50 protein-coding genes, 3 tRNA genes, 1 other RNA gene, 1 riboswitch and 1 other annotated feature (2 of these 56 cut by a window edge) are annotated in these 57,671 nt (G+C 30.0%); of the genes, 33 read left to right on the forward strand and 21 right to left on the reverse strand.

Annotated features, from left to right (window positions below; translation table 11 throughout):
* Positions 1 to 2,542 carry the 3' portion of a DNA-directed RNA polymerase subunit beta gene (locus XO10_RS08535; RefSeq protein ID WP_014297176.1) on the forward strand. 1,067 nt of this gene lie to the left of the window's left edge, so 2,542 of the gene's 3,609 nt are visible here — the last part of the coding sequence; the start codon falls outside the window, past its left edge; it ends in the stop codon at positions 2,540 to 2,542.
* A 32-nt stretch (positions 2,543 to 2,574) separates the two neighbouring features.
* Complete coding sequence (locus XO10_RS08540) at positions 2,575 to 7,302, forward strand: DNA-directed RNA polymerase subunit beta' (protein ID WP_050899190.1); 4,728 nt, start codon at positions 2,575 to 2,577, stop codon at positions 7,300 to 7,302.
* Between the two features lie 44 nt (positions 7,303 to 7,346).
* Here XO10_RS08540 and XO10_RS08545 read toward each other — a convergent pair whose 3' ends face one another.
* Positions 7,347 to 8,318, reverse strand: coding sequence for a thiamine ABC transporter substrate binding subunit (locus XO10_RS08545; RefSeq protein WP_075780818.1), 972 nt, complete (start codon positions 8,316 to 8,318; stop codon positions 7,347 to 7,349).
* Positions 8,319 to 8,391: 73 nt separating this feature from the next.
* Positions 8,392 to 8,502: riboswitch (TPP riboswitch) on the reverse strand.
* A gap of 271 nt (positions 8,503 to 8,773) precedes the next feature.
* On the opposite strand from XO10_RS08545, the gene XO10_RS08550 reads away from it, so the two are divergent.
* The gene (locus tag XO10_RS08550) at positions 8,774 to 9,349 is read left to right on the forward strand and encodes a TetR/AcrR family transcriptional regulator (protein WP_014297179.1); all 576 of its coding nucleotides are present in this window, start codon (positions 8,774 to 8,776) and stop codon (positions 9,347 to 9,349) included.
* Positions 9,350 to 9,361: 12 nt separating this feature from the next.
* A complete protein-coding gene (locus XO10_RS08555; RefSeq protein WP_014297180.1) occupies positions 9,362 to 10,807 on the forward strand; it encodes a radical SAM protein in 1,446 nt (481 codons plus the stop codon).
* A 23-nt stretch (positions 10,808 to 10,830) separates the two neighbouring features.
* Here XO10_RS08555 and XO10_RS08560 read toward each other — a convergent pair whose 3' ends face one another.
* The 3 genes from XO10_RS08560 to XO10_RS08570 form a co-directional block, all read right to left on the reverse strand.
* Positions 10,831 to 12,060: a HAMP domain-containing sensor histidine kinase gene (locus tag XO10_RS08560; RefSeq protein ID WP_075780706.1), complete on the reverse strand. Its 1,230-nt coding sequence runs from the start codon at positions 12,058 to 12,060 to the stop codon at positions 10,831 to 10,833.
* 63 nt (positions 12,061 to 12,123) lie between these two features.
* Complete coding sequence (locus XO10_RS08565) at positions 12,124 to 12,747, reverse strand: CoA pyrophosphatase (RefSeq protein WP_175421395.1); 624 nt, start codon at positions 12,745 to 12,747, stop codon at positions 12,124 to 12,126.
* Entirely contained in the window at positions 12,744 to 13,550 is an 807-nt protein-coding gene (locus XO10_RS08570) for a type I phosphomannose isomerase catalytic subunit (protein ID WP_175421396.1), read from the reverse strand. Before XO10_RS08570 ends, XO10_RS08565 begins: the two co-directional genes overlap by 4 nt.
* 163 nt (positions 13,551 to 13,713) lie before the next feature.
* Here XO10_RS08570 and XO10_RS08575 point away from each other — a divergent pair, with 163 nt between their 5' ends.
* From XO10_RS08575 to XO10_RS08585, 3 genes are read left to right on the forward strand one after another with little or no spacing between them, the layout of a single operon-like run.
* Complete coding sequence (locus tag XO10_RS08575) at positions 13,714 to 14,574, forward strand: DMT family transporter (RefSeq protein WP_075780708.1); 861 nt, start codon at positions 13,714 to 13,716, stop codon at positions 14,572 to 14,574.
* Positions 14,571 to 15,884: a hypothetical protein gene (locus XO10_RS08580; protein ID WP_175421397.1), complete on the forward strand. Its 1,314-nt coding sequence runs from the start codon at positions 14,571 to 14,573 to the stop codon at positions 15,882 to 15,884. Before XO10_RS08575 ends, XO10_RS08580 begins: the two co-directional genes overlap by 4 nt.
* Positions 15,885 to 15,898: 14 nt before the next feature.
* Entirely contained in the window at positions 15,899 to 16,564 is a 666-nt protein-coding gene (locus XO10_RS08585; RefSeq protein ID WP_175421398.1) for a HesA/MoeB/ThiF family protein, read from the forward strand.
* A 28-nt stretch (positions 16,565 to 16,592) separates the two neighbouring features.
* On the opposite strand, the gene XO10_RS08590 is transcribed toward XO10_RS08585, so the two are convergent.
* The 5 genes from XO10_RS08590 to secG form a co-directional block, all read right to left on the reverse strand.
* Complete coding sequence (locus XO10_RS08590; protein ID WP_175421399.1) at positions 16,593 to 18,263, reverse strand: hypothetical protein; 1,671 nt, start codon at positions 18,261 to 18,263, stop codon at positions 16,593 to 16,595.
* A 72-nt stretch (positions 18,264 to 18,335) separates the two neighbouring features.
* A complete protein-coding gene (locus XO10_RS08595) occupies positions 18,336 to 19,967 on the reverse strand; it encodes a hypothetical protein (RefSeq protein ID WP_175421400.1) in 1,632 nt (543 codons plus the stop codon).
* Positions 19,968 to 20,086: 119 nt separating this feature from the next.
* Positions 20,087 to 20,953: an S-layer homology domain-containing protein gene (locus tag XO10_RS08600; RefSeq protein ID WP_175421401.1), complete on the reverse strand. Its 867-nt coding sequence runs from the start codon at positions 20,951 to 20,953 to the stop codon at positions 20,087 to 20,089.
* 87 nt (positions 20,954 to 21,040) lie between these two features.
* The gene (gene tyrS, locus XO10_RS08605; RefSeq protein WP_014297189.1) at positions 21,041 to 22,231 is read right to left on the reverse strand and encodes a tyrosine--tRNA ligase; all 1,191 of its coding nucleotides are present in this window, start codon (positions 22,229 to 22,231) and stop codon (positions 21,041 to 21,043) included.
* Positions 22,232 to 22,238: 7 nt separating this feature from the next.
* Positions 22,239 to 22,478, reverse strand: a complete 240-nt coding sequence (gene secG, locus XO10_RS10735) for a preprotein translocase subunit SecG (protein WP_014297190.1) — start codon at positions 22,476 to 22,478, stop codon at positions 22,239 to 22,241.
* A gap of 219 nt (positions 22,479 to 22,697) precedes the next feature.
* Between secG and XO10_RS08615 the strand changes: the two genes are divergently transcribed.
* Positions 22,698 to 22,925 (forward strand): FmdB family zinc ribbon protein, encoded by a 228-nt coding sequence (locus tag XO10_RS08615; protein WP_014297191.1) that lies wholly within the window; start codon positions 22,698 to 22,700, stop codon positions 22,923 to 22,925.
* 60 nt (positions 22,926 to 22,985) lie between these two features.
* On the opposite strand, the gene XO10_RS08620 is transcribed toward XO10_RS08615, so the two are convergent.
* The 3 genes from XO10_RS08620 to XO10_RS08630 all read right to left on the reverse strand — a co-directional run bounded on the left by XO10_RS08620 (position 22,986) and on the right by XO10_RS08630 (position 24,499).
* On the reverse strand, positions 22,986 to 23,351 hold the full coding sequence (locus XO10_RS08620) for a S1 RNA-binding domain-containing protein (protein ID WP_014297192.1): 366 nt from the start codon (positions 23,349 to 23,351) through the stop codon (positions 22,986 to 22,988).
* A 61-nt stretch (positions 23,352 to 23,412) separates the two neighbouring features.
* Positions 23,413 to 23,628 (reverse strand): 50S ribosomal protein L31, encoded by a 216-nt coding sequence (gene rpmE, locus XO10_RS08625; RefSeq protein WP_014297193.1) that lies wholly within the window; start codon positions 23,626 to 23,628, stop codon positions 23,413 to 23,415.
* Positions 23,629 to 23,734: 106 nt separating this feature from the next.
* Complete coding sequence (locus tag XO10_RS08630; RefSeq protein WP_014297194.1) at positions 23,735 to 24,499, reverse strand: metallophosphoesterase; 765 nt, start codon at positions 24,497 to 24,499, stop codon at positions 23,735 to 23,737.
* Positions 24,500 to 24,665: 166 nt separating this feature from the next.
* Here XO10_RS08630 and XO10_RS08635 point away from each other — a divergent pair, with 166 nt between their 5' ends.
* Together XO10_RS08635 and XO10_RS08640 are read left to right on the forward strand one after the other, a co-directional pair.
* Positions 24,666 to 25,739, forward strand: a complete 1,074-nt coding sequence (locus XO10_RS08635; RefSeq protein ID WP_075780712.1) for a lipopolysaccharide assembly protein LapB — start codon at positions 24,666 to 24,668, stop codon at positions 25,737 to 25,739.
* Positions 25,714 to 26,214, forward strand: a complete 501-nt coding sequence (locus tag XO10_RS08640; protein ID WP_156865427.1) for a prepilin peptidase — start codon at positions 25,714 to 25,716, stop codon at positions 26,212 to 26,214. Before XO10_RS08635 ends, XO10_RS08640 begins: the two co-directional genes overlap by 26 nt.
* On the opposite strand, the gene XO10_RS08645 is transcribed toward XO10_RS08640, so the two are convergent.
* From XO10_RS08645 to XO10_RS08670, 6 genes are read right to left on the reverse strand one after another with little or no spacing between them, the layout of a single operon-like run.
* Positions 26,170 to 26,847: a pseudouridine synthase gene (locus tag XO10_RS08645; protein WP_014297197.1), complete on the reverse strand. Its 678-nt coding sequence runs from the start codon at positions 26,845 to 26,847 to the stop codon at positions 26,170 to 26,172. The genes XO10_RS08640 and XO10_RS08645 overlap by 45 nt on opposite strands.
* Positions 26,847 to 27,776, reverse strand: coding sequence for an ABC transporter ATP-binding protein (locus XO10_RS08650; protein ID WP_175421402.1), 930 nt, complete (start codon positions 27,774 to 27,776; stop codon positions 26,847 to 26,849). The genes XO10_RS08645 and XO10_RS08650 overlap by 1 nt, the downstream gene beginning before the upstream one ends.
* Positions 27,777 to 27,787: 11 nt before the next feature.
* Positions 27,788 to 28,237 (reverse strand): SsrA-binding protein SmpB, encoded by a 450-nt coding sequence (smpB, locus tag XO10_RS08655; RefSeq protein ID WP_014297199.1) that lies wholly within the window; start codon positions 28,235 to 28,237, stop codon positions 27,788 to 27,790.
* On the reverse strand, positions 28,234 to 29,331 hold the full coding sequence (disA, locus tag XO10_RS08660; RefSeq protein WP_014297200.1) for a DNA integrity scanning diadenylate cyclase DisA: 1,098 nt from the start codon (positions 29,329 to 29,331) through the stop codon (positions 28,234 to 28,236). Before disA ends, smpB begins: the two co-directional genes overlap by 4 nt.
* Positions 29,332 to 29,344: 13 nt before the next feature.
* Complete coding sequence (radA, locus tag XO10_RS08665) at positions 29,345 to 30,700, reverse strand: DNA repair protein RadA (protein WP_014297201.1); 1,356 nt, start codon at positions 30,698 to 30,700, stop codon at positions 29,345 to 29,347.
* Complete coding sequence (locus tag XO10_RS08670) at positions 30,700 to 33,198, reverse strand: ATP-dependent Clp protease ATP-binding subunit (protein WP_175418493.1); 2,499 nt, start codon at positions 33,196 to 33,198, stop codon at positions 30,700 to 30,702. The genes radA and XO10_RS08670 overlap by 1 nt, the downstream gene beginning before the upstream one ends.
* Positions 33,199 to 33,435: 237 nt before the next feature.
* On the opposite strand from XO10_RS08670, the gene XO10_RS08675 reads away from it, so the two are divergent.
* The 6 genes from XO10_RS08675 to XO10_RS08700 all read left to right on the forward strand — a co-directional run bounded on the left by XO10_RS08675 (position 33,436) and on the right by XO10_RS08700 (position 42,120).
* Positions 33,436 to 34,707: an SLC13 family permease gene (locus XO10_RS08675; protein ID WP_014297203.1), complete on the forward strand. Its 1,272-nt coding sequence runs from the start codon at positions 33,436 to 33,438 to the stop codon at positions 34,705 to 34,707.
* A gap of 199 nt (positions 34,708 to 34,906) precedes the next feature.
* Entirely contained in the window at positions 34,907 to 35,452 is a 546-nt protein-coding gene (locus tag XO10_RS08680) for a macro domain-containing protein (protein WP_175421403.1), read from the forward strand.
* A gap of 24 nt (positions 35,453 to 35,476) precedes the next feature.
* A complete protein-coding gene (locus XO10_RS08685) occupies positions 35,477 to 36,073 on the forward strand; it encodes a hypothetical protein (RefSeq protein ID WP_014297205.1) in 597 nt (198 codons plus the stop codon).
* A gap of 41 nt (positions 36,074 to 36,114) precedes the next feature.
* Complete coding sequence (locus XO10_RS08690; RefSeq protein WP_014297206.1) at positions 36,115 to 37,464, forward strand: FAD-dependent oxidoreductase; 1,350 nt, start codon at positions 36,115 to 36,117, stop codon at positions 37,462 to 37,464.
* Between the two features lie 37 nt (positions 37,465 to 37,501).
* Entirely contained in the window at positions 37,502 to 41,737 is a 4,236-nt protein-coding gene (locus XO10_RS08695; protein WP_175421404.1) for a PolC-type DNA polymerase III, read from the forward strand.
* Positions 41,738 to 41,751: 14 nt separating this feature from the next.
* On the forward strand, positions 41,752 to 42,120 hold the full coding sequence (locus tag XO10_RS08700; protein ID WP_014297208.1) for a response regulator: 369 nt from the start codon (positions 41,752 to 41,754) through the stop codon (positions 42,118 to 42,120).
* A 21-nt stretch (positions 42,121 to 42,141) separates the two neighbouring features.
* On the opposite strand, the gene XO10_RS08705 is transcribed toward XO10_RS08700, so the two are convergent.
* Positions 42,142 to 43,044 (reverse strand): deacetylase, encoded by a 903-nt coding sequence (locus XO10_RS08705; protein ID WP_014297209.1) that lies wholly within the window; start codon positions 43,042 to 43,044, stop codon positions 42,142 to 42,144.
* Positions 43,045 to 43,248: 204 nt separating this feature from the next.
* On the opposite strand from XO10_RS08705, the gene XO10_RS08710 reads away from it, so the two are divergent.
* From XO10_RS08710 to rd, 3 genes are all read left to right on the forward strand, one after another.
* Entirely contained in the window at positions 43,249 to 44,604 is a 1,356-nt protein-coding gene (locus XO10_RS08710; protein WP_014297210.1) for a transglutaminase-like domain-containing protein, read from the forward strand.
* Positions 44,597 to 45,628, forward strand: a complete 1,032-nt coding sequence (locus tag XO10_RS08715; RefSeq protein ID WP_014297211.1) for an L-Ala-D/L-Glu epimerase — start codon at positions 44,597 to 44,599, stop codon at positions 45,626 to 45,628. The genes XO10_RS08710 and XO10_RS08715 overlap by 8 nt, the downstream gene beginning before the upstream one ends.
* A gap of 112 nt (positions 45,629 to 45,740) precedes the next feature.
* On the forward strand, positions 45,741 to 45,902 hold the full coding sequence (gene rd, locus XO10_RS08720) for a rubredoxin (protein WP_014297212.1): 162 nt from the start codon (positions 45,741 to 45,743) through the stop codon (positions 45,900 to 45,902).
* A gap of 44 nt (positions 45,903 to 45,946) precedes the next feature.
* Here the strand turns inward: rd and XO10_RS08725 are convergent, their stop codons facing one another.
* Positions 45,947 to 47,635, reverse strand: a complete 1,689-nt coding sequence (locus tag XO10_RS08725; RefSeq protein ID WP_175421405.1) for a hypothetical protein — start codon at positions 47,633 to 47,635, stop codon at positions 45,947 to 45,949.
* A 245-nt stretch (positions 47,636 to 47,880) separates the two neighbouring features.
* Between XO10_RS08725 and XO10_RS08730 the strand changes: the two genes are divergently transcribed.
* The 13 genes from XO10_RS08730 (at position 47,881) to rplT (ending at position 56,368) form a co-directional block, all read left to right on the forward strand.
* A complete protein-coding gene (locus tag XO10_RS08730) occupies positions 47,881 to 50,199 on the forward strand; it encodes a methyl-accepting chemotaxis protein (RefSeq protein ID WP_014297214.1) in 2,319 nt (772 codons plus the stop codon).
* Between the two features lie 92 nt (positions 50,200 to 50,291).
* Positions 50,292 to 51,617 carry a type I glutamate--ammonia ligase gene (gene glnA / locus XO10_RS08735; protein WP_014297215.1) on the forward strand — a complete coding sequence of 442 codons (1,326 nt, stop codon included), beginning with the start codon at positions 50,292 to 50,294 and terminating at the stop codon, positions 51,615 to 51,617.
* 44 nt (positions 51,618 to 51,661) lie between these two features.
* Positions 51,662 to 51,761, forward strand: an RNA gene (gene ffs / locus XO10_RS08740) — signal recognition particle sRNA small type.
* Positions 51,762 to 51,783: 22 nt separating this feature from the next.
* A complete protein-coding gene (locus XO10_RS08745; RefSeq protein WP_014297216.1) occupies positions 51,784 to 52,464 on the forward strand; it encodes a hypothetical protein in 681 nt (226 codons plus the stop codon).
* A 4-nt stretch (positions 52,465 to 52,468) separates the two neighbouring features.
* Entirely contained in the window at positions 52,469 to 53,191 is a 723-nt protein-coding gene (locus XO10_RS08750) for a class I SAM-dependent methyltransferase (RefSeq protein WP_014297217.1), read from the forward strand.
* Positions 53,188 to 53,967 carry an energy-coupling factor ABC transporter ATP-binding protein gene (locus XO10_RS08755; RefSeq protein ID WP_075780716.1) on the forward strand — a complete coding sequence of 260 codons (780 nt, stop codon included), beginning with the start codon at positions 53,188 to 53,190 and terminating at the stop codon, positions 53,965 to 53,967. Before XO10_RS08750 ends, XO10_RS08755 begins: the two co-directional genes overlap by 4 nt.
* A complete protein-coding gene (locus XO10_RS08760; protein ID WP_175421406.1) occupies positions 53,958 to 54,758 on the forward strand; it encodes an ATP-binding cassette domain-containing protein in 801 nt (266 codons plus the stop codon). The genes XO10_RS08755 and XO10_RS08760 overlap by 10 nt, the downstream gene beginning before the upstream one ends.
* A gap of 52 nt (positions 54,759 to 54,810) precedes the next feature.
* A tRNA-Gln gene (locus XO10_RS08765) sits at positions 54,811 to 54,884 on the forward strand.
* Between the two features lie 19 nt (positions 54,885 to 54,903).
* Positions 54,904 to 54,979: transfer RNA gene (locus XO10_RS08770), tRNA-Trp, on the forward strand.
* Positions 54,980 to 54,987: 8 nt separating this feature from the next.
* A tRNA-Lys gene (locus XO10_RS08775) sits at positions 54,988 to 55,063 on the forward strand.
* Positions 55,064 to 55,082: 19 nt separating this feature from the next.
* Positions 55,083 to 55,215 (forward strand) — a sequence feature (ribosomal protein L20 leader region).
* A 53-nt stretch (positions 55,216 to 55,268) separates the two neighbouring features.
* The gene (infC, locus tag XO10_RS08780) at positions 55,269 to 55,769 is read left to right on the forward strand and encodes a translation initiation factor IF-3 (RefSeq protein ID WP_041638596.1); all 501 of its coding nucleotides are present in this window, start codon (positions 55,269 to 55,271) and stop codon (positions 55,767 to 55,769) included.
* A 22-nt stretch (positions 55,770 to 55,791) separates the two neighbouring features.
* Positions 55,792 to 55,986, forward strand: a complete 195-nt coding sequence (locus XO10_RS08785; protein ID WP_014297221.1) for a 50S ribosomal protein L35 — start codon at positions 55,792 to 55,794, stop codon at positions 55,984 to 55,986.
* Positions 55,987 to 56,011: 25 nt separating this feature from the next.
* Positions 56,012 to 56,368, forward strand: a complete 357-nt coding sequence (gene rplT, locus XO10_RS08790; protein WP_014297222.1) for a 50S ribosomal protein L20 — start codon at positions 56,012 to 56,014, stop codon at positions 56,366 to 56,368.
* 40 nt (positions 56,369 to 56,408) lie between these two features.
* Here rplT and XO10_RS08795 read toward each other — a convergent pair whose 3' ends face one another.
* On the reverse strand, positions 56,409 to 56,771 hold the full coding sequence (locus XO10_RS08795) for a hypothetical protein (protein ID WP_175421407.1): 363 nt from the start codon (positions 56,769 to 56,771) through the stop codon (positions 56,409 to 56,411).
* Between the two features lie 193 nt (positions 56,772 to 56,964).
* On the opposite strand from XO10_RS08795, the gene XO10_RS08800 reads away from it, so the two are divergent.
* On the forward strand, positions 56,965 to 57,671 hold the start of the coding sequence (locus XO10_RS08800) for a valine--tRNA ligase (RefSeq protein WP_014297223.1). Its footprint extends 1,912 nt past the window's final position; only the first 707 of its 2,619 coding nucleotides appear in the window; it begins with the start codon at positions 56,965 to 56,967; the stop codon falls past the right edge of the window.

Raw genomic sequence — 57,671 nt, forward strand, 5'->3', positions numbered from 1 at the left:
AATCGTCAACAGAATGGGCGATGTATACAGGAAATATTTAATAGAAGTAGAGGGAAAAGATATAGATAAAAGTGAAGATGTAGAATATCCTCATAAAGATGAAAAAACATTAACAAAACTCGACTTAATTCTTGCATCAAGACATTTACTTGAAATGAAAAATAACCCGGAACTCCTTGATACAAGAGATCATCTTGGTAATAAACGTGTAAGATCAGTTGGGGAATTAATGCAAATTGAATTTGAAAGATCATTCTCAAAAATGCTTCCTGTGTTGAATGAAAAATTAAGTATAGTTCAAAATATACAAAAATTAAATCCAAATACTCTCGTTAATTCAAGAGCTATTATGACAACAATAAATCAATTCTTTGCAACAAGTCAGTTATCGCAGTTTATGGACCAGGTAAATCCCCTTTCTGAATTAACACATAAAAGAAGATTATCAGCAATAGGTCCGGGCGGTTTAAAGAGAGAACATGCAAAGTTTGAAGTTAGGGACGTTCACCATTCACATTATGGAAGAATGTGTCCTATTGAAACACCAGAAGGTGCCAATATCGGTTTAATTACTTCATTGGCAATTCTTTCAAGGGTTGATGAATTTGGATTCCTTGAAACACCATATTATAAAGTAAAAGATGGTAAGGTTTTATATGATAAAGGAGTATATTGGTTAACTGCAGATCAGGAAGAAGAAAAAATAATTGCTCCTGCATCTGTTGAAATAGATGAAAATGGAATGATTAAAGCTGAATATGTTGAAATTAGGCATGCCGGTAAAGTTACATATGTTCATAGAGAAGATGTAGAATTTATAGCAGTAACTCCAAAACAGATTGTATCTGTTTCAACATCATTAATACCATTCCTTGAACACGATGATGCTAACCGTGCGTTGATGGGTTCAAACATGCAGAGACAGGCAGTACCTTTAATGATTACAGAAGCACCATTTGTTGGGACAGGTGTTGAATGGTTAGCAGCAAGGGATTCAGGTTATGTAATTAAGGCAAAACATAGAGGAAAGGTTTCATACGTAGATGCTAAAACAATAATAATAAATAGAATAGATGAAGAAGGAAATGAAATATTAGATAAAAATGGAAATCCAGTTCAGGACAAATATACATTATGGAAATTCATAAGATCAAACCAGGATACAACAGTAAATCAAAGACCAATTGTTGAAATGGGTGAAGTTGTAGAAAAAGGAGATCCAATTGCAGATGGTCCTGCAATAGATATGGGAGAATTAGCACTTGGTAAAAATGTTCTTGTAGCATTTATGCCATGGGAAGGATACAACTTCGAAGATGCTATCCTTGTTAATGAAGAACTACTTGAAAGGGATACATTTACATCATTACATATAGAAGTATATGAAACAAAAGCAATGGATACACAACTTGGTCCAGAAGAAATTACAGCAGATATTCCTAACGTAAAGAAAGAGTCATTAAGAAACCTCGATGAAAACGGTATTGTAAGAGTTGGTGCATATGTAACTTCAGGTGATATACTTGTTGGTAAAGTTACACCAAGAGGAGAATCAGAAACATCACCAGAAGAAAAACTCATAAGATCCGTTTTTGGAGATAGAGGTAAGGATGTAAAAGATACATCATTAACAGTACCTCATGGAATTGAAGGTAGAGTTATTGATGTTAAAGTATATACAAGAAAAGATATTCCAGATTTAGAAACAGGTGTAAATCAATACGTAAAAGTTTATATAGCTTCAAAGAAAACATTAAATGTTGGAGATAAATTGGCAGGGCGTCACGGTAATAAGGGTGTTGTTTCAAACATCTTGAGAAAAGAAGATATGCCATTCCTACCAAATGGAAAGCCAATTGAAATGATCCTTAGTCCTTTAGGGGTTCCATCACGTATGAACCTTGGGCAGGTTTTAGAAATGCACCTTGGTTGGTTAGCAAAATTAACAGGAAGACATTTTGCAACACCAATATTTGATGGTGCAAAAGAATATGAAATAATGGAAGAATTATATAAAGCAAGAAAGAACAACAGAATGGACGAATTAGATGCAGTTCGTAAAGAATATGGTCTTGATCTTGGTGACGATCCAAAAACAGAAAGTGGGAAGATCGTATTAAGAGATGGAAGAACAGGAGAACCATTTGATTATCCTATTGCAATAGGATATATGTACATGTTAAGACTTGTGCATATTGCGAAAGATAAAATGCACGCACGTTCTACAGGTCCATATTCATTAATTCACCAGCAACCACTTGGAGGTAAAGCTCACTTTGGTGGTCAGAGATTTGGTGAAATGGAAGTTTGGGCTTTGGAAGCATATGGTGCAGCACATACATTAACAGAAATGCTTACATACAAATCAGATGATATTAAAGGAAGAAATGAAGTATATAAAGCAATCTTAAATGGTAAGAATTTACCTGATCCTGGAATTCCAGAAAGTTTCAAAGTTCTTGTAAAGGAATTACAGGGATTAATGCTCGATGTTCGTTTGTATGATGAGGACGGTAACGAATTAGATGTTGACAAATTATAAAATCCCCTCAAGGAGGGTAAAGCATGGGTAAAATGACTTCTTCTTTCAAAAGGAAAATCGCAAAAATAAAGGTAGGTATAGCTTCACCAGAAAGAATTAGAGAATGGTCATTTGGTGAAGTAAAAAAACCAGAAACTATTAATCACAGAACATTTAAACCAGAAAGAGATGGACTTTTCTGTGAAAAAATATTTGGTCCTGTAAAGGATTACGAATGTAACTGTGGAAGATATAAAGGTAAAAAGTATGAAGGAACAGTATGTGAAAAGTGTGGAGTTAGAGTAGAGTCAAAAGAAGCCAGAAGAAGAAAAATGGGGCATATTGAATTAGCTGCTCCTGTAGTACATATCTGGTTCTTAAAATCATCTCCATCTATTTTATCAATATTATTAAATATACCTGTAAAAGAATTGGAAAACATAATCTACTACGGATCAAAAAGGGTAGTAGAAAAAATATGGCTTATTACAGATCCAAAAGACACAGATATGTTCGATTATGGAGATCTTCTCCATAATACAGAGTATGAAATATTTAAAGAAAAAATGGATTTTGATGTTGAACAGGCAGTAAAAGTATTACATGTAAAAGAAAAACCTGTTGCTAAAAGATCCGGGGTAGTAAGCATTGAAACAGAACTTACACAGACAAAACATGAAATCACATGGGTTAAAATAAAAGATGAAAACGGTGTAGAAGAAAAATGGCCAATCTTTGAAGGTGCAACATTATACGTAGAAGATGGTGAAGAAGTAGAAGAAGGAACACAACTTGCAGATACATTCTTATATGAAGAAGAAATATTAACAGCAAGCGAATATTTAATATTTGAACAATTCTATCCATCAGCAATAGAAATAGAAAGAGATATAGAAAGAGATACACCTATACTTGTAATTACAGAAATTGATCCTGAAATTCAGGAAGAAATTGGAAAAGGTATAGGTAGCACATTATTACAGGAAGAATATGAAGCATATAAAGAGTTATATCATGACAGAATAACAGCTGATTATGGTGGAGAAGCAATAAAGAAGCTTCTTAGAAGTTTAGATTTACATGAATTAAAGATTCAGCTTGAATCAGAGTTATCAAAATTAGACAAGAAAAGCGCAAAAGCTTTAAAATTATTAAAAAGATTAAAGGTTGTAAAAGACTTCTTAAAATCAGGTAATAAACCTGAATGGATGATTATAGAAGCATTGCCAGTAGTTCCGCCAGATATCAGACCATTAATTCAAATAGATGGTGGAAGATTTGCAGCTACAGACTTAAACGACTTATACAGAAGAGTTATCAATAGAAATAACAGATTACAAAAATTATTTGAAATAGAAGCACCAGAAATAATTGTTAGAAATGAAAAGAGAATTCTCCAGCAGGCAGTAGATTCATTAATCTATAATGGCCGTGTTGGAAAAGCTATGACAGATAGAAGTGGAAGGCCTTTAAGATCATTGACAGATTTAATTAAAGGTAAAAAAGGAAGATTCAGAAGAAATCTTCTTGGAAAACGTGTGGATTACTCAGGAAGGGCTGTTATTGTTGTTGGTCCTGAATTAAAAATCCATGAATGTGGTCTTCCAAAGAAAATGGCAATGGAATTATTCAAGCCGTTTGTTCTCAATAAATTACTTAAAGATTCAAATGCATCAAGTAAAAACGCAAGAAAATTAAAGAAAACAATTATTGAAAAGGAAATGCCAGAAGCATGGGAAATGCTTGAAGAAGTAATAAAAGGTCATCCTGTATTATTAAACAGGGCACCTACATTGCATAGAATTTCAATTCAGGCATTTATCCCAAGATTAATTGAAGGTAATTCAATACAGTTACATCCATTGGTATGTCCTCCATTTAACGCAGACTTTGACGGAGACCAGATGGCTGTACACGTACCGCTTTCAAATATAGCTCAAGCTGAAGCTAAATTCTTGATGTTATCAAGATACAATATCATATCACCTGCAAATGGAAAACCAATATCCATGCCAGGTAAAGATATGATAGCTGGTGCATATTACCTTACAACAGTTGATCCAAAATACTTTGAATCAAGAAAATTACCTTCAAATATAAAAGACTTTGAAAATAAAGACACAATAAAATATTTATTTAATGATGAATTACACGCATTATACGTTCATGAATATGAAAAGGTAATAAAAAATGAAATAGTTGTTGAAGATAATGAATTGAGATGGGAAAAACCAACACTCATACTCCATGAACCAATTGGATTGTATCTTGACGGAAAATTAATCAAGACAACAGTTGGAAGATTGATCTTCAAGGAAATATTGCCAGAACCAATTGGAAGATTTAATCCAGATTTCAACAAAATATACAAGAAAAAAGAAATCAAAAATCTTATATTCGATACATTTAAATACCATGGAATTGACAGAACAGCAGACTTGCTTGATGATATTAAATTCTTAGGATTCCACTATGCAACATTATCAGGATTAACAATATCTGTAAGGGATATAGTAGAACCAAAAGAAAGAATAGAAATTATCAAAAAGTCAGAACAAATAGTTATGGAAATTGAAAAGTATTATGAAGAAGGTTACCTTACAGATGATCAAAGATATAAAGAAGTAGTTAAAGTCTGGGAAAAGACAATAGCGGACGTTACAGAAGTAACAAGTAAAGAATTTAGAAAATATCCATTTAATCCTGTATGGATGATGGTTGACTCCGGTGCAAGGGGTAACATTGACCAGTTAAAACAGCTTGCAGGTATGAGGGGTCTTATGGCTGATCCATCAGGTAAAGTTATTGAGTTACCTATTAAATCAAACTTTAGAAATGGTCTTTCTGAACTTGAATTCTTTATTTCAACACACGGAGCTAGAAAAGGTTCTGCAGATACAGCATTAAGAACATCTACAGCAGGTTACCTTACAAGAAGACTTGTAGACGTTGCACAATCAATTACAGTAACAGAACCAGATTGTGGAACATCAAAGGGTATAGAAGCAAGAGAATTAATAGCAGACGGATTGAGAATAGAAAAACTTGCAGATTATCTCTTTGGTAGAGTACTTGCATCAGATGTTGTAGACCCTGTAACAGATGAAATAATTGTAAATCCAACAACAGGAAAGAAATATGTAAAAGATGTAATGTTAGATGAAGAAGATGCAGAATTCCTTGCAAATTACAGATCAACAATTCCTGTTTATGAAGTACATGAAAAATTAAGCGTAGATAAAATCAATCTTTACTTATACAATATTCTCAATAGTGATGTCCTTGTTGATGGAGAATTATTATATGCAAAAGGAACAGTAATAGACAATGATATAATAGTTTCATTAAAACAGCATAATATAAAAGAAGTTGATGTAAAAGAATATAAAGTAGTTAATTTCGTTCATGTAGGTGATGCAATTAAAGTTGAAGATGAAAACGGAAAGATTATCACACTTGCAAATTATCAGGAAAAAATTGATGCTGATACAGCAAGAAAATTAGAAAGATATAATATAGAAACAATAGAGGTAAGACCTTCAATCTATGTAAGATCAATCTTAACCTGTGAGGCAGAACATGGTGTTTGTGCTAAATGTTATGGTATGGATCTTTCAAACCACAAAATAGTAAATATAGGTGAATCTGTAGGTATCATAGCAGCACAGTCTATAGGTGAACCTGGAACACAGCTTACAATGAGAACATTCCATACAGGGGGTATTGCTACAGCAGGTGATATTACCCAGGGTCTTCCAAGAGCAGAAGAATTATTTGAAGCAAGAAAGAACTTAAAAGGTCCTGAAGCAGAATTCTCAACAGTAAAAGGTATAGTAAGAAAAGTGAACAGAGATGAAAAAGGAAGACTTGTAATTATTGTTGAAGATCTAAAAGGAGAACTATATACATATATAGCAGATCCTAAGGTTAAACCAACAGTAAATGAAGGTGACAAGGTTGAACCTGGCTACAGATTAACTTCAGGTAATATAAAACCAAGAAGATTACTTGAAGAGCTTGGTGCGGAAGTAACCTTTGATTACCTATTAAAAGAAATTAAAAAGATATATGCTGAACAGGGTGTTGAAATTCACGATAAACACTTTGAAATAATAATCAAACAAATGTTCAACAAAGTTGAAATAACATATGCTGGAGATACAGACTTTATGCCAAAAGACCTTGTAAACCTCAAAACAGTTGAAAAGGTAAACAAACAAATCTATGAAGCAAATAAAAAGGTTGAAGAAAACAGAGAAATGGCAATAGGTAAAAAATTAGCAGAAAAAATCATTGTAAAAGTTGATGAAGAGAATGAAACAATAGGAGAAATAGGAGATACAGTAACAGAAGAATTATTAAATAGAATAATTGCAGCTGGAATAAAAGAAATTGAAGTATTCAAATCAGAACCTCAATTACTCGAAAATGAAGATGAAGAAATTAGGCTTGTTGGAGAAAAAGAAACATTATTAATTGCGCCAAAAGAACCAGCAAGATACGAAAGAAAACTTTTAAGAATAACAAAATCATCTCTTGAAAGAGAAGGTTGGTTAGGTGCAGCATCATTCCAGCAAACAGTTCAGGTATTAACAGAAGCAGCATTAGAAGGAAGAGAAGACTACTTATTGGGATTAAAAGAAAATGTTATAGTTGGACAGCCAATTCCAGCTGGAACAGGATTAAAAGCATTCTTAGAATCAGAAATCTCAATATTCGAATTACCAACATATCCAACAGAAGATACAAAAACAGATGAAAGCGAAAGCGCAGCATCATAATAGATAATAAAAAAGGCTCGGATTTTTCCGAGCCTTTTTTGTAATTAATACATAATTTCTTCCCATTCATCTAACCAATTTTCAAGATTCTTGTTCAATTCTTCTGAATCTATTGTTAAAACCTTTTCAGGAACAAGAGCATACTTAAATGCTTCAGGAAGTTTTACGTTAGTTACCGGGAACATCCACTGATTTAAAGGCACTTCTTTTTGAAAATCATCAAACAATAAGAATTCAATAAATCTTTTTGCAAGCTCAGGATTCTTTGTTCCTTTTACAATACCAGCGCCTTCTATTTGTATATAAGCTCCCTCTTGAGGAATAAAAGCTTTATACTTGGTGCTCTTATAATAATAATATGAATAAGCGCCATCTGTAGCATAACTTACCATCATAGGCGCTTCACCAGCTTCAAATTTTGCAAAGGCTTCTCCCCAACCTGGTGTAACTGTTAGTATTGCTGGTTTTAACCTTTTCCAGAAATCTTTCCATTGATCTTTATATACTGCTATTGTCCATAACAAAAATGCCTGACCTGTACTGGAAGTTCGTGGATCCTGAATAATCAATTTCTTTTTTAACTTTGTTAAATCTTCAAAACTTTTAGGAACGGATTTTAATTTTTCTGGATCATAAACAATAGCAATTGCACCATAATCATATGGAATTAAATGATAACTTTTATCATAGATTAAGTCATCTTTTATCTTTGAAATATTTAAAGGTTTATATGGCATTACCAGATCTTCATTAATGGCCAACACAGAAAGCGACTGATCAAGACCAATAACTACATCAGCCTTTGGATTTTTCTTTTCAAGTTTAAGTCGTGAAAGCAAAGTTCCCCCGTCTCCAAGAACAACAACATTTACATCTACGTTATACATATTTTCAAATTTCTGAATAACCCCTTTCTTAATCCAGTCCAAACTGTCATAAACATAAACAGTTAGACTTTTTGCAAATAGCCAAGAATATAATAATAAAACACTTAAAAAAACAATACCCTTTTTCATGCACTCACCTCCAAATAATAAATTATAATTTTTAAAAGAAAAAACGCCTTCCGGCATGGAAGGCGTGATTGAATTATCCTTTTTACCGCACTCCCTACGCCGGTATTACCCGGATCAGGTGCTGGGGTCTAAGGCTTCCACCTTAATCTCAGCTGCGGTATCAGCAGCTCCCCCGGCGGGTTACTGTATTAACTTACAATTTTATTATACTCATCAATTACTAAAAAACTGTATAAATTAATAATTTTTAGAAACATAAAGGTTAATTTTTCTTGAAATATTTGACTGTATAGTCAGTCAGTTTTTTGATATATAAAATATCGGATATCTCTATTTTTAAGGTAATAGTAAATTGACCGTTCAGTTTTATGACTTTTTATGTCATAATTGAAACAAAATGAAAAAAGTATTATAATAATATTGACCGAACAGTCAGTCATGTATGAGGTGGTAATATGAATAATGACCGTAAAGAAAATTATAAAGAAGCTAAAAGAAAAAGCATAGCAGAAAAAGCTCTTAATTTAATAATAAAAAAGGGATTGTCCAGTTTTACCATGGATGAAGTAGCAAAAGAGGCTGGAGTATCAAAAGGAACATTATATCTATATTTTGATAGCAAAGATTCATTAATAATAACGGCATTTTCCATACTTGTTGAAAGGTTAAAAAAATCACTTGAAATTATGATTCCTGAAAATACTTCAAAAGAAGAAAAAGCACGTGCAGTAATAAAATTATATGTGAAAGTATTAAAAGAATTTCCATCAGATGATTTATTAAGATTATTTGAGATATTAATTAATTCTATACATAATAAAAATAGAGCTAAAGAATTAACCAATTTATTTCATGAATATTATTCTCAACTATTTGAAATGTGGGAAGAATTTGTGCCGTCAAAAACCGCTGCAGTTGTTTTACAGGCTATGTTTGATGGTATAAGTATATATAAATCTGTTGGAGTTGAGTTTAAAGAAGGGGAATTATGTGAAGCTTTTGAATATATAATAGGAAAAATAATTTCATAAAGGAGGGATTTTATGAAAATCCTTGATAATATGAAAAACATGATGATGAAACAGGCTTCAAAATTGGTAACAAATGTTGTTAGAAACTCAGAGGTTGAAGATCTTGCAAAATTATTGAGAACACTGGAAAAATTTGCAAAAGAACCAACAAAAAGCGGTTTAAGGAAACTTGCCGAAGGCGCTGAAAGAAAAGATCCAATGCTTGTAAAATGGTCAGAGTTATTCAAAAAAGCCAGTCCAAAAGTTGTAGAAAAGATAATAAACAATCTTATTATCAATGAATTTGCAGTTGGTGAAAAGGTAAGGCAGGAAAAAATGCATGAATATGAAGTTGTTCTTCCAAAACTTGCTGTTATAAGTCCAACGTATGCATGTAATTTAAGATGTGTAGGTTGTTATGCAGGACTTTATGGTCATAAATATCAACTTTCAAAGGAAGAAATATTTAGCGTAATAAGACAATTCAATGATCTTGGAATATACTTCTTCATAATTACCGGCGGTGAACCATTTATTTATCCTTACTTATTCGATGTTCTTGAAGAATTTAATGACTCATATTTCATGATTTATACAAACGGTACATTAATAGATGAAGAAAAAGCAAAAAGACTTGCAGAACTTGGAAATGCAACATTATCCGTATCTGTTGAAGGCTTTGAAGAAATGACAGATTGGAGAAGAGGAAAAGGTGTATTCAAAAAAGTATTAAATGCATGGGAATTATTAACCAAACATGGAGTAATATATGGAGCTTCAATTACTGCAACAAGAAAGAATCATGACCTAATTACAAGCGATGAATTCTGGAACTTCTTAAAAGAGCACAATGTTGCATATGCATGGATATTCCAGTTTATGCCTGTTGGAATGGATCCAACAATGGATCTTGTTCCTACACCAGAACAGAGATATGAAAGATTCCTTATAACAGAAGAAAAGAGACTTAATGGAGACTTTGCATTTGTTGCAGACTTCTGGAATCACGGATTCTTAACTCATGGTTGTTTAGCAGCTGGTTCAAAATATTTGCATATTAATGCAAAAGGTTATGTAGAACCATGTGTATTCCAGCAATTTGCAGTAGATAGCATTAGAGAAAAGAGCATTATAGAAATATTAAAATCACCATTCTTTGAAGCATATAAGAGAACAATACCATATTCAAACAATCTCTTTAGACCATGTCCAATTATAGACAATCCACGAGTATTAAGATCAATGGTAAAGAAATTCAATGCAATTCCACAGCATTCAGGAAGCGAAAAAGTCATAACAGAATTGGCACCAGAACTTGATAAACTTGCAGAAGGCTGGAAAGAATATGCGGATAAGTTATGGTATGAAAAGGGATATGCAGAAAAATATCCAGCAAAAAGAGGTATATATAATTATGAAACACGTATGAGAAGATATGCAGATAACGAAGAAAAACTTGCTCTTGATAAAAAAGCATAATAAATAAAAAACAGCTGAGGTATTTAAACCTCAGCTGTTATTTTTTGTGGGAATCTCAATTCAATAGTTGTACCTTTTCCAACTTCAGATTCAACATGAATCCTTCCCATTAGTTTTTCGATTAAACGTTTTACAATTGCCAGGCCTAAACCACTACCGGGTTTATTTTTAGCCAATCTAACAAATGGTTTGAATATATCATTAAGTTTGTCTTCTGGAATTCCAGGACCTGTATCTTTTACCACAATAACAAACTCTTTTGTTTTATTATCAAATGAAATATGAACATTTACATATCCCTCGTCAGTATATTTTATAGCATTTCCAACGATATTTACAAGTATTTGCTTCATTTTTAATGGATCGGTTTCTATCATCTCAGGGATATTATTTTCAAATTTAATATTTAATTCCACTTCTGGTGAAAGTTGTGGTTCAACAATAGATATTGACTCATAAACAAGGAATTTCAAATGAACCTCAGTAAAGTTCATTTCTTCTTCTCTATTTAATTTATTAAAGGTTGATAAATCAGAAATAAGGGAGTTCATATGTTTTGAGCTGAGATAAATACGTTTTACAAGATCGAAAATTTCTTCTGTTGTTAAATTATCCTTTCCTCTTAAAATACTTTCAGAATACCCTAAAATAGCAGTTAAAGGTGTTCTAACCTCATGTGTAATAAAACTTAAATATACACTGTTCATTTCATTTGCTTTCTTTTCCTCATCACGAAGAGATTTTAAAGTTAAAAACGTTGAGGCAAAACTTCCAAATATTTTTAAAGATTTTTTAGCAGTTTCACTGAACTTTTTAAGTCTGAAATTATCAACATATATATGCCCTTTAATTTCATCTCCAACCTTTAAAGGATAAGCAAGGGTAATCATATTTTCATGTTTTTCATGTAATTGTTTTACATTTTCATGGAAAATTCTCGATGGATTCTTAAATTCTTTAAAAGCATCAATTTCTATAATATCCTGAACATCCATATATCTATAAATATATGAATCTTCAAGAGGAACTATAAGTTTTTCAACAATATCTTCATCGTAATTATAACCAACAACGGCCTTATATAATGTATTATCTATAAGCCAGATTGTCCCGGCTTCAGCTTCAGGGATACTTTTAATAGCAACAGACAATAATTTTTTCATAAATTCCTTTTCATTTTCTTCACCGGTTAATTGTGAAGAAAGTTCTGCCATTAATTCAAAATTTGATAAAATATCGTTTTCACAATCCATGCTAGGTGCCCCCCTGTATAAAAACTCACACATTTTAAAATTATAACATATCTTTTTTCATAATCAAAATGTTAATGAAAAAATTTTCAATGTATTTTTAAAATCATCTATAATTCTTGCTGTTAAGCCCCATATGATTTTATTTTCGTAAAGATAAAAAAGTGTTTTATAATATCCTTTTCTCCAGTTATAATTTTTGCCATTTGGAATTAAATGATAAGGATAATCTTCTGGAGGTTCCATTTTTACATTTACCTTATACATCAATGGTTCATTATTTAAGAAAAATTTTAAAGGAACAAAAAAGTACTCTTTCACTTCTTCATTAGGTCGAATATCAGAAATATCAAAATCTTTAATTTCTATAAGAAATGGATATATCACAAAATTAAAAGGTGTTGTGAAATAATCAAGTTGAGAGATTAATCTTACTTTTTCTTTTTTAATTCCCAATTCTTCATTTAATTCCCTTAAAGCAGCATCATATATTCCTTCACCTTTTTCAACAGCGCCTCCTGGCAAACTTACCTCACGAGGTTGAGGTAAATGATCTGCCCGAATTTCAAAAACAATATTTACCTCATTATTTATTTCCACAAGAGGTATTGTTACAGCAAATCGTTTAAATTCAGAAATCAAATCTGGTTTATAATCTTTATAAATATTTTTGATCTTTTCTATATTCATAATGTAAAGAATAGTCCTTTCTTTTTTGCTGTATATTCTAAATTAAAAGGAATTATAAATGTTTCATATGTTTCAAATTCCACAAAAATTCCAGGTCCTTTAATAATTTCACCATTATCTTTTTCAAGTACAGTAAAATATTGCGTTTTAAATTCTTTTGGTAAATTAGCAATTACAAATGGACAATTCTTCAAAGCATTTTTACCTTTTTCAACATGAATTTCCCTTGGTCTTCCCCAATCATATAATCTATATGTAAGATTTGAAGTTTGCTGAATTTCAAGCAATTTTGAATTTGGGCCAAGTGTATGAACAACTCCTGCTGGAATAAATAATAAATCGTTTTTATTAAGTTTAGTTGGTTTAAAAACCTTATCCCAATCGCCTGAATCAATTGCATTTTTATTTTTTTCTACATCATTAGAAATAAATATTTCATTCTTTTCATTTAAAAAATACCATGCTTCAGTCTTTCCCCATGGTTCATTTTCAGCGTTTCTTGCAATATCATCATCCGGATGAACCTGAATTGAAAGCCATTGAGTAGTGGATATTAACTTTAACAATAACGGAATACGAGGTAATTCCATTCCAAAAATATCTTTTATATATTCAGAAGGATTTCCATAAAAATTATTTGATTCCATACCATAAAGTTCCGTTTCATAACCCTCAAATCCGGAGAATAACCATACTTCTCCAATTTTGTCCATATTTTCAATATTAAACTCTTTATTTAAAGAAAAATCACCCCATACCTTTTCAACAAAAATAGGTTTTGACTTTAATATTTCATCAAACATATAAATCACCCTTCATAATATAATTTTTATTACTACATAATAATATTATATCATAAAAAAAATTACTCATGCGGTAAAATCTCTTATAAAAAAAGGATATCATATGATATAATTTATCATATAAAATAATTTGAAAAACAAACAATAAAACAGGAGGAGTTATATGTTAAAAGCATACTTTTTATTGCTATTTGTAACCTTCATCTGGGGAAGCACATTTCCTCTAATAAAAATGACAGTTGGAGAAAATGATGTTTATATCTTTTTAACCTTAAGATTTGCAATAGCATCATTGCTTTCATTTCTAATCTGGAAAAAGCAAAACTTTAAATACGGTATGATAATAGGAATATTCATTGCTCTTGGATATATTACACAGACAGTAGGACTAACCTTAACAACAGCTTCAAAAAGCGGATTTATAACATCATTATATATAATCATGGTTCCATTTTTTTCGTATCTTGTAGAAAAAGAAAAAGCGCATTTAAACCATATTATAGCATTACCTTTTGCAATTACAGGTTCTTATCTATTATCAGGAGGAATTTCAGGATTTAATTTTGGCGATTTTCTCACATTATTATGTGCAATATTCTTTGCATTATCAATGGTATATATTACGAAATATTCAAAGATAGAAAAAGAGACGTCATTGCTTGGATATCAATTCTTATTTGTTGCAGTATTAAATGGAGCATTATCTTTAACAAAACCAATTCATATAACTCTTCCTATGATTGGTACAGCATTGTTTACAGCAGTTCTTGCTACAATATTTGCAACACTTGTACAATTAAAATATCAAAAAGTTGTTTCCACCAATACCACAGCATTTATATTTATTGGAGAACCAATATTTGCAATGCTATCATCATTTATAATATTGCACGAAAGAATGACGTCAACACAAATAATAGGCGGAATAATACTCATTATAGCTCTTGTAATTGCATCATTAAACTTTACCAGAAAAACAAATAAAGAGAATTATATTGAAAAAGGAGTTGAAGAAGAAATATGAAAAAAATAGTATTAATACTTATAGCTATACTTTTAGTATCTTTTAACGGTTTTGCTAACTTTTCCTTTAACTTTATTGCAGATTATACAATTACCAATTCAGCTACAAGCGATTATCTTCAACTAATTGGTGGATATTATTCAGACAACTTTGAAGCAATTATAGACTTTCCGGTAAGAAAAGATGGAAAATATGTATTTACAGACCATTCATCCTTTATACTAAACCATTATTTCTTAATACAGCAGGGATATTTAAAGGTTTATTTTAATAAAGATTTTTATTTAAGAGTTGGTCAGAGCCAGTTAAAAGATACAATAGATTCAAAATATGCATTATTTATAAATCAAAATATTTATAAAACCAATATAGAACTATCATTTGAAAATGACAACGCCTTTTATAGGGCCTTCTGGGTACCATTAAATGAATATTCGAAATACGGTTATCCAGATAGAGGAATGAATTTTAAAACCTTTGGGATAAAATTTGGCAATTTTAAAATTGGTTATGAAGATTCTGTTATATATACAGATAGAACTGTAGATATCTATTATCTATTTTCACCATTTCCTGTGCCTATTATTCAGGCTTATAAAAATTCAATGATTGCACCCTGGGGAGAATATGTAAACGACAATTCTATTGTGGGATTATTCATTGAATACGATAATCAAAAATATAAATATTTCCTTCAGGTTCTTGCTGATGACTTAAATATGAATAGATATTTTGATCCAGACTCATATCAAAATCCCGATAAGGTTGCATGGTCCACGGGATTAAATATCAGGACTAATTCTGGAAAGTTTGGTATTTATAATGCTGGTGCAACAAAATACACATATGAAAGGCTTCCAAAACCATATGAATATACGCAATACCCAGCGTCTGTATATCCTGGCGGAATTATAGATTACAAGGACAATTATATTGGATATTTATATGGTGAGGATTCATTATCCACATTATTAGAGTACGAAAATACATTTGATAAATTATGGTTGAAAGCCAGTGGAGAATATGTAATATCCGGTTCAAAATCGCCACATGATCCATGGCATGAAGAATCTAATTATATTCCTGGAACACATTTTTTAGAAGAAAAAGTAAAAGAATATATGTATAGCTTTGAAACACAATTAAAATATCAGCTAACTTCAAACATTCTTTTAGGAACAGATTATAAATACACTAAATATATAAATAAAATAGCATTAGTTGATGATTTATACTGGAAACCACAGAAAGGAGTAAATGAGAATATTAACTCTTTTTCTATATATTTCATTATTAACTTTCAATTTTAAAGAGGTGAAAACCTTTGAGATATAATCGACATGAATTCCTATTTGGAAGAGATTTTGAAAAAATAAGAAACTCAAGTATTATGGTTTGTGGTGCAGGAGGTTTAGGAAGTAACGTTTTAATGCAAATTTCAAGATTAGGTGTAAAGAAAATACATATATATGACAATGGAATTCTCGATGAACCTGATCTAAATAGACAGATATTATACGATATTGAAGCTATTGGAAAAAAGAAGGTTATTGCAGCAAAAGAAAAGTTAGAAAAAATCAATCCAGAAGTAAAGTATTATATATATGATGAAAAAATAACAGAAGACACTAAATTCCCTGATGTAGATATAATAATAGATTGTCTGGATAACTTTGAAGGTCGTAAAATAATTGATAAAAGAGCATTTGAAAAAAATATTCCTTATATTCATGGTGGTGTGGAAGGGTATTATGGGCAGGTAACAGATATTATTCCCGGGAAAACAAAGCGACTATTTGAAATCTTTGGAGATATTGAAGATACAGGAGAAACAAAATATGTTGTTCCATATGCAGTGTCCATAATAGCTTCAATTCAGGTAAGTGAAGCCATAAAAATTATCACAGGAGATTATGAAAACGCACTTATAAACAAATTAATGATAATGGATTTAAAATATAATACATTTGATATAATAGAAATAAACTAGCCTTTCCAAAACGGAAAGGCTAAATTTTTCATTCATTATATTCAAAGGCTTCTTCATCGGAAGGAGAAAGATCAATTTTTACATAAAATTGCCAATAATGATTATCCTTTGAACCAATTATGAGTTTTGAATTTTTATAGTCTGTTACAGCATTTCCAAATTCAAAACCAGTTCTCATTTCATTTATTTTATAATATACATTTATTTCAAAACCTGGTTCTCTTTCAACATCTTCAAGTTTTTTATAATTATAATCCCAAATTTTGGTATTTAAATAAAGATTTTTAACAGGAATAATTACACCTTCAAAATAATATTTTTGAAAAACATCTTTATTCTCTTCGTCATTTAAATAGGTGGTAAAGTTTTTATATCCAAATTTTGCATAATTCTTTCCCAATTGAAGTCTTAAAAAGCTGTCTAAAACTTGATTATAAACAAGTTTATCCTCATTAAAATCAATTGCAAAGTTATAATTAACATATAAAGAATTTCTTCCAAAAAGTTTTGTTACCTGTGTTCCAAGAACAAGAGTTGTAGCTTCAGAAGAATAAATCTTATAAATAGAATCAAAGTTTAGGTATTCTGCATTTAAAGCAATTGGAAAATAAGAATAATTAATTGTATTATCTTTTTTCCAGATAAATTTTATATTAGGTAAGAAAAAAGTGTTGAATATCTTAAATCTATTTTTATATCCAAATTTTAAATACCTTTTTTCTTTTAAATCTTTTTTCAGTGAATATGAATATTCATTTCCAATATTTAATGTTTTACTGGATAATACATTTTCTGTATCAATCTCATCATTATTAAAATTAATATAATCAGCAACAGAAACTTCTACAGGAGTTGCTTTTTCACTGGTAATGTCTTCATCCTCTTTTCGCAAATAAACTCCAGTAAAATAAAAACCACTATATTTAAGATATGCATATATTCCATTTTCTAAATAAGTGGTATTTATATTAATTGTATCTGTAAAATCATTTAATGTATCTATTTGATTTTCAATATCTTCAATAGCATTGTTTATTGAAGTGACAGTGGAATTTAAAGAAATATCAGTTCCAGGATCTGAAATATATGCTTCACTAATATATTTTCCTCTTAAATATTCAAGAGTGTTCTTTAATTGGCTTAATCTATCTATTTCATTATTTTTTGTTGTTGAATTAATATAATATACATTTTTGTTAGAAGTATTTATTTCTTTTTGTGTATATATTTTAAGATAATCTATTCTAAAATTTTTATATTTAAATAGTTCTGCTAAAAGCCCAAACTCAGAATTATTCAATAAATTCTTATAATCAAATTTAGCCTCTTCAGTTAATTTATCTTCTGTAACATCAGAATCATCTGACAAGTCTTTATAATATAATGTGATTTTATCTTTATAATCAATTCCAAAATAATTGGATTTAAATAAAAAAGAGTATTCATCATAAAAATGTATTTTTAATTCATCAAATTCTGGAAAACTGTTATAATCTTTAAAAGAAAGTTCCCACTTTTTTGAAAATAAATAGTCACTAAAAGTGAGTTTATAGGAAATATCCAGATTATCTTTAACATCTATACCATTTTCATCAGCTAATAATTTATATTCAATATACCAATAATCAATATCAATATTGATTCCATATAAAATTATACTGAAAAGAATAACTGTAAATAAAATAATAGTTTTTTTCATATAAAAACCTCCACTAATCTTTATTAAAAAATCCCGGCAAAAGCCGGGATTGTATTAATAGTATTTAAAAAATTAGAATTCAACTGAACCTGTTACATATGCATACCAGTGCATGTCAACTTGAGAATATGGTAAAGCACCAGCTGTTACAAATGAATAAGTTGGTGTTAATACATATTCTGAATATTTAGGTGTTTTTTCATTTCCAACGTGTGCACCTATTGTAACAAAGCTATTTAATTCATATTCAGCTGTTACAGCATAAGCGATATCATCTTTTTTATCAGCATCGGTTTTATCTGTTCCTAATAAGTTTACATAAACATTTCCTTCAACACTTAAACCATCAACAGGTTTTACTGTTACATATGGATTTACATAATACCATGTATCATCTTTTGCATCATCTAATAAATCAGCTATAACTCCATATACCTTATAACCAGCTGTTACCATATCAAAGCTTTCTGAACCTTTTGCAGAGAATGCCAATTCAAGAGCATTTGTATCTTTTGAAGCTTCATAATAATATCCCATTACTTTTGCATTTAAGTAATTTGCAAATCCAAATGAGAAGTAACCTGTGAATTCTGGTTTTACATCTTTAGCCAAATAATAAGTTACTCCACCATTAACTTCAACGTTAATATCATCGTTTACATCATAAGCAGCTGTTAATTCAGCATAAACTTCTGAAGCATCTCCTGACATTGTACCGCTTCTATGAGAATTTGCATATAAATAATTTAATCCTTTTTGATATTTAAAGTAAGCATATGGTGTAAGAGTTAATGGACCAGCTGCGAAATCCTTTGAGTATTCTCCGTATAATCTATAGAATGAATTTTTGAAATCAGCAACTTTTTCTTCTGATTTTGCACCATAAACTAAATTTGCACTGAAACCTGCTAAAGAATCATTACCTGCAAATTCAACATCAGCAACATAACCATAATGTGTAGTTGTTCCATCTTCGTAAGTTGTTGATGTGCTAACAAGAGATATTTGTTTTCCATCTAAAGTAATTCCATCTGTTGATTCCTCATATGTTGTTGTTGAATATACAGTTACTTCTTTTTGATCACTATCTCCCCAGAATGCAACTGCAGCATCAACATTAAACATTCCAAGATCAAAGCTTTTTTTAACACCTAAGAAATCTCCATAGAAAGGATCCTTAATATCAACATCGCCCTTTGAAGCGTGAGGAGTTACTTCATATACTGCTGAGTCAGTTATGTACAACACTTTTACGTCCCAAGGTTTAAGAGTTAATTCAGCATATGCTCTACCAAGTTTTGTTGGTTTTGTTTTTATAATTGCCCAAAATCCAGCAGAACCTCTTGTTGTAAATGAACTTTTAGTTATTTTCTTTGTGTTATATGCTGTCCAACTGCTGAATGTACCTGTATATGCTCCATTGCTTAATAATAAATTCATATAGCTGTTTTCGTATTCAATTGTTGATACATCAAAACCATCAGTTAAATCTCCGCTTAAAGTAATTGTAGTTGTTGAATCATCTGTAATAGGAGGTACTACAACCTCTACATCTAACGAGATACCACTACCAATAGTTAAATCTAATCCTGTTTCGTCAAATCCTAATGTGTAATCTACTTCACCAGAAACATCTAAAGTAGGAGCTACAGCAAACATAGCTACGGATAAAATCGCTACTAAAAATACCAATACTTTCTTCATTCAAACAACCTCCTTAAATATAATTTTGTTTTGACTTAAACTGTAATTATTCTATCATAACTCTGCAAAAATGTCAAGTCTTTTTTAACATTAAATTAATTAATCACATGTTTTACTTATTAAAATACAAATGCTAATACAGCTGCTAATACTGCTGCTCCAATTCCAACCATGGCCATGGTATTTGCGGAATTAGCTTTTTCTTCTACTGCATTTATTTTTTCTGTGTTAGCAGCAACTTTTCCTTCAACTTTTTCAACAGATACTTTTACAGTATTTATTGAAGCTTTTAATTCTTCATGAGCTTTTACATTTTCACCTGATACATAATCAAGATCGCTCTGTAATGTTTCTAATTCTTCCCATAAACCATCAATATTTTCTGTATTTACAGAAACATCATCTGTATTTTTGCTTAATGCATCTTCTAATGAGCTTACTCTGTCACCTAAATCAAGAACCATGTATTTAACTTCTAATAATTTTCTTGATGTATCACCTTTTAATGCGTCGAGATCGCTTGATAATGAATCAACTGTGTCACTTAAATCTAACATATCTTCAACAACCATATCTGCATTATTAAATGCTCTGTAAGCAACCTTTGTAATTGTTTCTAATTTTGTAGAAACCTTGTTTAATTCTTCTGAAAGTTCCTTAACTTTTGCGGCATCAGCTTTGCTATTTGCTACTTCATCGATTTTTTTGTTTAATAAATCCATAACTGTTTCTACTCTTTTTATATCTTCGGCTTTTGCCAATACAGGGTCGTTTTCAATGTAAGTTAATGTGTCTGATAATAATTCAGCAACTTCAGCTTTTGTTAAAACAACATCTGGATTGAAGTTATCTTCCATAGGAAGAATACCTCTGTTTGCTAAGTCCATAACGTATTCATATGCCCAGTGATCCTCTGGAACATCAACAAACGCAAATGAATAGATACCAAAAAGTACTAATGCCATTACTAAAAGTGCTTTACGCATACGCTCTACCCCCTCTTTTAAATTTTTGAATTTTAAATAGTTGTTAATACACACTATTTATATTATACTATAAATTTCTTTAATTTTTTACTTTGTTTTGAGGTTAAAAAACCTTCTTTTTCCAATTCTTAGAATGTCATTGTCTTTAATTTCCAATAATTGGAAAGGATCATTGATTTTCGTTTTATTTATTCTAACTCCACCCTGCTTTATTAATCTTTTTGCTTCACTTTTACTTGAAATTGAATTCGTTTTCATTAATAAATCAATAGCTGTTATTTCTTTTTCAACTGTTAATTCTTCCATTTCATCGGGAATATCCTTTTTTTGGAAAACTTTTACAAATTCATTTTGAGCATATTCCGCCTTTTCTTTTCCATGGAAGAATTTTACAATTTCATATGCGAGTTTCATTTTTATGTCTCTTGGATTTACGGAATTTTCTTTCATTTGTTTTTCATATTCTTTTATTTCGTTTTCTGGAACATCTGTGGCAAGTCTCATATACTTCAATATTAATGTGTCAGGAATAGACATTACTTTTCCATACATATCAAATGGTTCATCTTCAAATGCAATGTAATTATCATATGATTTACTCATTTTTAGATGGCCATCTGTTCCCTCAATTATAGGCATTGTTAATACAATTTGTGATTTCTGGCCATATGCTTCCTGAATTTTTCTTCCAACCAATAAATTAAATAATTGATCAGTTCCCCCTATTTCAATGTCAGACTCAACCATTACTGAATCATATGCCTGAGCAAGAGGATATAAAAATTCAGATACGCTAATAGGTTCATTGTTTGCAAGACGTTTGGCAAAATCATCTCTTTCAAGCATTCTTGCAACGGTGTAATGTGAGGAAAGTTTAACTACATCGTGGAATGTCATTTTGTCAAACCATTCACCATTATATCTAACCTCTGTTTTTTCTTTGTCTAAGATTTTAAATGCCTGTTTTTGATAGGATTCTGCATTTTTCTTTACTTCTTCAAGGGTGAGCATAGGTCTTGTTTTTGATCTTCCTGAAGGATCACCAATTCTTGCAGTGAAGTCACCAATGATAAGTACAACTTGATGGCCTAAATCCTGAAATTCTCTTAATTTTTTTAATACTACAGCATGACCAAGATGTAGATCCGGCCTTGATGGATCTACTCCTAATTTAATTCTTAATTTACTTTTTTCTTTAAGTCTTTCCTTTAATTCCTCTTCATTGATTAAATCAACTGTGTTTCTTTTTATTATCTCAAGCTGCTTTTCTACGTCCACTACTTAATCACCTCGCAAGAAGTGCAGTAACTATAAATGAAGAAATCATAAACAATACTCCTGTCCATAATGCCATTTTTGCAGCTGGATCAAATCCTTTTTCTCTACCGAACATTGTATGAGCTGCACCTGAACCAAATGCTCCACCAAGTTCGGCATTTTTCTGCATTCTGTGTAATGCAAAATAGATTAAAGCAATGGATAAAACTATATGTACTATAATGGCTAATACTGTTAATGCTGACACAAAAAATTCCTCCTTTTTTCGTATTCTCAAAAAATATTATACACTAAATCTCTATTTAATTCAAGTTAAAATTAAATTTCAGTTAATTGATATGATTTTTTCTGAAAGAGGTGGATAAAATTTTTTTTGATTTTAAAAGATGTGACATATTATATAAATATAATATTGTTAAAATTCACTTGAAATCATAATAAATAATTTTAGAACGGGGGTGAAAAGATGCCAATTTATAGATATGTTTGTCAGGAATGCGGTCATGAATTTACTGTAATGCATGGAATGAATGAAACTCCTGAAGTTTTTTGTGAAAAATGCGGTGGAGTTGCTAAAAAAGGTATAGGAAGAGTGGGTATTGCATTTAAAGGAAGCGGTTTTTATATAAATGATTCAAAGTCATCTTCAACTTCTAAATCTACGACATCGACAACTGGTAGTAATAGTAAGTAATAAACAAAACGGTCCAGATAAATCTGGACCGTTTTTTAATCCCCCAATAATTTTGTTTTATTATCTTCTCCCCTTGCCACCTCTTTTCTTATCAAGTCTTCTTGAATACTCAGAAAGTTTCCTGTCGCTGTCTTTTAAGAATCTTGAAAGTTTCTTTTCGAATTCTTCATCTTTCTTTTCTTCCTGAGCATCTTCAGTTTTTAAGGAGAGTTCAACTTTTCCGTCTTTTGTTTTTCCGATAATTTTTCCTTCGAGTTCCTGTCCAACCTTTAAAAAGTCTGAGATGTTCTTTACGTAGTCATTTGAAATTTTAGAAATGTGAATAAATCCTTCTTCACCAGATTCTAATGTAACAAAAGCTCCGAATTTTTTAATGTCTTTTACCGTTACTTTCACAGTTTCCCCAAATGCCGTACTTTTAGTCACAAATACTACCTCCATAATAAAGTGATTTATAAATGATTAATATGGGAGGTTAACCTCCCACTTATGAGTTAAGGAATTTAGCATACTTATTCTTAAACTTCTGTACTCTACCTTCTGTGTCGATGATTTGTGAACTTGTTTCACCAAGGTAGAATGGGTGACAGTGTGAACAAACATCAACACGGAAATTATCTTCTGTACTGTAAAGTTGATGTTCTGCACCACATGCACATTTTACAGTAATAAGCTTCATTTCTGGGTGTATCCCTTTTTTCATGTTATTCACCTCTATATTATAATTTTTTTGTCTGAGCAAATTATAACATATTCTCCTTTCTTAGTCAAGGAAGTATTTATATTTTAATAAACAATTGTATTAAATTTTAATGTAATTCTATTACCAGTATTTCTGGTGATGAGAAAAGTCTTATATTAAACCATGCTCCAAGGCCTCTGTTTATATACATGATTTTATCTTTATCAAGTTCTTTTTTTCCTCTTAAATAAAAGGCATATTTTTTTAGTATTTTTTTTGTTAAATAAGGAATGTATATCTGTCCGCCATGTGTATGACCGGCAAGGATGAGATTTGATTGATCAAAGACTTCTTTGTTATAAAATATTGTGTCTGGGATATGTTCGAGGGTTATTGTGTAGCTTGCCGGTGTTGTGTCGATTCTGGTTATTTGTTTATATATAGGAAGCCCTATTAATTTTAGATTTAATTCTTTTATTTTAAGTATAGTGGTATTGTCATTTATTATGTGAATGTTTTTGTTGTTGTAGGCATTATTTACTTTATTTATATCATAGTAATCCCAATTTCCATATATTAAATAAACAGGTGCAATTTCACCTAGCAATTTGAAAAAGAGGGTTAAGTCTTTTTGTTCTGTATTTTTTATTATAGAGTCTCCGGTATATAATATTAAGTCAGGATTTTCTTTTTTTATTTCATTTAAAATCTTGTCATGAAAAAATATGTATTTATACATATGCAGATCGGTAATATGTATTATTTTTATATTTCCATTATATTCAGGAATGTCAATGCTGAGATAGCTTTTTTGCAAAGAAAATGGTTCTATTATTATTGAGTATATTGATATAATTATAATTAATGAGATAAAAGCTTTAAAATTCTTCATGTTTTGCTCCTTTCCGTAGATACATCTTAAATTTGTTTTGATAATCATAAATATTCAATTCTAAGATGAGATGATTGATAATGATTGCACAATATCCTGTTTATTATTTTATGTTAAAAATGATAAAATAAAATTACGACAATATTAAATATAGGGGGAGATAGTTATGGACACAGTGACAATTTTAGATTTAGATGGAGAAAAGATTGAAATAAATACAGATACAGTTTTTCCTGTAATGCTCGCAGAAGTTATGTATGAAGGAGATTTAGATTTGTTAATGGCAGACTTAAAGTCGAATAAGAAGTTAATGAACGAAGCAAAGAAGATAAAAATACTTGCTGATAATATTCCTGGAATTTCTTCAAATTTTGTTACCCAGCCTTTCATTTTCTCCGAATTTCTTGCTTATTTAAAAGAATTTGATTTAAAACCTTCTGATTTTAATCATGCCACGCTTAATGAACTTTATGATATAATTCTTGATTATGCAGACCATCACAATTTCGATGAATTAAAGGAAATTGTCAAGTTTATGATTGAGATCGATCCAAATTATACACCAGCATATGAAATTTTGGGTTCGGTACTTGTTGAAGAGGGTAATCTTGAAGAAGGAAAGAAATATTTGGAATTGGCTGTTAAACAGGATCCATGGAATATAGCAGCATTGTCAGAATTGGGAGAAACATATTTTAATCTTGGAGAATATGAAAAAGCCGCAGAGATCTGGTTAAAAGAAGTTGAGTTAATGCCAGAAAATACGGTAACATATTTTATGATTGCTGATGCATATAGGCAATCAAAGAATTTTAAGAAAGCTGCAAGAATATTGGAGAAATTTTTAAATAAATATCCAAAGAGTATTCTGGCAAAATATGAGTTAATAGATATTTATAGAAAACTTGAAAGAACTATTGAAGCTGATGAATTGCAGGAAGAGATTGCAAATTCCCAGCCTGAATATGTGAGTGATGTTGAAATCTGGGCAAAGGTAATGTTCCAGAATGGAAAGTATGAAAATGTTGAGAAGTTTATTAATAAGTTCCTTGATAAAAATAAAGATTATGAACATTTTAGAATTTTATTGGCTATACCGATGTTAAAAACTGGGAAAAAAGAAGAGGCAAAATTGCTTATTAGGGAAATGAAGGAAAAGTATCCATGGTATTATTATGGTATGAAAAATATTCTGGAGGAGTTGCTTGAAGGTAATGAAAGAGATATTTTACAGGATTAAAGATGAAAATAAAATTAATAATTTATACTTACTCCCGATTTTATCGGGAGCTCTTTTTGTTCTTTTATTATATGGACTTTCAATGGATTTTTTTGTTTATATTATAATAATGATGATAGGAATTATAGACTTTAATACGTTTTTAATACCGGATATTTTAAATTATGCAATTTTATTTTTAGGTGTTATTTTTAGCTTTTCAGCGAAAAATATCTTCGTTGCCATATATTTGTATTTGACATTATGGATATTTGTTAGAAAAGGAAAGTTAGGGAAAGGTGATCAAATACTGCTTGCAGGAATTGGGATGTGTTTTGGCGAATCGGTTTTTGATATTATGTTGATTTCCTTGTTGATAGCGTTATTTTATCAATTAAAAAAGGGAAAAGAAAAGGTTCCATATGGATATTTTGTATCCATAGGAACCGCATTATATCTTATTATTAATAAGTTCTATCCATTCTCCATCATTTAAGTTTTCTGGTAAGGTTATATTTCCTATAGCAATTCTTTTGAGATCAATTACTTCAAGTCCAACAGCTTTCATCATACGTTTTACCTGATGAAATTTTCCTTCGGAGATTTTAATTGTAATTTTTTGGTTTTCTACCTTTTCTATTATTGCAGGTTTTGTGGTAAAATCCTTTAATTTGATTCCTTTTTTTAATTTTTCCAATTTTTCTTCAGTAATCTCTCCTTTTACTATTACTTCATAGGTTTTGTAAATGTCTTTTTTGGGAGAAATAATTTTATGTATATATTCACCGTCATTGGTAAGTATTAATAGACCATGTGCATCTTTATCAAGTCTTCCTGCTATTTTTAATTCATTTTTATATGGATGGTTTATTAATTGAAGGACGTATTTGTCTTTTTTATCGTATGTTGCTGAAAGGTAGCCTTTTGGTTTGTTGATTATAATATAAATGTTTTTGTGTGGTATTATTTTTTTGTTATTGACCGTTATTTCATCGTTTTCTGAGACTTTAAATTCGGGCTTTTTTATTGTTTTACCGTTTACTTTTACAACACCGGCTTTAATAATTTTTTTTACTTCAGAACGTGTCCCAACCTTTGCATTTGCAAGGAATTTATCCAATCTCTCCATTAAAATCTTCCTTTTGTTACTGATGAATATACGTCTTCCAGGGATATTTTCATCTGCCTGAAGGAACATTTAATATTTTTATCTTTTAATAATTTTTCAAATTCATTTATTTTTAAGGTGGTTTCTATAATTGCTGTGGTTGAGGAAATAATTTTTAATCCAAGTATATTTTCATTATTTTTAAGTTCTTCAATATCCTTCAAGTATTCCTGAGATTCCAGCTCTATTTCTATAATAGAGAGTTTGTCTTCAAATTTTTTCATGAGGTTTATCATTTTATCGTATTCAACGATTTTTCCATCAACAATAATAGCAACTTCTGAAGCTATTTGCTCAACTTCCCACATATAATGCGAAGAAATGAGTATTGTCTTTTTGTTTTTAATATTTTCATCCAATATATATTCTCTTATAAATCGAGATGTTTCAACGTCTATAGCTATAGTTGGTTCATCTAAAAGAAGTAATTTTGGATTTTTTATTAAAGAACGGGCTATATTTAATTTTTGTTTATTTCCAGATGAAAGATTTTTTGTGAGTCTGTTTTTATATATTGAAAGTCCAAAATCTTCCAGTAATTCAATTGCTCGTGATTTTAAATCGTCTCTTACATTGCTTATTTTTCCAAATAAAATTAAATTTTCATATGGTGTAAGCTCATCTTCAAGAACTGTGTAGTCTGATACAAGGCTAATAATTTTTCTTACTTTATCCTTTTCTTTTACAACATCATATCCAAATGCTTTAACGCTTCCTGATGAAGGTAATATTAATGTAGAGATGATTTTCATTAAAGTGGATTTTCCTGCACCGTTTGGTCCTAATAATCCGACAATTTTTTGTTCGTCAACTGTAAAGTTTATATTGTTAAGAGCAATCACATCTCCAAATTTTCTTGTTACGTTTTTCATTTCAATGGCTTTTTCCATACTTTATTACCTCACATGTCGTATTTTAAATTCTTTCTTAATCTTCTTTCAAGATCGCGTTTTGCAATATCTTCTCTCTTGTCATATAATTTTTTACCTTTAACGAGAGCTATTTCTACCTTTACAAGCCCTTTGCTATTAATATACATCTTTAGAGGAATTATTGTTAATCCTTTTTCTTTAACTTTTTGATCCAGTTTTAATATTTCATATTTATGCATAAGCAATCTTCTTGGCCTTTCTGGATCGTGATTGAAAACAGAAGCGTTTTTATATTGACTAATATGAGCGTTGTATAAGAAAATTTCCCCTTTTTCTATTTTGCAAAAAGCATCTTTTAAATTTACTCTTCCATCTCTAATGGATTTCACTTCTGAACCCAAAAGTTCTATTCCCGCTTCATATTTTTCAAGAATATGATATTGAAAGGTTGCCTGTTTGTTATTGGCGACTATTTTCATTTATGATCCTCCATTTCTGAGCTTAATTTTTCTGAGAATTCATTTTTCCTTCTTATGGCTCTATTAATTCTTTCAGCGCGTTTTTTACCTATACCCGGAACGTTTATTAATTCATCCATGTTTGCTTTCATTAATGTTTCGAGATTTTTGAATGTTTCAACAACATTTCTTACAATAATTGAAGGTATTCTCGTTGAATATAATAGTCTAAATCCTCTTGGAGTTACAAAGAATTCTTCAAGGTCATTTTCTGTTTCTATATCATACCCAAGTTTTTGAGAGATTAGTTTCATATTTAAAAATTCTTCTGTTTTAAATCCGTCAAATAATTTTAAAGCTTCCTGGGGATATTGGAAATCGAGAAGATCTTTTGAATAATCCATAATTAATGCTCCAAGATATCTTGGAGTGATTCTATATATTTCATTTATTTCCAATTTTGAACTTTCTGCAGCTTCTCCAAGTTCGAGAAGGTATTTTTCTGCTTTTTGAGCTACTTTTAATGTCATGAATCCTTTTGATATTGCTTCAACAACTGTGGATAATATTACCCTGTTTTCCATTTCTGCAATATTAATTTCTGAAAGCAATTCAAAGAAGCTTTGCTTATATCTTTGTGCAACGGCTATTTCCTGGTTTAAACGAGGAAGGATTATAGTTTCTGGATATAGTACCCTGCTGTTTGTACCGTAATATATTGAAACCTGATTTCTTCTTTTTGAAACTGCTATGAGTATTTCATCTGTTTGTTTTGCCATTCTTTCTGCCGTTCTATGCCTCATGCCAGTTTGAAAACTCGGAATATTACTTGAAGGATTTAATTGAGCATTTGCATATAAGATTTTTGTGGCATCTTTATTTAAAACAATTGCTCCATCCATTTTTGCAAGTTCATACATTCTCTCCGGCTCAAATTCTGTATCTATAACAAAACCAAGCTGGATTAATCCTTTGCTTAAATGTTCTTCTGCATTATCAGTTAAGAAAATTAGGGCTCCTAAATTAGCTGAAATTATAAGGTCTATTCCATCCCTTAATTTTTTACCAGGAGCAAGTAATGAAAGTATGTCTGTAATGTCGTTTTTTGGAGTCATTATATCACCTGCCTTATGCAAAGAATCTTTTTACTAATTCACTGAGATTTGAAATTTTTATGTGTTCATTATTTTTAATCTTCTTAGAATTTGGTATTACAATATAATCAATTCCTAATTTTTTTGAAAATTCAATTCTTTTTTCAAGATTGTTTATATTTCTTATATTTCCATCAAGTCCTATTTCTCCCATTACAACAATAGAACCGCCAGTTGATATATCAAATAGCGAAGAAAGCAATGCGTATGCAATTGCTAAATCACTTGAAGTATCGGAAATTTTAAATCCTCCCGATGTACTTAAAAATATATCTTTTGATTCAATTGGAAGCCTCAATCTCTTGCTTAAAACTGCTATAATCATTAGTAGTCTATCTAAAGGGGCACCTGAGGTTACACGCCTTGGGTTTCCATATACAGGTTTGCTAACCAGTGCCTGTATTTCTATTGGAATTAATTTGCTTCCTTCCTTTACAATTGTCAAAACATTTCCAGAAGCAGTTTTATAATCTTTAAGAAAATAATTTGTATATTCAGATATTGGAATTAATCCTTTTTGTGTCATTTCAAACATTAATAGTTCGTCAGTGGGACCATATCTGTTTTTTAAAATTCTAAGCATTCTTAAACCAGAAGTTTTTTCCAGTTCAAATTGTAAAACAGCATCAACCATATGTTCTAAAACCTTTGGTCCGGCGATAATGCCGCCTTTTGTTACATGGCCCACTATTATAAGCGTGATGCCCTTCTTTTTACAATATTCGGATAAATAACGTGTAACTTCTTTTACCTGAAGAATACTCCCGGCAAAAGAAGAAAAATTTTCTGATTTTAATGTTTGTATTGAATCTATTATTAACATAGTTGGTTTTTCTTCTAATTTTTCAATTACAGATATTATCCGTTCAAGTGAATTTTCAAAGATTAAGCCAATTTTACTTCCATCTTTTTTTATTCCCAGTCGTTTAAATCGCTGAAATACCTGTTCTGCAGATTCTTCTCCGGAAACGTATATTACCATATTTTCACTACCAACAGATGAGGATATTTGTGTAAGTAAAGTGCTTTTTCCTATGCCAGGTTCACCGGCTAATAGATACACACCACTTTCAACAAAACCGCCATTTAAGACTTCGTCTAATTCTTTGAATCCTGTTTTTAATTTTTCCGGTTCGTTTATTTCATCGTCTAAAAATAGCAATTCTGTTGGTTCTGTTTTTATGTTTATGTTTGCTTTATCATCAAAAAGATCCGCGGTAAATTCTACCGCGGTATTCCATTCATTACATGAAGGACATTTTGCAAACCATTTTGTTGATTCGTATCCACAATTAGAACAAACAAAGTAATTTTGTCTCTTTTTACTCATTATGACACCTTCTGTTTTGGTTTAGAACTTCGTCCTTTTTTAAAGTGTATTTCGCCGTTTTTAGTATCTATTATTATTTTGTCTCCTTCTTTAAATCTTCCTCTTAATATTTCTTCTGAAAGCGGATCTTCAAGATATCTTTGAATGGCTCTTTTTAGAGGTCTTGCGCCAAAGATAGGATCGAATCCTTTTTCAATTAATAATTCTACAGCTGAATCTTTTATTTTAATGTGTAAGTCCTTTTCTTTAAGTCTTTTTTCAAGATCATTTAATTGAATTTTTATAATTTCTTTCATATGTTCTTTGGTTAATGGATGGAATACTACTGTTTCATCAAGTCTGTTTAAGAATTCAGGTTTAAAGGCTTTTCTAACTTCTTCCATTACAGATAGTTTTATTTCTTTGTATTTTTTCTCTTCTGATTCTTCATCGACAAATCCCATTGAACGTTTTGATTTATTAATTGATTCACTTCCAAGATTACTTGTCATGATAATTATAGAGTTTCTAAAGTCCACAATTCTTCCCTGTGAATCAGTTAATCTTCCATCATCCATTATCTGTAATAATAAGTTATATACATCAGGATGTGCCTTTTCTATTTCGTCAAGAAGTATTACAGAATATGGTCTTCTTCTTACAGCCTCTGTAAGCTGACCTCCTTCTTCATATCCAACATATCCTGGAGGTGCTCCAACAAGTCTTGAAACATTGAATTTTTCCATGTATTCAGACATATCAATTCTAACAAGTGCCTTTTCATCTCCGAAAAGATATTCAGCAATTGTTTTTGCCAATTCTGTTTTACCAACTCCTGTTGGTCCAAGGAATAAAAATACTCCTGTTGGTCTTTTTGGATCTTTAATTCCGCTTCTTGCTCTTCTAATTGCCTTGGAAACGGCTTTTATTGCATCATCCTGACCAATAACTCTTTCGTGTAATACAGCTTCAAGATTAAGCAATCTTTCCATTTCAGACATTTCAAGCTTTTTAAGTGGAACGCCAGTCCAATCAGAAACAACTTCAGATATATGTTCATCTGTGATTTCTATAATTTCCTTTTCGGCTTTTTCGCGCCATTCTTTATATTTCTTTTTGTATTTTGATTTTAATTTTACCAATTCTGTTTTTATTTCTTCTATTTTGTCATACTCATCATTTTGAGCGTAATAATCTTTTTTGTTTTCAAGCTCAGAAATTTTATTTAGCATCTTTTTAAGATTTGCTGGTAATGTTAAAGCATTTAATCTGGATCGTGCACCAGCTTCATCTATTAAATCAACAGCTTTATCCGGTAAAAATCTATCTGTAATATACCTTAGTGAAAGATTTACAGCAGCTTCAATTGCTTCATTTGTATATTTTACCTTATGATGTTCTTCGTATTTTGATTTTATTCCTTTTAAGATTTCAATTGCTTCTTCATATGTTGGTTCATTTACATATATTTTCTGGAATCTTCTTTCCAATGCAGGATCTTTTTCTATAAATTTTCTATACTCTGAAGGTGTGGTTGCACCGATTATAGTTATATCTCCACTTGCTAAAGCTGGTTTTAAAACATTTGCAGCGTCCATTGAAGATCCTTCTGCAGCTCCAGCTTCAACTATCATGTGCAATTCATCTATAAACAATATTATGTCTTTATTTTTTTCGAGAATTTGCATTAATTTCTTCATTCTCTTTTCAAATTCGCCACGATACTTTGTTCCAGCAACAAGTGAAGTTAAATCAAGCGAGAAAATACTTTTGTTTTTTAATACTTCTGGAACATCACCTTTTACAATTCTTTCTGCTAAACCTTCAACTATAGCACTTTTACCAACTCCTGCTTCACCGATTAAAACAGGATTATTCTTTTTTCTTCTTGCAAGAATTTCCATAACTCTTCTAATTTCAACTTCTCTTCCTATAATAGGATCGAGCAGATTTTTAGCAGCTTTTTCAGTAAGATCAGAGCCATATCCTTCCAGTTGCTTTATAGCATTTTGTTTTTGTCTTATCCTTTCTTCATTTTCTTCTTCAAACATTGTAATATCTGTTTCCTCGCTTTTTTCTTTATTCATCATGAGATCAGCGAGTTTTTTCCTCATTTCAACAAGGTTTATACCTATTCTTCTTAAAACATGTGCGGCAATACCTTCGCCTTCCCTGCAAATGCCAAGTAATAAATGTTCGGCATCAATTTGAGTTGTTCCTAAAATTTCTGATTCGTCATATGCTAATTCAATAATTCTTTTTGCCCTTGGTGTTGGTTGCGGTGAAGCACCAACAATGTTATGTGTTGCATTTACACCTACAATATTGGTTATTTCAGCTTTGATTTTTCCATATGTAAGATTATAATATGAGAATATTTGAGAAAGGTATTTTCCTCCAACTTTTAATAAACCAAGTAATAAGTGTTCAGTTCCAACGTATGGATGCCCCATAAATCTTGCTTCGTTTTGTGCTTCGATAAATACTTTTGCAGCTCTATCTGTAAAATTATCAAACATATTATCACCTCCGTTTTGCGAATCACTATTAATTCTAACACATTTTATGAAAATTATGAAGTTCTTTCAGTAAAATTTGTGTTTAACATACAAAAATATCAAAAAAAATAATATATGATAAAATTTATCCAATTCTACTTATAAAAACGTTTTTAAACCTTAAAAAATATTTCAAGTATATTTTAAAATAAAGGAGTTTAATTACGATAGACTATTCTATCAATTGGAGGCGATATGATGTCAGAGCTCTTGGTCTTGGGAATCACTATTGTGGCGTATTATTTTATTATTTTTGCAAGAAATGTAAAAAAATCCATTATTACTTTTTTCTTTGGAACATTATTATTTATATTAAAACCTGTTGAAGGACTTGAATTTGAAAATGTTGGTAACATAGTTAGTTTTGAAACACTTGGTATTTTACTTGGTATGATGATTATTGTAGAAATTTTAAAAGAAAGTGGTTTTTTTACATTTGTTGCAATTAATGCCATAAAAATGAGCAGGTATAAATTCTGGGTTGTTATTTTTCTTATTATGCTTGTTATAGCTTTATTTTCTGCTTTTCTTGATAATCTTATAACCATTATGCTTATGGCTCCAATTATCTTCTTGATTGCTGATACTTTAGAAGTTAATCCCATACCATTTTTAATGTTATCCATTTATATAGATAATATTGGCGGTATGAGCACATTGATAGGTAGTCCTTTAAATATTGTTCTTGGATCAATTGGTGAATTGGATTTCGCCACGTTTTTAGGTAAAATGCTTCCAATAACAGCTATTTCGTTCTTAAGTGTATTATTTATATTTAAGGTTACAAATAAAGTGGATTCAAAGGTGTATAATCAGAGATTAAAAGAAAAACTTTCAACTATTGATCCTACAAAAGCAATTGAAAATAAATCATTAATGTATAAGGGGATTATTGTTTTTGCAATAGTTCTGGCAGGGTTTATGTTTCACTCAGCTATAAATATAGATCTTGCATTAATTGCTGTTATTGGTGCATTGACATTGATGTTATTAACACAAAAAGATTTTGAAAGTATGTCAAAAGATTTAGATTGGGACACAATGTTCTTTTATGCAGGATTATTTACTATAGCTTATTCTCTTGAAGAGATTGGTGTTACTCAGGCAATTGCACATTTATTTGATCCGTTAATGGGAACACCAAAAGTATTAATGATAGTTATAGCATGGATTTCAGCGTTTACTATTCCGTTTTTAAGTGCAGTTCCAGGGACATTAATTATGGCACCTGTTATAAAATTACTTGTAATGAATGGAGCGCCATTTGATTTGTGGTATGCATATGCAATAGGGGCAAACCTTGGAACAAACCTAACACCGCTTGGAGCAGTACAAAATCTTGTAGGTGTTTCATTATTAGAAAAAAACTACCAGAAAACCATAACCTTTGCCGAATATATGAAAATGTCTGTGCTTCCAGTTTTGATACCTTTAATCCTCGGAACAGCATATTTAATATTTTTCTTTTAAATATTATAAAAATGAATTAGGTTGTCCAATAATTAAAAACACTCAAACCTTGATTGCTAATCTTCAAAAATTAATTAAAGTCAACCTCAGGGTTGGCTTTTTTGTTTAGTTCATTTTTCTATGATATAATATTTTAGTAAAATAACTTTTATTCTATATATGTATAATTAATATAACTCTTGTTATGGGAGTGATAAGTATGAATAAAGTTATCTTTGAGAAAAAAATAAATAGTATTCAATTTCAGATTGTTGTTGGTGATTTAACAAAAGAAGATGTAGATGCAATTGTTAATGCAGCTAATTCTTATCTTTCACATGGTGGCGGGGTTGCAGCAGCAATTGTGAGAGCAGGAGGATATATTATTCAAAAAGAAAGCGATGAATTGGTAAAAAAGAATGGTATAATTAAAACTGGAAATGTTGGAGTAACTTCAGGTGGTAATTTAAAGGCAAAATATGTAATTCATGCTGTTGGACCGGTATGGCATGGCGGCAATGAAAATGAAGAAGAATTATTATATAATGCAATATATAATTCGTTAAAAAAAGCCAATGAGTTAAATATAAAATCCATATCATTTCCTGCGATAAGTTCAGGTATTTTTGGATATCCTTTTGATAAAGCCTGCGATGTTTATAAAAAGGCTATTGAAGATTTTTCAAAGGAATTTAACCAACCAAATTTAATCCGTTTTTGCTTTATAGATGCCACAAGGGCTCAACGATTTTCTAAAATATTTTAATATGTATAGTATCTGGAGGTTATAATGGCAACTTTAAAAATTAGACCGGAAAAAAAACCCATAAAAAAGAAAAGAAATACTTTATCCGAACATTTAAAAACAATAAAAGCACAAAAAAGCGATGAAGAAAAAATTCATAAGGAATTAAAAAAACTTTCGTTTTCCTCAAATGCTGGAGTTGGATGGTTGAAAATTGTATTTTCCAGCTTTAATTTTTTAATTTCGTTGTTTTTAATTTCAATAATTCTTTTTATAAATTTTGAAAAAGAATTACTTCAAAGTATGCTTGGAACGCATTTTTCTTTTGAAACAAAAGGGATAATGATTCTGGGTATATTGTTTTTATTATATAGTATAATTGAACAATTTAATGCTATTTATTATTTAAAAGAATCTTTAAAATGGTATAGAATAACCTGTATTTTAAAGTTTATAGTTTCGTTATTGATGATTTTTTCTATTGTTTATTTGATATCGAAAAGCGGAATTCAATGGTTTGGTATATCGTTATTTGGAAATACAACGCTTGGTAAAAATAAGTTATTTTATATTCCGAGTATTGTATATCTTACATATTCAATATATCTTTCTCTTTTATCGTATTATGATTTATTAAAGTAAATAAATAATTAAAAATAAAATGACTATAGGAGGTTGTTGCAATGGTAAAACAGGAATATGATGTTGTAATTATTGGAGGAGTAGCAGCTGGAACAAGTGCCGCTGCAAGTGCAAAAAGAGGTAATAAAGACTTAAAAATTGCTATATTTCAAAAAGAACCATATATTTCATATGGTGGATGTGGATTGCCATATGTAATTAGTGGCGACGTAAAATCTCCAGAAGCAGTAATAGCTTTAACACCAGAAACATTTAAAGAAAAAAAAGGTGCAGATGTATTTGTAAATCATGAAGTATATGAAGTTGATTTTTCAAATAAGATTTTATATGTAAAATCAGGTGATGAAGAAAAAGAGGTTTCATATAAAAAGCTGGTTATTTCAACAGGTGCTTCACCAATAATTCCTGATTTTAAAGCATGGGGAGAAGAAGGAATATTTAAATTAAGAAATCCTGATGATGCAGCTTCAATTTTAAAATTTATAAATGAAAAAAGTCCAGAAACGGCAATTGTTATTGGTGGAGGATTTATAGGTGTTGAAACAGCAGAAGCTTTAAAATCACATGGTATAGAAATTACGATAATTGAAGGAATGGATCATTTATTGGGAAGTATTGAGCCAGAAATTCATGAAGAGTTTAAAACAGCAATTGAATCAAAAGGTGTAAAACTTGTATTTAATACCTTTGCAAAAGATATTATAAAAGAAAACGGTAAATTTAAAGTATTAACCGATGAAAATACATATGAAGCAGATATGGTAATTGTTTCAATTGGAGTTAGACCAAATACGGCATTTTTACAGGGTAAAGGATTGGAAATGGCTAAAAATGGTGCTATTATAGTTAATAACAAAATGGAAACCAATATAAAAGACGTATATAGCGCAGGAGATTGTGCAACTGTAAATCATTTTATAACAAATGAAAATGTATATATTCCACTTGGAACAACAGCTAATAAACAGGGAAGAATTGCAGGTAAAAATATTTCAGGAGGCAATGACTCATTTATAGGTGTTGTTGGTTCATTAATTACTAAATTTGAAGATATTGAGTATGCAAAGACAGGTTTAACACTTAAAGAAGCGCTTGAAAAAGGATTTGATGCTGAAGCAGTTGTTATAAAATCAGGTAGTAAAGCACATTATTATAAAGGTTCAAAGAAAATATTAATGAAATTGGTTTTCGAAAAGAAAACAGGAAGGATTTTAGGCGCTCAATTTGTAGGTGGCGAAATTCATCCAAGATTAAATGCAATAACTTCATTAATATATAATAACGGTACAGTTGATATGTTAAGAAATATGGACTTAGCATATTCACCACCGTTCTCACCAGTTTGGGATATTGATTTAGTTGCAGCTACTCAGGCAATGAAAAAAATATAAAAAATAAAAAATAAAAAAATAATATGGAGGGTACTCCGTGAAAATTTCTGAATATGTTATTTCTAAATTGGGATTTTATCCTTTTGATTTTGATGGTGAAATTGAAGAAGATTCATATTTAATTTTAAAGTTATTTGATCCACTTAGCGAATCAGAAGAAAGATTATATAAGCGTTTCTTTTCAAGACTATCAAAGAAACCTGTTAAAATAAAACTTCTTAATAAGAAGGAACCAGCGTATATATTAGAAAAATGGCTGGACCTAATTGCCGGTAATAGTGAAGAAAATTATTTAAGGTTTATAGTTCCAGATATAGAAAATAATTCCCTTGTATTTAGAGTGGCTAATAAATTTGCATTTGATAGAGTTAGAAAATATAGAAAAAATGTAGAAAATATTGTTTCGAGGACATTGGGGTATTTACCAGAATATGAGTTTATTTACGATGAATCCTTAAACATAGATTATAATGAATTATCTGACGAAAATGATTTTGATTATCACAATAATGAATATAATAATGAGCATATACCTGTAAATACAGTGCCTCAGGCTGTAGTTAATAATGAATTTTCAGATAATATAAAAAATGAAGATAATGAAAAAGACAAAGTGATTATAGGTTCTTATTTTAAGAAGGTATCTGTGCCTATTGATAAATTAAATGAAGTAATGTATCATACATCTAATGTTGTAGTTGAAGGAAAGGTGTTTTTCAAAGAATTTAACGACAGGGCAATTATTGTTACTTTATATATTACTGATAATAGGGATTCAATAACAATCAAATCGTTTAAAAATAATGCTGAAAAAGTAAATAATGAAATATCTGTAGGAGATAGCATAAAGGTTGAAGGTAAGATACAATATGATGAATTTCAGAAAGAATATGTAATAATACCTTTTAATATACTAAAAACAGAAACAAAAGAAAGAATAGATGATTGTGAAGAAAAAAGAGTGGAATTACATGCGCACTCTAAGTTTAGTGCTCTTGATTCGGTTCTTGATGTAGAAGAGTTAGTTTCAACAGCAGCTAAGTGGGGGCATAAAGCTGTTGCGATTACTGATCATGAAGTTGTTCAATCAATACCAACGTTTTATAGCATTGCTAAAAAGAAGGGTATAAAACCAATTTTTGGTTGTGAAATTAATGTTGTAAATAACAAGGTTTCAATTGCATATAATTTAGATAAAGAATATGGATTTGATGCAGATTTTGTTGTATTTGACTTTGAAACTACCGGTTTTGATCCAAATGCAGAAGAAATAATAGAAATTGGTGCTGTAAAGATTGAGAATGGACAAATTACAGATATTTTCCATAAACTTATAAAACCATCAAAACCTGTTCCTTTGAAGATTCAACAAATAACAGGAATAACCAATGAAATGCTGGAAGACGCACCGGATATATCCGATGTTCTCCCAGAATTTATGGATTTTATAGGAGATAGCATTTTAGTTGCTCATAATGCCAATTTTGACTACAGGTTTTTAAGAAGATGGGTAAAAGAAATAATGGATATAGATCTTGTAAAACCGTATATAGACACATTGGCTATGGCGAGAGCTTTGTTAAATCTTAAAGGTGGGCATTCACTTGATAAAGTGGTTAAGTCTTTGGGCCTGGAAAATTTTGAACATCATAGAGCTCATGAAGATGCTAAAATAACAGCCAAGGTATTTTTAAAACTCCTTGAAAAAGCCAGAGGAAGAGGAATAAAAGAAATAAATTCCTTAATGAATCTTGAAAAAATGATTGATTTTAAAAAGTTAAGAAAGCATCATGCTACTGTGTTGGTAAAAAATAGAACAGGTTTGAAAAATTTATATAAATTAGTTTCTAAAGCACATACAGAATATTTTTATAGGGATACCACAGTTTTATTAAGTGAGTTACTTGAAAATAGAGAAGGGCTTTTAATAGGTAGTGGCTGTACAAAAAACCTTATTTATGAAGAATATTCAAGAGGAGCTTCACAGGATGAAATAAATTCGTTGATTAGTATGTATGATTATATAGAAATACAACCTCTTGACAGTATAGAACATAAAAATGTTGATAAAGAACAGATAAAGGAATTTTATAGGGTAATATATAATAGTGCGAAAGATTTTAATATACCTGTTGTTATGACATCTAATGCGCATTATCTAAATAAAGAGGATAAAAAAATAAGAGATGCGTTAATAATCGGCTCTGCCACAAAAGGCCAGAAAAAACATGTATATAATTCCAATAAATACTTTAGAACAACAAAAGAAATGTTAGATGCAGCATACGAAATATTTGAAGATGAAAACATAGCAAGAGAAATCGTTATTGAAAATACAAATAAAATTGCAGATTTAATAGAAGAAATACAGCCGCTTGAAGGAAAATTGCATCCGCCAATTATTGAGGGTGCAGATGATACAGTAAGACAAATGAGCTGGGAAAAAGCAAAGGAAATATACGGAGATCCTCTTCCGGAAATAGTAAAAGCGCGTATTGAAAGAGAATTAAATTCTATTATAAATCATGGTTATGCAGTTTTATACTTAATGGCCCAGAAAATTGTAAAAAAATCCAATGATGATGGTTATCTTGTTGGGTCAAGGGGATCTGTAGGATCATCTCTTGTAGCAACAATGATGGGGATTACAGAAGTTAATCCTTTGCCACCACATTATGTATGTCCTAAATGTAAATATAGCGAATTTATTACAGACGGTTCTTATGATTCGGGATATGATTTGCCTGATAAAAAGTGTCCACATTGTGGAATTGAAATGAAGAAAAATGGTCAGGATATACCTTTTGAAACATTCATGGGATTTGAAGGTGACAAAGTTCCTGATATTGATTTGAATTTTTCTGGCGAATATCAATCAAGAGCACATAAGTTTATTGAAGAGTTATTTGGTTCTGAACATGTATTTAGAGCTGGTACTATATCTACTGTTGCAGAAAAAACTGCATATGGATATGTAAAAAAATATGCTGAAGAATTTGCACCTGGAATGAGAAATTCAGAAATTTTAAGAATTGCAAAAAAAATTGAAGGTGCAAGAAGAACCACAGGTCAGCATCCAGGTGGTTTAATGATAGTTCCAAAAAATATGGATGTATATGATTTTACACCTGTTCAATATCCAGCAAACGATAAAAAAGCAAATACAATGACAACGCATTTTGATTATCATGTTATCCACGATGATCTTGTAAAACTCGATGCACTTGGGCACGATGATCCTACATTTTTAAAAATGCTCAGTGATCTCACTGGTGTTGAATATTTTAATATAAAAATGGATGACAAAGAAACTATGTCTATTTTTTCTTCAACAAAAGCACTGGGAATAGATTTGAAAAGTGAATTGAAAACAACAGTAGGGACATTGGGAATACCGGAATTTGGAACACAATTTGTTAGGGGAATGTTAGAAGAAACAAAACCCAAAACATTTGCAGCTTTGGTTCGAATTTCAGGACTTTCCCACGGAACAGATGTGTGGCTTAACAATGCAAGAGATTTAATTGTTGCTAAAAAAGCTACAGTTGATGAAGTTATTGCCTGTCGTGATGATATTATGAATTATTTAATACAGAAAGGGTTAGATAAAAAACATTCATTCTTCATTATGGAAAAGGTTAGAAAGGGAAAAGGATTAGCTCCGGAAGATGAAGAGGCCATGGTAAAAAACAAAGTGCCTGAATGGTTTATAGGTTCATGTAAAAAAATAAAGTATCTTTTCCCTAAAGCGCACGCTGCGGCATATGTAAGTATGGCGTTCAGAATTGCATATTTTAAAGTACATTATCCACTTGCTTTTTATGCAACATACTTTTCTGTTAAAGGTGATGAATTTAATACCGCTATTATTTTAAGAGGAAAACCAGCAATTAAGGGAAGAATCTTTGAATTAAAGGCATCAAAGTCACTTGATGTAAAGGAAAAAAATGAATTAACTGTGCTTGAATTGGCATATGAAATGATATTAAGAGGTTTTGACTTTTTACCGCCAGATATATATAAATCAGATGCAAAAAACTTTATTATAGAAGGTAATAAATTAAGAATTCCGTTTATTAAAATACCAAATCTTGGAGAAAAAGCTGCAATTAGTATTGTAAAAGCAAGAGAAGAAAGGAAATTTCTTTCAATTGAGGATTTGTTAAATAGAACAGGAATAAATAAAACAACTGTTGAAACATTTAAAAAAATGGGTATATTAAAAGGATTGCCAGAAAGAAATCAGGTAAATCTATTTGAAAGTCTTATGTGAGGTTGGTGAGAAGTATGCCGGTAACTGTGCTGGTTGTAGATGATTCAAAATTTGATAGGATTATTTTAAAGGATATGCTTGAAAATCTGGGATATATGGTTGTTGGAGAAGCAGAAAATGGAAAAGAAGCTGTAAAAGAGTATTTTAAAACAATGCCAGATATAGTTTTAATGAATCTTATGATGCCTGTTATGAATGGTATAGAAGCTATGACATTTATACTTGAGAATGATCCATCGGCGAATATTATAGTTACATCATCTTCAAGTGAAAAGAAATACGTTACCGAAGCAATAAAAAACGGTGCAAAGGATTTTCTTGTTATTCCTATTAAAGAAAAAAAGTTAATAGAAGCAATAGAAAACATATTATCAGCAAAATAGCGGGATTTACTCCCGCTATTTTTATTTCACATTTTCATAAAAAGTTTTGACAATTAATGTCCATAATTCTGCAGTTCTCGGAAAGTTAAATCCTCCGCCGCCTAATAAGATTACAGGAAATTTATTTTTCTTTGCACATCTTGCCAGTACAACTGATATGGATTTATAAAACCTTTCGCTAAGGTTTATTGATGACATTGGATCATACATATCACCATCTACACCCATTTGAATTATAAGCATTTCCGGTTTAAAGAATCTAATTTCATTTGGAATTGTGGATAAAACCCTTGTCATAATTTCCTGTTCGGATTCACCAGGAGTTATTGGAATATTAAGGTTTGTTTTTTTATTTTCAGAAGTAAATCCGCTTACATATGGATATTGTGTAGAAGGATCCTGATGGATAGATATGGTATACACAGAATCATCGTTTAAAAAAGCTCGTTGTGTTCCATCGCCATGATGAACATCCCAATCAATTATCATAACTTTTGAAAATCCTTTCTTTTGAGCATATTTAGCGCCAATAACAACATCATTGAAAATACAGAACCCTCTTGCTCTATTTTCAAAAGCGTGATGCCAACCTCCACAGAGGTTAACAGAAATTCTTGCATCATCAGTAATTGAATTTATTGCTGTTAATGTTGCGCCAACAGAAAGCCTTGCAGGATTATACATGTTTTTTACAGGTGTTTCAGCAGAACCGCCAATATTTTCTTCAATACTTTTTATATAATCTAAAGTATGGAATAAAGCTAATTCCTCTTTTTCTGCGTATTCTGGAGAAATTAAATTATATTCCAAATCTTCCTCTTTTTTTAGTCTTTCAATACCTTTTTTGCACCTGATACTTCTCAAAGGATGACCGGGACCAAAATCATATTCCATCAATCTTTCATCCCAGATAATATTAATCATAAAATCACCTCTCATTATAGAAAGTTATATTTTCTGATAATATATATTTATTGTAGATAATTATATTATACCTCAAAATTAATACATTTTTCTTCGAAAAGCTATATTAACAAAAGTTGAATTTTATATTTTTATGTGATAAAATCAAAATAATTAGCATAACAAACTTTATGTTGTGCATAAACTTATACGAGGGGGGATAAAATGGAATTCTTGAGCGTCGGGGTACCAGAAGATATAAAAAGGGAATTAAGTGTAGGTAATATTGGAAATGCGTTGTATTTAATTAATAAAATGCTTGAAAGAGACTTGCCAGATTTATTGCGTAAACGGTTAAATTATGAAAAAGAAAGAATAAACAGATTAATACTTGATTATCCATATACAATAGAAGAGGCACGTAAAATTGCAAAAGAAAGAATTAGAGGATTTAAAGATATAGGATTTGAAGAATTGTTTCAAAAAGGGGAATTGGATTATATTATAATTGATGGGAAAGCATATTTTGAAAAAAGATTTGCATATAATATAGGGTTTAAATTTGAGAAGTATAAAAAGTTTGTGAAAAATGATGAAAGTTCCTTAAAAGCGCGGGAATTGCTTCATAGTAGATTGGACGAAATTATAAAAGAAAATTCACCTGCTAAAAAATATAATGTTAGAGCAAAAATTAAAATTTCTCCTATATATGAAAATATTAAAGGTGATATAATAAAAGCATGGTTACCTTTACCAGATGAAAAATTCCAGGTAAAAAATGTAAAAATTCTTGAAACAAGTCACGAAGAGTATAAAGTTTTTAATAAAAATCTTCAAAAAACAATATATTTTGAAGATCTGACAAAAAATCAAAAAGATTTTTTTGTTGAATTTGAATATGAAATTTCAGAACTGATAAATAATATCGATCCTGAAAAAGTAAAAGAAGGTTATCCTGCGGAATATAAAAAATTTCTTGAAGAGAAGCCACCACATATTTTATATACATATTATTTAAAAAAACTTACTAAGGATATTATTGGAGACGAGAAAAATCCATATCTAAAAGCTAAAAAAATATATGACTGGATTACATTAAATGTAAATTATTCATATGTAAAACCATATAGCATATATGAAAATATTCCTCAATTTGTGGCAACAAATCTAAAAGGTGATTGTGGTTTTCAGGCATTACTGTTTATCACCCTTTGTAGAATAGCTGGAGTTCCAGCACGATGGCAGTCAGGTTGGTATATAAATAAATATTTTGCATCTCCGCATGATTGGGCATTATTTTATGTTGAACCATATGGCTGGTTACCAGCAGATTTGTCTTTTGGGGGAGCAAGACGAAATATCCCTGAATATAGAGAGTTTTACTTTGGAAATCTTGATGGTTTTAGGATGGTTGCAAATAATGATTATTATGAAGACTTTGAAAATAAAAAGTATTATAGAAGCGATCCATATGATAATCAGGTGGGGGAATTAGAAACGGAAGTTGAAAATATTTATTCAAATAATTATGAATATAAAATTGAGGTCATAGAATTTAAAAGGGGGGAGAAAAATGAGTAAAATAAAAAAAATTACATTTGAAGTAAAAAAATACGAGTTTCATAAACCATTTCATGTTACAGGTAGCATTTCAAATTATGCAACAAATATAGAAGTTGTTTTAGAAACGGAAGATGGTGCAAAAGGATATGGCGAGGCTTCACCCTCATTTAGGGTAAATGGTGAAAAGGTTGAAGCGTTATATGCTTTGGAATCTTCTATAAATGAATTATTAGTAGGTATGGAAGTTAGAAATTACAGACAGATATTTGATTTAATGGACAAATACTTTGCATCTCCAAGTATTAAAGCTGCTGTCCAATACGCTACACTTGATGCATTTTCAGAAGAAATAAATGTTCCAGTTTATCAAATCTTAGGTGGTGCAAGAACAGAGATTGAAATTGATAAAACTGTAAGTATAGATACAGTCGAAAATATGGTTAGAGATGCTGTTGAAATATATAATGCCGGTCATAGGGTAATAAAAATAAAGGTAGGTGAAGATTTAAAGAAAGATATAGAAGCTGTTGAAGAAATAGCTAAATTAACCAGTGGAGCAAAATATATAGTTGACGCAAATATGGGTTATACACCAAAAGAGGCTATTGAATTTGCAAAGGTATTATATTCAAAAGGGATAGATTTAGGGTTATTGGAACAACCAGTAAAGGCTACCGATTTTGAAGGATTAAAATTTGTAAGATACAATTGTCCATTTCCTGTTGGTGCAGATGAGAGTGCAAAAACTAAATATGATATTATGAGATTAATAAAAATGGAAGCTGTAGACTTTATAAACATTAAATTAATGAAATCAGGTATTTCCGATGCTTTAGCTATAGTTGAAATGGTAAAATCTGCTCATTTACAATTAATGATAGGTTGTATGGGTGAATCAAGTGTTGGAATTAATCAAAGCGTTAATTTTGCGCTTGGAACAGGAGCTTTTGTGTATCATGATCTTGATTCAGCATTACTTTTAAAAGAAGATACCTTTAGAGGGAAATACATTTCAGAACCACCAGTATTCAAAGGAATATAAAACAGATAAAATTTATCCAATTTTAACATGATACCTCTTGACTTTTTGGAGAAAATAGGATATAATAAATTTGTATTAATTACAATTTTATAACTAATTAGGAGGCGGGATTATGAAAAAATATGTATGTACAGTTTGTGGATATATTTACGATCCAGAAGAAGGAGATCCAACAGCAGGTATTCCAGCAGGAACATCATTTGAAGATTTACCAGAAGATTGGGTATGTCCAATGTGTGGTGTAGGTAAAGACTTATTTGAAGTACAGGAATAATAATTAATTAAAGAGGTGCTTTTTTAAGAAGCACCTCTTTTTTATCACCAGATATATTTTTCTTTTAAAATATCCTTTGTAGCTGTTATAACCTGTTGATATTCCTTTTTAATTTCAGGATATAACAATTCAGGGTCAATGGTAAGAATTTTTTCTTTAAAACTTTTTATAATTTCATCTTTAATAATAACCTTATTTTTAAATAAGTCAAGATATTCTTTTATTTTCAATTTTGCGTTATTATTATACTCTTCAATTCTTTTGCTTTCAAGAATATTTAATTTTTTAATTTCGTCTTTTAATATATTGTATTTCTTTTCATTAAAGGGGTTTTTAATAAGTTTATTAAACGAATAATTAATGTATTTGATATCTTTCTGGAAGTTTATATTGTATCTTCTTGAATTTAAATCTTCATACTCAATCTTTACTATTTCTATAAACTTATCAAATACCTTTTCTGTTAACTTTGAAAATTCTGTATTGAGAGTTTGATCATTCGAAAGTTGTCCTTTTTGTATATAATTCCATATTTCATTATATCCTTCAACCATATTTATTAATTTAAAATCATCACTATCAATAAATTTATTAAGGTTTTTAATTTCGTCTATAATAAGCATTTTCTTTTCGGAATTTTTAATTTCCTTTGTTATATCCATTTGTATTTTTGAGAAATATGACTGAATTCCGGAAATTTCAGCGTTTATATTCTTTATGTCTTTTACGAGTTTATTAATATTTGAATTGTTAATCTTTAAAGAGGTTTCAAGAGAATTTATTTTTTTATCAATATTCTCAAATGATTTTTTTAGAGTTATAAAATCATTTTTATTAATAAAACTGGAATTGATTTTATTATTGAGATTTTTTATGTTGGATAAAATTTCATTATTATTACTTGATAAACTTTCAAAATTCTTTGAAAGCTGTTCTATTTTAGAATCGAGAATATTTAATTTATTAATATATTGAGCATAAAAGTCATCATTTTTAGAATTCTTTGTAATATTGATAATGGAAGATGCAATTTTAGAAATTAAAATGTCCTGTTCTTTTTGTTTTTTATTAAGATCAGAAATAAGATAATTAATCTGGTTTAATTTTTCCTCAATACTTTCAATCTTTGAATTAAATTCTTTGGAAATTACAGGTTCAGAGGTATTTTTATTCATATTATTAATTATTTGAGTGCTTTCAAGTGTTGAGAATTTTTTTTGCAATTCATCTTTTATTGAAGTAACAATATCCTCTTTTAAAGAATTATAATCAATATTAACTGGTTTAATTTCAAATTTTTCAAGATTTTTTAAAGCATTTTCCAATCTATCGATAGTATTATTTAAAGCTTTTGTGTCTAATGATTTTAAAGTATCCTTTGTTTCGGCGAGATCGAGTTCTATATCAGGAATTTTCCTTACATTAGAATTTATTATATCAAGTATTTGGAAGTTATTATTTAATTTTTCTAAATTTGTGTTTAGTGTTCCAAGAGAAGAAAGATTATATTCTATATTATTTAAACGCTCTAAAATTATGGCTTCATTTTTATAACGTATGGAAATTACATAAATAATAATTCCTATAAATAATATATTTAGAAACAACATAAACCTGAGGAGTTTTGTGAAATTTTTGTTTTCCTCAATATTGGATTTATTCTTTTTGTTTGGTGATGGTGTATTGGACATATTTTTTACTTCAAGATTTTCATTTCTTTTAAATTCAGTCATTCTATTAAGTCCTCCTTCCCGGTTTTACTACTAGTATTATATCATACTTATTTTGATTTTTATTCTTTCTTTAAAATAATAGTTTTCCGTTTAATTAATTTTTGTTATTAGCATTGATTATATGTTATTGAATGAAAATATAAAAGAATAAATACGATTGAAAATATTTTTTTATGAAAATCTTAAAATATTTATAAGATTAAATTTGGTATAATATAATTTGACAAATTTTTGGAGGTGGAAAAATGCAAAAAGATGAAAAAAAGGTTTCTTTGTTTAATTCATTTAGTTTTAAAATAGGTATATTGATAGTTTTTTTATCAATTACACCTTTATTAATAACTTCTTTTGTATTAAACTATTCAATAAAAAAGCAGGAAAAGATTATTTCGCATAATTTTGAGAATCAGATTAATATTATACAGGAGAGTTATAAAAAACAGTTTGAATCGTATAATAATTTATTAAAAACACAAATTGAAAAATATAATAAAGATATAACCTCTCAGGTTGAATTATTGCAAAAGGATATAAATGGAAAAATAGAAAAATATTTTCTTGAAAATTATGATAATACATTAGCTACATTGTTTTCTGTTTTTGAAAATAAAATAAAAGAAAATACACAAAACCTTGGCGATTTTCTAAATGCAATTTCCAGAAGTGAAAAAATAAAAGAAAAAGCAGCTTCGAGAAGTATATCGATAATAGAAAGATATAAAATTTTACAACCATATGTTGAATTAAATAAATTTGATGGATTGCAACTGTGGCTTGTTAATCCAAAAGTCTTTACCAGAAAGAATGCATTTACAATAAATATAAAAGATACAACATATAAAATTCAAAGAAAAGCAGAAAGCTATTCTCCGGGTAAAGATACATTAAAAAAATTAAATATAACAAATATTGTAAAAGAAGAAAGTAAAAATATTATAGAAAACAATATCTCGTTTGGGAAAAATGAAATTATTACCATTGAAAATAAACCGTATTATGTATCAATAGTACCTGTTTATGATCCTGTTTCAACTCAAAAAATAGTTGGGATATTGGTTGGATTAAGAGCTTTTGATTATAATGATATAGTTTCTCTTGGAAATCTAATAAATGCATATATAGTTGTATATGATAAAAGTGGGAATCCGCTATTTGGAAATATTCCAACATCAGGATTAAAATTTAAACCTTCAAATTCCAATAAGTTTATTACAGAAACATTATTGAAAAAGAAGGCAAGAAGTTATTATACACAATCAAAAATTCTTCCTGATATGTATATTCAAATATCAAAGAATTTAATAGATACAAAGACAGATATCAATATTAATTTAAAAAGCGACTTTGAATTACCACCATTTAAAACAGAAAGTATAGATCTCAATTTGAAAATAGACATGAGCAACGTTTTACAGCTTATTGCAGTAATTATATTAATAATAATAGTGATTTCAATAATTACATCTATAGCAATAGGAAATAGACTTTCTCGGGATTTATCTCTTGTGGCAGATAATCTTGATAATATCTCAAAAGGGAATCTTAATAATATAAAACAATTACACAAAAAGAAAAACGATGAAATAGGGTTAATGATGAATAAAATACATGAAACTCTGGATTTTCTAATTAAAATGTTTAAGGATTTAAATGAAAATGTACAGAGCTTAAATAAAGCTTCAGATGAAATAGATGAATCCTCTGAAAAACTTGAACATACAAAAGAATCAATAGAAAACATAGTAAATAGCGTTCAATCCCTTATGAGTAATCTCGAAGATTTTATAGATTCTCTTGAAAATAGCATAGAAGTATTATTTGAAAATAGCGGAAACCTTTCAAACGAAGCAAATACAATTGAAGCTACAATTGATAAATTAAGTGAATTTAATACAGTAACAGAAAAATTGACCTTTGATACAAAAGAAACAACAAATGTGATAAATAATTTAATTTTAAATCTTGCAGAGAATTTCAATGAATTTACAGTGAAGGTAAATCAAATTTCAGATTTTGTTGTAAAAATTACTGATATAGCAAAACAAACAAATCTTCTTGCATTAAATGCGGCAATAGAAGCAGCAAGAGCCGGTGAAGCTGGTAAAGGATTTGCTGTAGTTGCAGATGAAATAAGAAGTTTATCTGAAGAAACCAATGATACAGCAATAGATATTGCGAATCAGGTAAAAGTAATAACAGAAGATATGAAAAAATTACTGGAAGAAGTTCAGTCATCGAAAGAAAATGTTGTTTCACTTGAAAATACAATGTTGAAATTTGAAAATGGAATGAAAGAAATAAATGAATTAACCAATGAACTTGATAAAGTATTTGATGTATTAAAGAGTATAATAGAAGACCAGAATCAAATATTAAACTCATTTGATTCAAGAAAAAATGATTTAAACAATTTTGTTGAAAGCTCGAAAAAAGAAATATTAGGATTTTCTGAAGTAATAAACAATGAAACTCAAATAATAAATACTCTGATAGCCCAATCAGAAAGATTACAAAAAAGTTCAGAAAAGCTTACATCTATAATTTCATTTTTCAAAGTCGATTAAACTTGGTTAAAAGAATTTAAAGTTGATTATTGAAAAAAATCTAAATTTATGATATAATCCCTCTATACAATATGTATAGGGGGTGTTTTTTTATGAATCATGAAGATGTGTTAAGGATTGTCGAAGCTGAAAAGGTGAAGTTTATCAGATTGCAGATTACAGATATTAATGGTCTGCTGAAAAATGTAGAAATACCTTGGGATGAACTAAAAAATTCCTTTGAAAAAGGAACGATGTTTGATGGCTCATCTATTGAAGGTTTTGTAAGAATCGAAGAATCAGACATGTATTTAAAACCGGACCCGGAAACATTTGCAATCTATCCATGGACAGACAAGGGGTATAAATCTGCCAGAATTATATGTGACGTTTATACAGCTGATGGAAAACCGTTTGAAGGGGATCCTAGATATCGATTAAAAAAAGTATTATCCAGATTAAAAGAACATGGATATGAAGGTTTTGTTGGACCAGAACCAGAGTTCTTCCTTCTTCCCAAAGATCCTCAGACACATAAACCTATCCTTCAATTCCTCGATAATGGAGGTTACTTTGATCTTCTTCCTATTGATCAGGGTGAAGAAACAAGAAAAGATATAGTTCTTGCCCTGGAAGATATGGGAATAAATGTTGAAGCTTCCCATCATGAGGTTGCCCCTTCTCAACATGAAATTGATTTTACATATGATGAAGCGCTAAAAACAGCAGATAATATACAGACATTTAAATTAGTTGTAAAAACAATAGCATTATTAAGGGGATTACATGCAACATTTATGCCAAAGCCATTCTTCGGCGTCAATGGTTCAGGAATGCATACACATCTCAGTTTATTTAAAGATGGAAAAAATATATTCTTTGATCCTGAAAATGATTATGAATTAAGCGATGAATTAAAATACTTTGTAGCCGGTGTATTAAAACATATAAAAGCGATAACCGCTATAGCCAATCCTACAATTAACAGTTATAAACGTCTTGTTCCGGGATATGAAGCTCCTGTAAATATAGCCTGGTCACCAAGCAATAGAAGTGCGTTAATTAGAGTTCCAGCAGCAAGAGGAAAAGGAACCAGAATTGAAGTAAGGAGCCCTGATCCAACAGCAAACTCATACTTATTATTAGCAGCTTTATTTGCAGCTGGTTTTGAAGGTATTCAGGAAAAATTGGAACCACCAAAACCTGTAATATCGAATATTTACCATATGACACCTGAAGAGAGGGATAAAATAGGAATAGACCATCTTCCTGGCAATTTAAAAGAAGCAATTGAAGAATTGAAAAAAGATGAATTAATGAAAGAAGTATTAGGAGAGCATATATTTGAAAAATATATTGAAATGAAGGAACATGAGTGGAAAGAATTTTCAATTAATGTGACTGATTGGGAAATTAATAAATACTTATGGATTATGTAACATTTTTCTATTATAATATAATATGGTTTTAGGGACCTACAATCGGCTGGGTCCCGCGCAACGGGAACCCGCGAACCTGGTCAGGCCCGGAAGGGAGCAGCCATAAGCGGTACTTCCTGTGTGCCGCGGGGGTGCCCAGCCATCTTTATTTATAAGGGGGATTTTTATGAATATAAATAAAAAGTTTTTTCTTTTTTTTATAATCTTTATACCTGTTTATCTGTTTTCGTTAAATCTTGGGATATATTCAGATGGAATATTTCTTGAAGAAACATACAATAACGTTAAAGTAAAGGGAGGATATCCCACTTTTGGTGTATCGTATTTTACAAATACATCGTTAACAACATTTGATATTACAGCAGATTTTAATCTTGATAATCCGCAGTTAAATAATTATGTCTCTGCAACATTTGGAATAAAAACAAACAATTTAAACATTTATTCAGGAATAAGCAATACATTTAATGAAATATCTTCGCGAGATTCCACCACTACGGCAAATATAGGTAATATAATGGCTTATTCAGGAATTCTTCTTGATAGTTATCCGGTATCTGCATATTTACAGTTAAACTTAAAAACATTAAACTGGATAAAAACAGGAGATATAATTACCACATTACCTGCAATTAGAGGAACATTTGAAGATACGTTGTTAATAACTTTTGGAATAAAATATAAAGTACAGATAAATGCAAATAATATAATTATATTTTTCAATTTTGGAAGCAGTTATATAAGTTTTCCAAATGGGTTGACATTATATCAATTTCAAAAGAAATACAATTTTGGAGTGTTAGTTGATTTAAATGAAATCATTAACACTGAGAATCGGGAGGAATAATTTAATGCGTGAAAAAAATGAGAGGATTTTTGGACCTGAAGATTTAAGGGATTTAACGCCGGAACAGGTAATAAAATTATATGGTGAAACAAATAAAAAAAAGAAAGTTGAAAAGAAAAAACCAACAACCTTTCAACATTATTATGTGGAAAATCCAGAATCTGAGTTAAGGGTAAAAGAATTGGAACTCAATTTAAAAAATGGACACACATATATATTTAAAGCACCTACAGGTGTTTATGGAAAAAAAGACATAGACAAAGCTACAAAGGTATTACTTGAATATGCAGAAATAGAAGGAAAAAAAATACTGGATATAGGATGTGGCTATGGAGTAATTGGCATTACATTAAAAAAAGAATATCCTGATATTGAAATATACATGAGCGATATAAACAAAAGAGCAGTTGAATTTTCAAAGATAAATGCAAAAAATAATAATGTTTTTGCCGATATAAGGCAGGGATATTTATATGAGCCGTGGGAGAATGAGAAATTTGATCAAATAATTTCCAATCCGCCAATTGTAGCCGGGAAAAAAGTATGGATGGCATTAATTGATGGAGCATATGAACATTTAAATAATGAAGGTTCATTGCAACTTGTTGCTTTTCACAATAAAGGTGGAAGTAGAATAAAAGAATATATGAAAAAGGTATTTGGAAATGTAATTGAATTAACCAAAAAAGGCGGAATTAGAGTATACAAATCGGTGAAAGAAAAATGATAGAAGTAAAAAATCTTTTTTTTGGATATGAAAATAAAACAATATTTAATAATTTTACTCTCTCTTTTGAACCACGGGTTCCCGTGGGGTTAGTTGGTGCAAATGGAAGCGGTAAGTCTACATTACTAAGAATGATGTGTGGTATTTTAATTCCACAAAAAGGTGAAATATATTATAACAACACAAAAATAAATCATAATGATATAAATTCTCTTTTGTTTTTAAAAAGAAATGTTGGATATATATTTCAAAATCCAGAAAATCAAATAGTTGGAGTTACAGTAGAAGAAGACATAGCTTTTGGATTGGAAAATCTTGGTCTTGAAAGAGAAGAAATGAAAAAAAGAATAAAATGGGTACTTGAAGTAACAGAATTAATAGGCCTTGAAAAAAAGGATCCAAATACGCTTTCCGGAGGTCAAAAACAGCGATTGGCAATAGCTTCGATAGTTGCCATGCAACCTGAATATATATTAATGGACGAACCAACAACCATGCTTGATCCAGAAGGAAGAAAAGAAATATATAAAGTAATAAAAAATCTGATTTCAATAGGGAAAACTGTAATAATAGCTTCTCATCATGCAAGTGATTTAAAGGTTGTCAAAAAAATTATAGCTCTTGAAAAAGGAAAGATAGCATTTAATGGTGATAGAGAACGATTTTATAACTGGTCTGAAAGCAAAAGGTTTAATGTTGAAATACCTTTTGAAAATATAGTCAAAAAATATACAGGACGAACATATGAAGACATGGAGAGAAAAATATGTCAATAGAAATCAGGGATTTAAACTATACATATGCAGAAGGGACACCATTTGAAAGCATTGCATTAAAAAATATAAACTGGAAAATAATTGAAGGAGAAATGTGGTTATTACTTGGAAAAACAGGTTCGGGTAAAACCACACTTATTCAAAATATTAATGGTTTATTAATACCCAAAAATGGTGAAGTTATAGTAGACGGATTAAAAACATCAGATAAAAACGTTAATATAAAGGATATAAGAAAAAATGTAGGAATAGTATTTCAATATCCAGAAAATCAATTTTTCTTACCAACAGTATTAGAGGAAATTTTATATGCGCCGAAAAATTTTGGAATAGAAATTTCAAAAAATGAATTGCTGGAAATTTTAAAAATTGTAGGATTAACTCCAGAATTTTTAACCAGAAATCCTTTTAGTCTTTCAGGTGGCGAAATGAGAAGAGTGGCAATAGCTTCTGTCCTTGCGTATAATCCTAAATATATTGTATTTGATGAACCTACTGTCGGGCTTGATTATAATGGTAGAAAAAAAATATGGCAGATTATTGAAAATTTAAGAAAAGCAGGTAAAACAATAATAATTGTTACACATTGGATAGATGATTTAATTTCATTTAAGCCGAAAGTTTTACACATTCAAAATAGAGAAATAAGCTTTAAAGGTGAATTTAATGATTTTATAATGCTTGGTGAAGAAGAATTGAAAAAAAGAAGTATCTCACTATCAGAAAAATTGAAATTATACTATTGTTCATTAAAAAATAATATAACGTTAGAAAAATTATTTCAATATTGAAAAGAATAGACGTTGACTAATTAGAAAAATCATGTTATAATACTATCAGTCTTGGGAGGTCGTCTAATGGCAGGACAGCGGACTCTGGATCCGCCGGTGGAGGTTCGAGTCCTCCCCTCCCAGCCATTCACCTAATTTTAGGTACACGCCTGTAGCTCAATTGGTAGAGCGGCGGTCTCCAAAATCGCAGGCTGGGGGTTCAAGTCCCTCCGGGCGTGCCAAAAAAAGTGGGCCATTAGCTCAGCTGGTAGAGCGGCTGACTCTTAATCAGTAGGCCGTGGGTTCGAATCCCGCATGGCCCACCATTTTATTTATTAAAGTCAAAGTGTAAAGCGGAAGCCACCCATATGCTTCCCACCTCGGGCAAATAAGCCGTCAGGGGTTTATTATTTAGCGTATAATAATATATCTGGGAAATATATGGGTGGATTCTATCCACCCATTTTTGTTTATTTTTTTTAATACAAACGAACAGGAGGGATAAGTATTAAAAAATCGAAAGATACAACGATTAGAAACGAAGACATTAAGGCGAAGGAATTAAGGGTTATTGGAAGTGATGGAAGTCAACTGGGAATAATGGAAACAAAAAAAGCATTACAGTTAGCTTATCAGGAAGGACTCGATTTAGTATTGGTTGCACCTAATTCCAATCCACCTGTTGCCAAAATTATGGATTATGGAAAATACAAATACGAAAAGGAAAAGAGAGAAAAGGAAGCTAAAAAGAAGCAGAAAAAACAGCAATTAAAAGAAATGAAGTTCAGATTGAGAATCGATGAACATGATTTTAATACAAAAGTAAAAAGAATTAGAGATTTTCTCGAAGCTGGTAATAAAGTTAGAGCTGTTGTAATGTTCCTTGGTAGGGATATAATGTTTACCGACAAAGGTAAAGAAATATTAGATAGGGTTATCGAAAAGGTTGAAGATATTGCAGAAGTAACTCGAGCGCCAAAAATGGCAGGGCGAGATATGGATATGATTTTATCTCCGAAAACAAAAAAATAATGTTTAAAAAGGAGGAATAATTATGAAAGTTAAAAGACATTCAGCATCAAGCAAAAGATTTAAGGTTACAGGATCAGGAAAAATCAGAATGAGAAGATCAAATGTTGGACATAACACAAGAATTAGAGGAAAAAAGAGAATGAGAAGGTTACACAACTATAAAGATGTTCCAGCAGGATTAAATGAAAAAGTAGAAAGATTACTCGGTTTAAAATAATAAAAATAGAAAGGAGAGAACATAAATGAGAGTTAAAAGAGCAGTTCATGCAAGAAAAAAGAGAAAAAAATATCTTAAAGCTGCTAAGGGTTACAGAGGAGCTTTAAGCAGAAGATATGTATTAGCAAAACAGCAATTCTTCAGATCAGGAAAATATGCATATGCAGGTAGAAAACAGAAAAAGAGAGATTTCAGAAGATTATGGATTACAAGAATTAATGCAGCTGCAAGAAATGAAGGATTAAAATATAACGAATTAATTCATGGTTTAAAATTAGCAGGTGTTAATATCAACAGAAAGATGTTATCAGAACTTGCTGTAAATGATTACGAAGCATTCAAAGAATATGTAACAATTGCTAAAGAAGCTATATCCAGGTAATATAAAAAGCCACCTATAAAAGGTGGCTTATATTTTATATTTATTGTGTTCTCATAAATATAGTATTAATGAGATTGAGAAAATCGGTATATAATATTTTCTCATCACCTGCATAATAAGAAATTGGTTGAATGGTTTTTGTTTTTATTGTTTTATTTACATCAAAAGTAATTTTAAACCTCACATATTTTCCAAAATAATAAGCATCACCCTGAAAGATTACATATAATTTTCCGGGTTTTCTAACGCATTTCCATTCTGGATTAGAGAAAAAAGCATTAAAATATGGTCCGATTTTTTTATCGGGAAATCCATAGAAATTACTATTTTTAATTATTTTAATACATTCATTGTCAGTTAAATTTGTATTATTTAAAAGATCTTTTAGAAACACGTTATACATTATAAATAGCGTAATTGTGACGGTTATAAATGAAGCAGAAATAATAATAATTATATTCTTCAAAAAATTTGATTTGATAATATCACCCCCTGATAATTAATTCTATATTGTATAAAAAATTCCCTTGAATTCTTAACAACATTAAAGTATAATATAGGTAATAATCAATTTTCGAGAACTGGGAGGGAGAAATATGGATATTGGAAAAAGATATACTCCAAATGAAATAGAAACAAAGTGGTACAAAGTTTGGCTTGACGAAGAATTGTTTAAAGCAAAAGGTGAAGGTAATGGTAAATTTTCTGTTGTGATACCTCCTCCTAACATTACTGGAAAAATTCATATGGGACATGCTTTGAATATTTCCCTTCAGGATATAGTGACAAGATTTAAAAGGATGCAAGGTAAGGATACATTATGGTTACCTGGTGAAGACCATGCAGGTATTGCGACTCAGCATGTTGTAGAAAAGTTCCTTATGCAAAGCGAAGGAAAAAGAAAAGAAGATTATGGCAGGGAAGAATTTATAAAAAGAGTATGGAATTGGGCAAATGAATATAGAGAACATATAAAAAAGCAAATAATGGCAATAGGTGCATCTGTTGACTGGTCAAGGGAAAGGTTTACACTTGATGAAGGTTTAAATAAAGCTGTAAGAAAGGTATTTGTTGAATTATACAATGAAGGATATATATATAAAGGAAAATATATAGTAAACTGGTGTCCAAGCTGTGGCACAGTTTTATCAGATGAAGAGGTTGAACATAAAGATGAAAAAGGTGCATTATATCATATAAAATATCCAATAAAAGGTGAGGATAATTATATAATAATTGCAACAACAAGGCCAGAAACAATGTTAGGAGATACAGCAATAGCTGTACATCCATCAGACGAAAG

This window comes from Marinitoga sp. 1135 (assembly GCF_013363245.1).
Taxonomy (GTDB): Bacteria; Thermotogota; Thermotogae; order Petrotogales; family Petrotogaceae; genus Marinitoga; species Marinitoga piezophila.

Bases quoted from the DNA above. Each gene is read 5' to 3' on its own strand.
- XO10_RS08540 (WP_050899190.1), top strand. From the start codon at position 2,575: ATGACTTCTTCTTTCAAAAGGAAAATCGCAAAAATAAAGGTAGGTATA.
- XO10_RS08545 (WP_075780818.1), bottom strand. From the start codon at position 8,318: ATGAAAAAGGGTATTGTTTTTTTAAGTGTTTTATTATTATATTCTTGG.
- XO10_RS08550 (WP_014297179.1), top strand. From the start codon at position 8,774: ATGAATAATGACCGTAAAGAAAATTATAAAGAAGCTAAAAGAAAAAGC.
- XO10_RS08555 (WP_014297180.1), top strand. From the start codon at position 9,362: ATGAAAATCCTTGATAATATGAAAAACATGATGATGAAACAGGCTTCA.
- XO10_RS08560 (WP_075780706.1), bottom strand. From the start codon at position 12,060: ATGGATTGTGAAAACGATATTTTATCAAATTTTGAATTAATGGCAGAA.
- XO10_RS08565 (WP_175421395.1), bottom strand. From the start codon at position 12,747: ATGAATATAGAAAAGATCAAAAATATTTATAAAGATTATAAACCAGAT.
- XO10_RS08570 (WP_175421396.1), bottom strand. From the start codon at position 13,550: ATGTTTGATGAAATATTAAAGTCAAAACCTATTTTTGTTGAAAAGGTA.
- XO10_RS08575 (WP_075780708.1), top strand. From the start codon at position 13,714: ATGTTAAAAGCATACTTTTTATTGCTATTTGTAACCTTCATCTGGGGA.
- XO10_RS08580 (WP_175421397.1), top strand. From the start codon at position 14,571: ATGAAAAAAATAGTATTAATACTTATAGCTATACTTTTAGTATCTTTT.
- XO10_RS08590 (WP_175421399.1), bottom strand. From the start codon at position 18,263: ATGAAAAAAACTATTATTTTATTTACAGTTATTCTTTTCAGTATAATT.
- XO10_RS08595 (WP_175421400.1), bottom strand. From the start codon at position 19,967: ATGAAGAAAGTATTGGTATTTTTAGTAGCGATTTTATCCGTAGCTATG.
- XO10_RS08600 (WP_175421401.1), bottom strand. From the start codon at position 20,953: ATGCGTAAAGCACTTTTAGTAATGGCATTAGTACTTTTTGGTATCTAT.
- XO10_RS08615 (WP_014297191.1), top strand. From the start codon at position 22,698: ATGCCAATTTATAGATATGTTTGTCAGGAATGCGGTCATGAATTTACT.
- rpmE (WP_014297193.1), bottom strand. From the start codon at position 23,628: ATGAAAAAAGGGATACACCCAGAAATGAAGCTTATTACTGTAAAATGT.
- XO10_RS08630 (WP_014297194.1), bottom strand. From the start codon at position 24,499: ATGAAGAATTTTAAAGCTTTTATCTCATTAATTATAATTATATCAATA.
- XO10_RS08635 (WP_075780712.1), top strand. From the start codon at position 24,666: ATGGACACAGTGACAATTTTAGATTTAGATGGAGAAAAGATTGAAATA.
- XO10_RS08640 (WP_156865427.1), top strand. From the start codon at position 25,714: ATGAAAGAGATATTTTACAGGATTAAAGATGAAAATAAAATTAATAAT.
- XO10_RS08645 (WP_014297197.1), bottom strand. From the start codon at position 26,847: ATGGAGAGATTGGATAAATTCCTTGCAAATGCAAAGGTTGGGACACGT.
- XO10_RS08650 (WP_175421402.1), bottom strand. From the start codon at position 27,776: ATGGAAAAAGCCATTGAAATGAAAAACGTAACAAGAAAATTTGGAGAT.
- smpB (WP_014297199.1), bottom strand. From the start codon at position 28,237: ATGAAAATAGTCGCCAATAACAAACAGGCAACCTTTCAATATCATATT.
- disA (WP_014297200.1), bottom strand. From the start codon at position 29,331: ATGACTCCAAAAAACGACATTACAGACATACTTTCATTACTTGCTCCT.
- radA (WP_014297201.1), bottom strand. From the start codon at position 30,700: ATGAGTAAAAAGAGACAAAATTACTTTGTTTGTTCTAATTGTGGATAC.
- XO10_RS08670 (WP_175418493.1), bottom strand. From the start codon at position 33,198: ATGTTTGATAATTTTACAGATAGAGCTGCAAAAGTATTTATCGAAGCA.
- XO10_RS08675 (WP_014297203.1), top strand. From the start codon at position 33,436: ATGTCAGAGCTCTTGGTCTTGGGAATCACTATTGTGGCGTATTATTTT.
- XO10_RS08680 (WP_175421403.1), top strand. From the start codon at position 34,907: ATGAATAAAGTTATCTTTGAGAAAAAAATAAATAGTATTCAATTTCAG.
- XO10_RS08685 (WP_014297205.1), top strand. From the start codon at position 35,477: ATGGCAACTTTAAAAATTAGACCGGAAAAAAAACCCATAAAAAAGAAA.
- XO10_RS08690 (WP_014297206.1), top strand. From the start codon at position 36,115: ATGGTAAAACAGGAATATGATGTTGTAATTATTGGAGGAGTAGCAGCT.
- XO10_RS08700 (WP_014297208.1), top strand. From the start codon at position 41,752: ATGCCGGTAACTGTGCTGGTTGTAGATGATTCAAAATTTGATAGGATT.
- XO10_RS08705 (WP_014297209.1), bottom strand. From the start codon at position 43,044: ATGATTAATATTATCTGGGATGAAAGATTGATGGAATATGATTTTGGT.
- XO10_RS08710 (WP_014297210.1), top strand. From the start codon at position 43,249: ATGGAATTCTTGAGCGTCGGGGTACCAGAAGATATAAAAAGGGAATTA.
- XO10_RS08715 (WP_014297211.1), top strand. From the start codon at position 44,597: ATGAGTAAAATAAAAAAAATTACATTTGAAGTAAAAAAATACGAGTTT.
- rd (WP_014297212.1), top strand. From the start codon at position 45,741: ATGAAAAAATATGTATGTACAGTTTGTGGATATATTTACGATCCAGAA.
- XO10_RS08725 (WP_175421405.1), bottom strand. From the start codon at position 47,635: ATGACTGAATTTAAAAGAAATGAAAATCTTGAAGTAAAAAATATGTCC.
- XO10_RS08730 (WP_014297214.1), top strand. From the start codon at position 47,881: ATGCAAAAAGATGAAAAAAAGGTTTCTTTGTTTAATTCATTTAGTTTT.
- glnA (WP_014297215.1), top strand. From the start codon at position 50,292: ATGAATCATGAAGATGTGTTAAGGATTGTCGAAGCTGAAAAGGTGAAG.
- XO10_RS08745 (WP_014297216.1), top strand. From the start codon at position 51,784: ATGAATATAAATAAAAAGTTTTTTCTTTTTTTTATAATCTTTATACCT.
- XO10_RS08750 (WP_014297217.1), top strand. From the start codon at position 52,469: ATGCGTGAAAAAAATGAGAGGATTTTTGGACCTGAAGATTTAAGGGAT.
- XO10_RS08755 (WP_075780716.1), top strand. From the start codon at position 53,188: ATGATAGAAGTAAAAAATCTTTTTTTTGGATATGAAAATAAAACAATA.
- XO10_RS08760 (WP_175421406.1), top strand. From the start codon at position 53,958: ATGTCAATAGAAATCAGGGATTTAAACTATACATATGCAGAAGGGACA.
- XO10_RS08785 (WP_014297221.1), top strand. From the start codon at position 55,792: ATGAAAGTTAAAAGACATTCAGCATCAAGCAAAAGATTTAAGGTTACA.
- rplT (WP_014297222.1), top strand. From the start codon at position 56,012: ATGAGAGTTAAAAGAGCAGTTCATGCAAGAAAAAAGAGAAAAAAATAT.
- XO10_RS08795 (WP_175421407.1), bottom strand. From the start codon at position 56,771: ATGTATAACGTGTTTCTAAAAGATCTTTTAAATAATACAAATTTAACT.